Genomic DNA, 55367 nt, shown 5'->3' on the forward strand with positions numbered 1-55367 from the left:
TCGGACCGCTTCCGGCTGTCACTGTCTCGCTCAGGCGTCATGGCGATGAATTGAAGTCAGGGTCATGGCTATATTTTTATTATTGAATATCGCAATATATAAAACTATATAGCGCGTGAGCCTGTGCTTTCTTATAAAGGAATGACTGATGACAATGGTCCTGAGCGGCAAAGAGGCAGTAGGCGAGCGTTACACGCTGGAAACGATGCGCCACGCCCAGCAGATGACCTGGAAGGCCATCGAACAGATCGCTCGGGCTGTTTCTCCAGGTATGCGCGAGTCAGAGGCCCAGTTGCGAGGCAAACAGATCCTGTCCGAACTGGGCATGGATCGAATCTGGCATCCACTGCTGATCCGCTTTGGCACCAACACACTCAAGACGTTCAAACAGCGCTCCGATGGCGATCCTGAACTGAGTGACGAAGATATTTTCTTCGTCGACATGGGCGCAGTCTGGCAAGGGCACGAAGGTGATGCCGGGGCGACTTTCACCACGGGTTCCGATTCGGAAATGATCGCCTGTGCCGCGGCCGCCCGGGAGCTTTTCAATCGGGTCGAAGGCTTTTGGCACAGCGATCGGGTTTCCGGCATGGAGCTTTACAGCTATGCGGCCAGCCAGGCGCAAGCCATGGGGTGGAAGCTCAATCTGGACATCAAAGGCCACAGAGTCTGCGATTTTCCTCATGCGATTCACCGTGGCGGCGACCTCGGGGATTTAGACAAATGCCCAACAACCGGCCTATGGATTCTGGAAATCCAGATCGCCCACCCGGAGCGCCCTTTCGGAGCGTTCTACGAAGATTTGCTTATCTGACCGAGGAAACCTCATGCCTAACCAAACAGAGCAACCGGTTCTGCTGTTCTCCTACGGTACCTTGCAGGATCAGGCAGTCCAGTTGTCTACCTTTGGGCGCGAGTTGAAAGGGCGTCTGGACAGCCTGCCAGGCTACAAGCAGAACCTGGTCGAGATCACCGATCCGGCGGTGCTGGCCACGAGCGGGAAAACCCATCATCCCATCGTGCAGGAGAGTGGCGACCTGTCGGACGAGATCGCCGGCACTGTTTTCGAGATCACGGCCCAAGAGCTGGTCTCGGCCGACGAATACGAGGTGGCGGACTATAAACGCGTCAGTGTGATCCTCAAGTCCGGCATCAGCGCCTGGGTTTATGTGCAAGCCTGATCGCTAAGGGCTGCCGCAAGGGGAAAATGATTTGTCTCGTATCGCTGCAGGCTTCGGGCGGGATGACGACCGGAAGACTTCCATCCTCCGTATCATCACCCTGAAATCAAGACGCCGACTGGCTGCTCGCTCGCATGACCCCCCGCCTCACCATTAGCCACGAGCCAACGAAACAGTTCGGCCACCGACACCGTATGGCTGCGCTCTATCCAGCGTACCAACGCCGGGCCGTAGTGTTCGGTGTAGCGGGTGAGTACCAGTTGGCGACAGTCCGGTGACAGGCGCAGGGTGATTTCCCGACAGTGCAGATTGGTCGGATCATCCCGGATCACCCGTTGCTGCAGAGTCAGGCTATTGCTTTCAGAACCCATCGGCCGGTGCTCCTGTGCATTGAGTAGTGGTGTTGTCTGGCGAGCCTTGTTTACCTTCGGCCACGTAAGCGGCACGATGCTCGGCGACCACATTACGCAACGCGCTGTAATAGTCCGGCAGTTTTTGCAGGCTATCGGTCAGCGGCAAGGCTTCTGCCCGGCCATCGACGATGCCGCCGACAGTGCTGATAGTGGACAGCGTGTCCACGGTATCGCTATTGCTGCCGAACGGATCGACCACAAAACCGAGCACGCGCCCGGCGGCGTCGCGACTGTTGGAGGTCCCGAGCAATGGCAACTCGATAATCGGACCGTTGCCGATACCCCACACGCCGAAGGTCTGGCCGAAGTCCGCGTCGTGGCGCGGGATACCGGCCATGCCGGAGACGTCGATCAAACCCACCACCCCTACCGTGGTATTGAGCGCGAAACGTCCCAAGGTATTGACCGAGCGCATAGGGTTGCCTTGCAGCAGGTCATTGATAAAAACCTTGGGCTCGCCGAAGTTCGCCACAAAGTTATGCACACCGGTCTGGAAAAAATCCGGCGTGTAGCGGTAGCCGCGCGCGACCGGCGCCAGGGCGTAATCATCAACCACCCGGTTAAACGCGAAGACACCACGATTGAACGGTTCCGCTGGGTCGTACACCGAATAGGCGATGTCGGCACAGGCCACGTCGGTGGTGGACGGCGGCTGGCTGCTGCAACCCGTCAGCCCTGCGGCCAACACGGCAATTGAGGTGTTGCGGGCCAGCCAGGGAGCACACTTGAAAGGCAACATGGACGCAAGTCTCAGGAGGAGTTCGCCGTGATGCTGAGCCCCAAGCCTTGCGCAAAGATGTCTGGTTTATTACGGTGCTGATGTTTTATTGCAGAGTTGAAATATATGACTAGCGGCCGTGAATGGTTTTAGATGGCGGTTCCATTCGCCCCTTAAGTGACCTTCGGTGAACAGCCTTTTAATTGTGGACGACGACCTTGAAGTCCTCGATCTACTGAAAAAATTCTTCGTGCAGCACGGCTACAGCGTCGAGGTCGCCACAGACGGCGTGTCGCTATGGGCGGCCATAGAGCGCCAGACGCCGGACCTGATCATTCTGGACGTGATGTTGCCCGGCGACAGCGGGCTGATCCTGTGTCAGCAACTGCGGATTCGATACGCAATACCAGTGATCATGCTGACCGCCATGGGTGAACTCAGTGATCGGGTGGTCGGCCTGGAGCTGGGCGCCGATGATTATCTGACCAAACCCTTCGACGCCCGTGAACTGCTGGCCCGAGTGCGTGCTGTGCTGCGTCGCTTGGACGAGCGTCGTCCGGTTCCGCAAGAGCGGCCACGGCCACTGATTGATTTTGCCGACTGGCATCTGGACGTCACCCGTCGTGAACTTCGCTCGCCGGACAACGTGATGATCCCGCTGTCGGCCGGTGAGTTTGACCTGCTGCTGGTCTTCGTCGAACACCCCCAGCGCATTCTCACCCGCGAGCAATTGCTGGACCTGGCGCGCGGGCATTGCCATGACGCGTTCGATCGCAGCATCGACGTTCAGGTCAGCCGCCTGCGACGCAAACTCGAGTCCGACACCAAGCGACCGGCGATGATTCGTACCGTGCGCAACGGCGGTTACCTGTTCACTCCCAGCGTGACGCGGCGATGAGCTGGTTGAAGCGGATTCGCGCCCGAGACTGGCCGCAAGATACGGTTGCGCGCTGGATCGCGTTGACGATCATCCTGGCCATGCTCATTTCACTGGCGCTCAACGGGTTGTTTATCCAGCTGGCCGGGGTGTGGGCCCGCCCGCCGTTGACCGAAATCGGCCTGCTGGAAAAAGCCGCCGCCATCACCCGTGTCATCGAGGCCGCCCCAGCGCCATTGCGCAACCCATTGGCACAAGCCGCCAACGAGAACGGCTTCACTGTCACTTGGCACCCTGACCGACACGATCTCAACCTGCCGACAGTGGACGATCCGAAGTCCGGCATTGGCTCAACCATCCTGCAGCCGATGCTCAGAGCCCCTGACCGGCGCATCGAAGCCTATGAACCGGCCGACTGGACGGAGCACACGGAAGACGCGCATTACGCGCTGCTAATCGAGCTATCGGATTCATCATGGCTGATGTTCTCCGCGCCCTCGCGCAGTTGGGGGCTCGACGAAGCGCCACGCTACCTGATCGTCATCCTGCTGGTGCTGATCTCCACCGCACTGGTCGCACTGATCGCCACCCGACGCCTCGCCACACCTTTGCAGCGTTTCGCCGAAGGCGCCCGGCGCTTCGGCGTGGACTTCCGCGCACCACCGATCGAACCGCTCGGCCCCCACGAAATCCGCCAGGCCATTCTCGCGTTCAATGCCATGCAAGCCCAGTTACAGCACTTCATCCGCGACCGTACGCAAATGCTCGCCGCCATCTCCCATGACCTGCGCGCGCCCTTGACGCGGATGCGCTTGCGAGGCGAATTCATCGAAGACAACGAGCAACAGCAACGGCTATTTCGTGACGTGGATGAAATGCAGGCGATGATCAACTCGGCGTTGGAGTTCTTTCGTGATGATGCGCGGCTTGAACCGGCGACCCAGTTTGATCTGGCGGAACTGCTGCAAACGTTGCTTGATGATTATCGGGATCAGGGAGTCGACATTACGTTCAGTGGGCCGCTGCGGTGGGTGTATTTCGGGCGCCCGTTGGGGCTTAAACGGGTGATTACCAACTTGCTCGACAACGCTATCAAGTACGGCAGTGAGCCGGGGATTGAGCTGAACCCGAGCGCCGGTCAGGTGCGGATAAAAGTACTGGATCGTGGGCCGGGCATACCAGATACCTGCCTTGAACAAGTGTTTGTGCCGTTCTTCCGGATGGAAGGCTCGCGCAACAAAAGCACGGGGGGTGTTGGTTTGGGGTTGTCGGCGGCGCGGGCGATTGTGCTCGAGCACGGAGGCAACCTGACACTGCGTAATCGGTCGATGGGCGGGTTGGAGGCGTTGGTGGTGTTGCCGGTGCATTAGTCCCGAAAGACTCGCCTCGAAATGATCAGAAACCTGTGGCGAGGGAGCTTGCTCCCGTTGGGTCGCGAAGCGGCCCCAAAGAAGGGACTGCTGCGCAGTCCGGCGGGAGCAAGCTCCCTCGCCACATTTTTCAGTCAACAGGGCAAGGGGCAATCCTCCCCAAGGATCGTGTGAACCTAAGCCTCCCAGCCCGCCCCACTGACCGCAGCCTGCGCCAGTGGGTGCAAATCTGCTCCCTGATGCTCCGTTTGCCAGGCCAACAACTCCTTGCGCATGCCGGGCGTCCAGTACATCTGCAGGTGATTACGCACGCCGAGCACGGCCTGTTGCTGGTCCGGTTGGGTGGCGAAGTACTGGGCGATCTGGTTGACCATTTTGATCAGGTTTTCAGTGCTCATCGGCGTACCTCGGCTTTAGTGCCACGCGCCTGACGGCGTTCGTCGAGCAAGCGTTGTTGGTTGTCACTGAATTCCTGATAGCGTTTTTGCCACTCGGAAGGGTGGTAGACGCGGCTGACTTCCACGGCCGTGACCTTGTACTCCGGACAGTTGGTGGCCCAGTCGGAGTTATCGGTGGTGATCACGTTGGCCCCTGATTCAGGGAAGTGGAACGTGGTGTACACCACGCCCGGGGCGACCCGTTCGGTGACCCGCGCACGCAGCACGGTCTGGCCGGCGCGGCTGCCGATGCCGACCCAGTCGCCTTCGTTGATGCCACGGCTCTCGGCGTCGGTCGGGTGGATTTCCAGGCGGTCTTCGTCGTGCCAGGCGACGTTGTCGGTACGCCGGGTCTGGGCGCCGACGTTGTACTGGCTGAGGATGCGCCCGGTGGTCAGCAGGAGCGGATAGCGATTGTTGACCTTTTCCTCGGTGGGCACGTAGCCGGTGAGCATGAAGCGCCCCTTGCCGCGCACGAATTCCTCGATGTGCATGGTCGGCGTGCCGTCCGGTGCCGCGGCGTTGCACGGCCATTGCAGGCTGCCGTGGCGGTCCAGTTCGGTGTAGCTGACGTTGGTGAAGGTCGGCGTCAGGCTGGCGATTTCATCCATGATTTCTGATGGATGCTGGTAGTTCATCGGGTAGCCCAGAGCGTTGGCCAAGGCCACCGTGCCTTCCCAGTCGGCCTTGCCGCCCAGCGGCTCCATGACCTTGCGCACCCGGGAGATGCGTCGCTCGGCGTTGGTGAAGGTGCCGTCTTTTTCCAGGAACGAACTGCCCGGCAGGAACACGTGGGCGAACTTGGCGGTTTCGTTGAGGAAGATGTCCTGCACCACCACGCATTCCATGGCCGACAGCGCCGCGGTGACGTGCTGGGTATTCGGGTCGCTCTGGGCGATGTCTTCGCCCTGGCAATACAAGCCCTTGAAGCTGCCGCCCAAGGCCGCCTCGAACATGTTGGGAATGCGCAGGCCCGGGTCGGGTTGCAGAGTGACGTTCCACGCCTGTTCGAACTGCGTCCGCACCACTTCGTTGGAGATGTGCCGGTAGCCGGGCAGCTCGTGGGGGAAGGAGCCCATGTCGCAGGAACCCTGAACGTTGTTCTGCCCACGCAGCGGGTTCACGCCCACGCCTTCGCGGCCGATGTTGCCGGTGGCCATGGCCAGGTTGGCGATACCCATGACGGCGGTGCTGCCCTGGCTGTGCTCGGTGACGCCCAGACCGTAATAGATCGCGGCATTGCCGCCAGTGGCATACAGGCGAGCGGCGGCGCGGATGTCGGCAGGTTCTACACCGCAGATGGCGCCGAGGACTTCCGGCGAGTTTTCCGCGCGGCTGACGAACTCGCTCCAGTGGGCGAAATCCGTTCCTTCGCAACGGGCGTCGATGAAGGGCTGATTGAGCAGGCCTTCGGTGACGATGACGTGGGCCAAGGCGTTGAGCATGGCAACGTTGGTGCCCGGACGCAGGGCCAGGTGCAGTTCGGCGCGGGCATGCACTGAGTCCACCAGATCAATGCGTCGAGGGTCGATGACAATCAGCCGCGCGCCTTCACGCAAGCGGCGTTTGAGTTGGGAGGCGAACACCGGGTGGGCGTCGCTGGGGTTGGCACCCATCACCAGAATCACGTCGGCCTGCATCACCGAGTCGAAACTCTGGGTGCCGGCGGACTCGCCCAAGGTTTGTTTCAGGCCATAGCCGGTTGGCGAGTGGCAGACCCGCGCACAGGTGTCGACGTTGTTGTTGCCGAACGCGGCGCGCACCAGTTTTTGCACCAGATAGGTTTCTTCATTGGTGCACCGGCTGGAGGTGATGCCACCAATGGAATCGCGGCCATATTTTTGCTGCAACCGACGGAATTCGCTGGCGGCGTAGGTCACCGCTTCATCCCAGCTGACTTCTTGCCAAGGGTCGTTTATATGCTGGCGGATCATCGGTTTGGTGATGCGATCCGGGTGGGTGGCGTAGCCCCAGGCAAAGCGACCTTTGACGCAGGAGTGGCCGTGGTTGGCCTGGCCGTTCTTGTCTGGAACCATGCGCACCAGTTGGTCGCCTTTCATCTCGGCGCGGAACGAACAGCCCACACCGCAATAGGCGCAAGTGGTGATCACGCTACGTTCGGGCTGGCCCAATTCGACCACGCTTTTTTCCATCAGCGTCGCGGTCGGGCAGGCTTGCACACAAGCACCGCAGGACACGCATTCCGAATCGAGGAAGTTCTCGCCCCCGGCGGCCTCAACCCGGGATTCGAAACCGCGTCCGGTAATGGTCAGGGCAAAGGTGCCCTGGGTTTCTTCGCAGGCGCGCACGCAACGGTTGCAGACGATACACTTGCTTGGGTCGTAGTCGAAGTAGGGGTTGGAAGTGTCCTTCACGTCGGCCAGATGGTTCTCGCCTTCATAGCCGTAACGCACCTCCCGCAGACCGACCTGTCCGGCCACGGTTTGCAGCTCGCAGTTGCCATTGGCCGAGCAGGTCAGGCAGTCCAGCGGGTGATCGGAGATGTACAACTCCATGACGTTACGGCGTAGGGTGGCGAGCTTCGGCGTCTGGGTGTGCACGCTCATGCCTTCGCTGACCGGCGTGGTGCAGGACGCGGGGTAGCCGCGCATGCCGTCGATCTCCACCAGGCACATGCGGCAGGAGCCGAAGGCTTCCAGGCTGTCGGTGGCGCACAGTTTCGGAATGGTGGTGCCCAGCAGCGCGGCGGCGCGCATCACCGAGGTGCCTTCGGGCACGCTGATGCTGCGGCCGTCTATGTTCACGGTGACTTGCACCTGGCTGTCGCGGGCCGGCGTTCCAAGATCGATATCGGTTTTCGGGTCGAAGAGAGTGATCATTGGTCGGCCTCCGAGGCTTGCAGACCGAAGTCGGCGGGGAAGTACTTGAGGGCGCTGGCGACCGGAAAGGAAACCATGCCGCCCAACGCGCACAGCGAACCGTATTGCAGGGTGTCGCACAGGTCCTTGAGGATGATCACCTGTTCATCGCGACCACTTTGATCAGGTGCGGCCAGCAGCCGGTCGATCACCTCCGCACCACGGGTCGAGCCGATGCGGCACGGTGTGCATTTACCACAGGATTCCTCGGCGCAGAACTGCATGGCGAAACGCGCCATATGAGCCATGTCCAGGCTGTCGTCAGCCACCACCACGCCGCCGTGACCGAGCATGGCGCCGATGGCGGCAAAGGCTTCGTAGTCCAGCGGCGTGTCGAATTGCGAAGGTGGCACCCAGGCGCCGAGCGGACCACCGACTTGGGCAGCCTTGAGCGGCCGGCCACTGGCGGTACCACCGCCGTAGTCTTCCACCAGTTCCCGCAACGTCAGGCCAAAGGCCCGTTCCACCAAACCACCCTGACGAATATTGCCTGCCAGTTGGAAGGGCATCGTGCCGAGGGAGCGGCCCATGCCGTAATCGCGATAGAACTGCGCACCCTTGGCCAGAATCAGCGGCACCGAAGCGAGGGTCAGCACGTTGTGCACCAGGGTCGGTAGGCCAAACAGCCCCTTCAAGGCGGGGATCGGTGGCTTGGCGCGGACAATTCCGCGCTTGCCTTCAAGCGAGTCCAGCAGCGCAGTTTCCTCACCGCAAATGTAAGCGCCGGCACCGACCCGCACTTCCATATCGAAGGCCTGGCCGCTGCCGCCGACATTGGCCCCGAGGTAACCGGCGGCCCGCGCCAGGTTCAGCGCCTGGCGCAGTGTGGCCACGGCGTCTGGATATTCCGAGCGCACATAGATGTAGCCGTAAGTGGCGCCGACGGTGATGCCGGCAATGGCCATGCCTTCGATCAGCAGAAAGGGGTCGCCTTCCATCAACATGCGGTCGGCAAATGTGCCGGAGTCGCCTTCGTCGGCGTTGCACACAATGTACTTTTGCGCAGCTTCGGTAGCGCGCACCGTGCGCCATTTGATCCCGGCCGGGAAGGCCGCGCCGCCACGGCCGCGCAGGCCTGAATCGAACACTTCCGTCGCGGTCTGTTCGCCGCCCATTGCGGTGGCCCGGGTCAAACCCTCGAAGCCACCGTGGGCCCGGTAATCATCCAGGGACAACGGCCGTGTAATGCCGGCGCGGGCGAACAGCAGGCGTTGTTGAGTCTTCAGATAAGGCAACTCTTCCACCAGCCCTAAGGCCAGCGGATGGTCGGATGACTCGCCTTGCAGCGCATCGAGCAGCGACGGCACATCGGCCGCGGTCAGCGGACCGAAGCCGATACGGCCTTGCGGGCTGTCCACTTCCAGCAGCGGTTCCAGCCAGTACAGGCCGCGCGAACTGGTGCGTTGCAGGTCCAGCGGCAGATTGCGTTCCCGGGCCTGAGTGGCAAGGGCCACGGCGACTTCATCGGCGCCCACGGCACGGGCAAGAGAATCACAGGGCAGATAGAGGCGCGGCATCATGCATCCTCCCGGCAAGCGTCGAGCAAGGCATCCAGACGCTCAGCACTAAGCCGCGCATGCACCCGGCCATCCAATTCCAATGCGGGCGAGCAGGCGCAAGCGCCGAGGCAATACACCGGACGCAGACTGATGCGGCCGTCGGCGCTACTGCCGTGATCATCCAGTTGCAGACGTTCGCGCAACTGCGCCGCGAGCTGCTCGGCACCGCGACTCTTGCAGGATTCAGCCCGGCACAGTCGCAGGATATGCCGGGCCGGCGGCGCAGTACGGAAGTCATGGTAAAAGCTGATCACCCCCCGAACCTCGGCCTGACTCAGGTTCAGCGCGTGGGCAATCTCGGGGATGGCGGCATCGGGGATGTAACCGATGCCCTCCTGAATCTCATGAAGAATCGGCAACAGTGCACCAGCAGAGCCCTTGTGGCGCTCCAGCACGCTGTTGACCATAGGCAATTGCAACATCTCATCAGGCATTCAGCATTCCTCACGGTCACGGACAAACCAGAGGGTTGTCGGTCGTCCGAAAGTGTCGGCTGCGGCACTCACACCACGTCACGGTATCGTGGCATTTTCAGGCCGTTGGCCAGGGCACCCTGAGCGGGCATCTTGTTGGGCCCGGTGCGGTCTTTGCCGCACCTTTTATAGGGCATTAAGGCAGCTTGCCACGCTGCCTTTGATTCATCAGCACCAAAGCGACGTGTTCGATTCTGTCTGCGACTACCTGTTAAGTCTAGAAGAGTGCAGGTCGAGGCGTTCGCTCACTGAGTACTTTGCAGGTAACCCTTGAGCGCGATGGGAGGGGCACCAAAATACTCACTTGGCGGGAAGGATCATCACCCACAACACCACCGTGGTCAGTGCCGCCAACACACTGCACGCTCCGGCGATCAAATGACGGACGACGGGGTATTCAGACTGCTTGAACCGGGCGATCACCAGAAGCCAGGTTCCGACAAAGGCACCTGAAATCGCCATCATTGTATAGAACATGAATACAACGCCCCGGGCCGAGTTTCCTCCGGGGACAAACCATCTGTTGAACAGAATCAGCACCGCAATCCCGACAATAAAACTACCCACGGCACCTGCCAGATTAGCGAGCCACAGATTCACAGTGCCACGGTTCCTAACCACCCAAATCCACATCCCCGCTGTCGCAGCGAAGAACACCAACATGCCGATTAGCTGCATTCAATCCTTTCCTTGTTAACAATGCCCCTGAAACTGCCGGTTTCTTTGATGAGATGAGGCGATGGAGGCACGATATCAAACTGGTGGCTCTGTGCTGAAGGGCATTGTTGTTTGATGTGGGTTGGATTCCGAGTTGGAGATTTGTTTTTCATCGTAGGGGAAGGTGAAGTTTGAATTCACCGGCAGGACATCGATGATAGAGCTTTCGAAGCTGATTTCTCCGCATTTGCTGAGAGCTGAGTGATCGAAAGCCCCGACAATCTCGGGGCTACAAATACCTGTCAGTCAAGCGCAATCCCTGTGGGAGCGGGCTTGCCCGCGAAAGCGTCAGGTCAGCCAACATCAATGCTGAATGCACTGTCGTCATCGCAAGCATTTCGCTCCCACAGACCTTATTCCTTACCGACTGGCATCAGAACCATCCCGCTTAAGCACTTTCACTGCATCATCAACCACCGCCTTACTCATCGCTGTCAAATAATGTGCAGTCCAAGCGTGGCGGTCGGTGTCTTGAGCGTAAGCAGCATCTTCGGTCAGCTTCTTGGCGAGAAACAGAAAATCAGAAGCCATGGCTAACGCATCACCGAGGGGAACGCCGCTAGAGACGTGGAACAGCGGTTGATCGGAGCAGTAAATGGCAGGTGTTAGTCCGATGGTTTTGAGTTCTGGTTGATCGGTCATTTGCCACCTCCGATGATGGAGAGGCGTTGGGAGAGGGTGGACGGTGGGGTATTACGCGATTGGGAATTGCGTAGAGGGAAAAGCCAAATTTTATACGGATTGATGCTGCGCATTATCAGACTCCTTGATATGTGAAGCTGCCACATTCGTTTCCACACGAATGGGTGACAGCTGTGCGCAGGGTGGAAAACCGGGAATCAAGGAAACCGGCACGCCCGAAGACGTCCCACGCACAGCCGCCATAACTCACGCCGCAGACACAAAAAAAGCGCCGGCAGACGTGATGGGGGCGCTGTTGCGCCTTGAATTACACGGGTTTCCACACCCGGTCGCTGAATTGGCAGCGACGGTGGGAGGGTATCGTGGAGATCTCGTTCCTGCAACCTTCCAAATCGCTGGGTAATAATCTGGTCGATCACGGCGTGAACTCGGGTTATGAAGTCGCGGCGGCGAGCGGCACTTCAGTCATGAAACGCGTTGAAACAAAGTGACGCCATCCGTCTGCGGGTTACATATTTGCGCTTCGGGTCGTTGCGTATTTACCTCATACTCGCGTGCTTCTTCCGTCGGTAGCTCTGCTTCTCGACTAATCTGTAGACGCAGCCACCAGACCATTAATAGCCAAGGAGAAAGGCGATGCCAGATAACTGGAACCAGCATCAGTCGGATGCATCTGCCAAGGATGCTCTCGAACTTTTCCCGGCCCCATCTGAATTGCCTGCGACCCTATGAGCCAAGCCGCTTTTGTCAATCCAAGCCTGCTCACATGGTCTCGTGAGCGTGCGGGTCTCTCCACTGAGCAGGTTGCTAAAAAGCTGCCAGTGAAACCTGATCGGGTAGAGGAGTGGGAGGCTGGCGAGAGCAAGCCAACATTCCTTCAGGCTCAAAAATGGGCGAGTCTCGCTCACATCCCTTTTGGCTTCTTGTTTCTTCAGCAGCCGCCCTTCGAACAACTGCCTTTACCTGATCTGCGGACCGTCGGTGGGATTGCGCCTCAACGTCCCAGTCTGGAGTTGTTGGACACCGTCAGGGATACCATACGTAAGCAGGATTGGTACCTGGAGTATCTGCAACACCAGGAGCATCAGCCGTTGGCATTTGTCGGTCGCTTCAACAGCCGATCTCGAGTCGCAGAGGTGGTGGACGATATCCGCCGGACGCTCGGCGTGAACCCTGACGCTGCTCGATTGGATTACGACAAATATAGCCGTGTCTTGATCGAAGCTGCGGAAGCGGCTGGCATTTTGGTTATGCGCAGTGGCATTGCTCTAGGAAATACTCATCGCAAACTTGAAGTTAGCGAGTTTCGGGGCTTTGCCATCAGTAATGCCTACGCCCCCGTTGTATTCATCAACAGTTCCGACGCACCCACCGCCCGGCTGTTCACCTTACTTCACGAGCTGGCCCATATCTGGATTGGTAGCAGTGGAGTGTCTGACGGAGACACCGCTAATGGTCGAGACGAGGAACGATTCTGCAATGCAGTTGCAGGTGAATTTCTGGCTCCCGAAGCCCAGTTCCGCGCCCTGTGGAGCGCAGATGTTCACTGGGAGGACAATTTAGCTCCGCTTGCCACTCGGTTTCACATTAGTAAATTAGCTATCGGTCGCCGCGCCCTTGATCTGGGTTATATAAGCCAAGCACAGTACAGCGCTTACTATCGAATGATCCTCAAGGCTTTTCAGGATGACAAAGGTGGAGCGGGTGACTATTACCGTAACGCCACCGCGAAAAACAGCCCTCGCCTAAGCAAGGCAGTGCTGACTGAAGCAATGAGTGGCCGGATGCTGCTACGCGAGGCGGGAAATTTGCTCGGCGTGCAACCTGCTAAATTAAGGACTCTCGCCAACAAGATTACGGAATGAATCATTTACTCGACGCTAACACGCTGATCGAAGCAAAAAACCGTTACTACGGGATGGCTATCTGTCCTGGCTTTTGGCAATGGTTACTACTTAAGAACAAAGCATTGGTTTTAGCCAGCATTGCACCTGTCATGGATGAGCTAACAAAAGGGCATGACGATCTGGCGGGTTGGGCGAAGGACAATTCTGATTTCTTTCACTCCACCACCGATCAGGTTACGCAACTGGCATTCACGCAGGTTGCGGGATTTGTAGCTGATCAAGCGCATAAGATGAAAGTTGGCGCTATGGAAGAGTTTTTAGCGGGTGCTGACCCTTGGTTGATTGCGAAAGCAATGACTACAGGGGCTACAGTCGTTACTCATGAAGTGCTAAATCTCGATGCTAAGCGAAAGTTCATAATTCCCAATATTTGTAAGGATCTGAATGTTCCTTTTTTGAATACGTTCGAGTTGTTGCATAGGCTTGAAGCAAAGTTTGTGTTGCCTGCTTGAAAAAAAGTAGCTTGCTCAAATCGTGTGGGCTTGAAATGTTTAGCAGGGTGAATGGAAATAAAACTGCCCCTTTTCGGTCAGATGGCCTGTCCCCTTTTTATGCAATTGTTTCTCCCGCACGACAACGCTACCCTTTGCGTCGTTTGGGATTTAAGTTTTTAACAGGAAAAATAATATGGATATTCAGCACTTCTATCCTTCAGTGCGCCGCTTTATAAAAATTGACGCGATCATACTGATTTTTATTACCCCGTTTTTTGCTCATGCGGACATTACTGAGGAAGAGGCGACGGCTAACTGTCTTAAAATTAGTGAATACTCCGCCGAGGGCGGAAAGTATTACAAGCTTAAGCAATACGCCAAGGCTCGGGAGCAATACGAGCGACAGGTCGGCTGGTCGGAGAGTTGTCAGCTGGGCGAAGAGGCAGTTGCGATGGCCTACAATAACGTCGCTCTCACCTATGTACACGAAGGCAATTACCTTAAGGCCCGGGCATGGCTGAATATTCTTCCAAGCGACAAAAAGTCGATTTTCAACCTTGAAAAATTCAGTGGCGATATAAAAAACTCAGTAGAGAAACTGTCTGCTAAGTCAGAAGGGCAATATTGGCAATATGCCGGGGCTTCGTTATGGAGCACCATGACTATCAAGCCGCAGGGTCAGAAATACAAAATTGATTTTCAGGGTTATTACGCTGGCCTGATGGCGATGTATAACGGTCCCAATATGGGTGAGTTTTCAACGGTGTTAGAGGTTGATAACGGCAAGGCTCATTACGCCATGAGCGGAGATGATGAAGGCGACTGTGTATACGACTTCGACCTTAAAAAAGATCTGCTCACTGTAAAGCGCACGACAGGTGAGTGGTGCGGTTTTGGTCATAATGTGGTGGCTGAAGGCGTTTATCACAGGGTCGAGTTTTAGCCGTTTTCGGACAGTTCACGAAATTTGGCAAACAGTCGAAATCCAACGTAGTTGGTGTGGCGTTTGTTCATCACACAAACAGGGGGCGGATTTATTTTTTGATTTATTTTTTCCTGCTGTCAGTTCTAGTGTAGAGAAAAAATTTGTCCTCCCTTTTCTCCACGTCAGGCCGGTTCCCCAATACACCACCACTGTACTGCGACCTCATCGTCAGGTTGTGTTACGTCATGCCCGTGCTCGATGAAATGCGCTGGAGTGTGCAGGGCAAGAACATCACTGATCCGCTCTGGTTTAAGCGCGTTGGTTTCACCGAGAAAACCCAGATAATAGTCCCGGTCATAGAAGAGGGTGACCTCGCTCTGATGAACCCATGGCCACACCAGCAGACAAGCGACCCGGTAGTAACCCTGTGAGTGGTCGTCAGCGTTGGACAGGTGGCTAGCGGCTTCGAGCAGTTGCTGAATGCAGAAGGCCTGAACTTCGATCCTGGCTTGAGGGCCTTGGACCAGGGCTGCGTGCACCGGGATCTTCCAATGTGTGTAGCACTCCATGTGCGCGGATCGCGGGTGAAACTCATCGCGAAAACTGGAGGCCCAGCTTTCCAGAGCGCGAAGGCGGCGGGGAATACCTTTGAGTGGCTTGTTGCTGAGGGCGATTTGCCGCATTGATACGTCCTTGTGATGCAGAAAAAATCTTTCGTTGTTGTCTACCGGCGCAATGGCAAAGTGGACAGATTTATTTCCATATCAGCCAAAACCCTACCCAGTACCAGTCGGTGTAAAAGGGGCGCCAAACCAGCCCTAACTCGATGGATCACTGAATATCTTTCAAGTAATCCTTAAGCGCAATGAGCGGGGCATTTAGTTGCTCCGTTGTCTGTGCACTGTTGAAATCAGCTGACAACCGTTGCAGCTCTCGCCCTAGCGGCGTATCAGCCCCGCCTATAGCGTCCAGCGCCAAATCTATACAGTGCGCCACTCTAAACTGAATACCCTCTACATCACCCCGCCGCACCAACAACCCAAACACCTCCCGCTCATAATCACTCATGATCGGATCATCCCGCAAAATCGGACTTTCACCTTCCGTCTCATAAGCCAGCTTGAAGGCGAAAAGGGCAACGGTTTCCAGTGGCAATTCCATTGTGTGAATCCTTGATTCGTTGGCTGAGCGGTTTCGGGTTGCGGCGTTGAAAGACAAGATCAAAAGATCGCAGCCTTCGGCAGGCGGGGCGAGATCACTTTCCTACAGGCGAAAAAAAAGGCCTTGCAAAGCAAGACCTTTCTTAATTTTGGTGCCCGAGGGAGACCGTCGGGTTCCATATAATACGTGGCTTGCAGACTATTTTTGCAGTTAGGGATACACGCAGGGATACATGATCATTGCTTCTGTCATTTAACTACTGAAAAACATCGTGTTGCTGAGCTCCCATAGGCTGAGGCTTATACTCGATTTCCTGCTGTATGGCGAAAAAAATGGAGATGATTAGGTGCCAACTTTACCAGACTTACGTGTAGCTCCTCCTCGGTCATGGGATGAGTTCGAGGACATCGTTTGCTCAGCTGCTAAGAATCGTTGGAGCAATCCAGATTTCACCCGTCATGGCCGTCAGGGGCAGCGTCAAGATGGTGTGGACATCTACGGTAGTGATCATGAGGGACGTTTTGTTGGCATCCAATGTAAAAACACCTGGGCCGGCATTACGATAAAAATGATTAAAGACGAGGTTGATAAGGCTGAGAATTTTCAACCTCGGTTGGCGTGCCTTTACGTTGCGACTACGGCTGAGACAGATAAGGCAGTCCAGCGTTCGGTACGAGAGATATCGACTCAACGGAAGAAGGAGGGGGCTTTCGAGGTTGTAATTTTGTACTGGAATGACATTTGGGCTGACCTCACACGAGACGAGTCTCGACTTTTCCAGCATTACCCAACCTTGCGCCCCAGAGATTCAAGCGGTAAGAGAGAGCTCAGTCACGATCAGAAGCTGTTCCAGGAGTTTCAATCTGCACTCTCTTTCGATCCTACGATACGGTTCCTACGTGATCAGGACTTTGGTCAGGCGTTCTTCCGCCGCTCCATTGAGCCGCTCTCCGAGTTTTCGTACACCTGGGATCAACCCGAAAAGGAATTTATAGACCCTGATTTACAAGCTCAACTGGCCGCTTTAAAAGAGGCAGCTCACACCTTAAACGACCATTTCGCAGAAAAAACGGTGATGGTGGGAGATGGGCGACGTATTTCAGTTTATTCGGACCACCTGCGCAGTGCTGGTCCAAAGCCGGATTGGGTGAGGGAGGAAGGTCGGGTTCTGAATAAAGAGGCTCTGCTCTTCGTTCAAATCTATGAGGAATTCATTCGTCTGTGCAAGCGCGAGCTAGAGGCGTAGCTATCACCATACGTGCGATGGAAGTGAAAACCTTGATCATCCGACCTCACGCTAGCCGAAAAGACCGCTGGGGACCCTGAGGGTTTTCTCTTAGTACGGGGTCGGAAACCCGCGGGACTGTGTTAGTGGGAGGATTTCAAAGTTACTGAAATTTCAGGCATTGAAATCGAAAGAATTCTGCTGAAAAAAGGCCATCGTTACCGCAGCGGTAACGATGGCCTTTTGTGTTGATGATTATGGACACCTTGGGCCGTCAACCAAGTCAACCTGTCAACCAATGTACAAAAATCAGCCACTGCCAAGATCACGCGGGTTTTATGCCCCGTGTCTTTTAGATTTGCTCAGAGTCCCCGGCGTCTTTCCGGGACACTGTGCATTTGCACTGGTGAACAGTGTGTTCACCCGGTTCACCTGTTCACTAAGCTGGGCACCTGTCCGCTAACAAAGTCCGGCGGGTTTCCGACCCCGTGTGTGTCTGATTGACTCAGGGGCCCCCGCTTCAGCTGGTGTCTCCTCGCTGGTGGAACTCAATTCTTATGGGGAGCGGGGGCAGATGCTCGCCAAATGTAGTGTAACTCGTGTAGCGGGTGTAACGTTATGGCCTAAGTCATTGAATTTAATGGTTAAAATCGGTGTTACCTGGGCTTAGAGATTTTCGAATCTGGGTGTAACAGAGACGAACGGTGTAACGCTTCGCGTCAAATCGCGGGGACAATTCTCAGCCTTCTAAGTTTGCTGTGCGTCGAAAAGGACCGGTTGTAGGCGACGTTACGGTCTTGAGTCATGGGGGGAACAGATCTATCGATTGCGATGTTCTGCTGTGGGAGCGAAGGGAGATGCAGGCGTTGCAGCGCTTTACCCGTGACCAACTTGGGTAGTGCACCTAGATTCCGCGTTTAAGCAATCGTTTCAGCGGGTCTTTCCATCTCGGCTTGATTACCTTTCTAACGCGAAAGGCCAAATCCATTCGGCGTGATACTTTCCGTATTGTTGTGATTTTTTGAGTTTTAATGTAGATTTCCAGGTTATTTTGCGTTAGGCGGTGCTTGGGTTCTTTATATTGAACAACCAGCCGGTCTCTCGTGTCATGGTTATAGAGGCGCTACATGAGCAGTTTTTGGGCAAATACTCTGCAAGATACAGTCAAAAACTCGGAGCGTATTAGCCGCTTTCCCTCTAGAAATCGTGACGCGGAAAGTTGGTTGATGCAGTATTTAGAATCTGCTCCTACTTCCACAAATCAAGGTGCTGCTGAGCTACCTTTCCAAAGATGGTTTCATTTCAAAGAAGCTTTCTCTCCAAAATTTGTAGCAGATACACTGAGTTCTCTTCCGTATCCCGTTAATACATGTCTCGATCCTTTTTCTGGTAGTGGTACTACCGCGATAACATGCAGAATGCTAGGGATCGAATCTTTAGGTGTAGAAGTTAATCCATTTTTAGCCGATTTGATAAAGTCAAAACTGGTGCGCGTACCCATTGCGGAGTTCTGCAAGAATTACGAATTATTGATTTCGAATCTTGAGGTGCTTCCGGAAGATGAGGTTTTGGCTGCCGGGATGCCAGTTACATTCGTCGAGCCTGGGAAAAATTCGAGATATATCTTTAGTCGAGAAATTTATGGAATTGCTCGTGCTATCCTACGTGCGTCAAGAAGTATGGACGTTGATCAAAGCAGACTGCTCCGTGTCCTGCTCGGAAGCGTGCTAGTTCAAAACAGTAATGTCGTTATAAACGGAAAAGGCAGAAGGTATCGTAGGAACTGGCAACTTCGCAGTAAAACAGGAACGGACTTGATCAAAAGCTTGGATGCCGCGATTGACACTGCTGCAGCCGATATTGCTCGTTTTTCTGGGTTGCCCGAATCAAATTTCATTCTTCACCAAGGAGATGCCCGCAGCGCGCTTTCGCTAGTCATGCAGGCAGACGTAGCTATATTTTCACCTCCATATCCAAATTCATTTGATTATACCGATGTTTATAATGTGGAATTGTGGATGCTCGGATATCTTGAGTCGTCTGTCGAAAATAGAGCGCTGCGTAGTCAGACGCTTCGCTCTCATGTGCAGACTAAGTGGGTGTCTACCATTTCTAAAGTTCGCTCAGATAGCCTCGATTTAGCAGTGGCGGCTCTAGAGGCGAAGCGCGGAGAACTATGGAATGTTAATATTCCGGAGATGATTCGTTTCTACTTCGATGATCTATGGTCCATATTTTTTGAGCTGAAAAGAATTCTTAAGGTCGGGCATCACGCTATCGTTGCTATCGGTGATAGTCAATATGCTGGCGTGCATATTGATGTTGCAACAATTTTGTCGGAATGTGTAGAGGGATTAAGCTTTAAGCTGGTGCAAAATGAGGCTATGAGGTCAATGCGCAATAGCTCTCAGCATGGCGGTAGTCTTTCGCTTTCTGAGCATTGTTTGGTATTTGAGCGGGTTCAAGGATAGATCGCGATGAATAAAGGTAATGAATTTAAAAAAGTAACACTTCCCAAGATCACAAGGGTTGTTTTGGGTGGATTTGATCTGTATACCCATAAGCCAGATGCAGATGTTTTCATAGTGAAACCTGTATTTTGCCTAATGGGTGCTAATGGATTAGGTAAATCAACCTTTCTTAATACGCTGAATTTTGCAATGACTGGAGGAATTCCAGATCCAGCTCGAAAGTTTCAGTCAGCGAAAGATTATCTAAAAGACGTGGCACGAATTGATCGAACTGAGGATTATTTTGGCGGGAGAATAAAGGAGGGCTCGAGAGATAGCGCAAGTGTCGCTGTTACTCTAGAGTGGCCAGCCGCGGTAATCGAAGTTGAGCGCAGTATATTTGAAGGTCGATCCGTTAGAAGACTGGTAGTTACGGATAAAATATCAGGCTCTATTCAAGATCTAACGGATCATTTTTCCGATAATGACGCTCTCTGTGAAGAGTATGAGTTGGAAGTGATCAGGCAATGTAAGCTTGATGATTTTTCACAATTTGTCTTCTTGATGCACTTTCTCGCAACCTTCGATGAAGGACGCCATTTGTTGATGTGGGACGATCAGGCTCTGACAAATGCACTTTATTTGGCATTTGGAACGGATCCCCAGGCAGCGAAGGCAGCAGATAAACTAAAGCGCGATATGGAGCGAGAAAGTTCGAGAGGGCGCAACGTTCGATTCTCAGCTCGTCACGTTTCAGATCGTATTAAGCAATTGATGGATGTTCTAAGTGGGCGCGATGAGTCCGATTTTGCGAGTGAGGCAGAATTGCGCACCAGCCATGAACGGCTTTTTGAGCTTCACCAACAGGCGGAAGGTAGGGTTCGCACTAAGCAGAATGAGTTGCGAGATATTGATTTAGCTTGGGCCGATTTGAGCGCTGCATTAACCGAGGCACAGGTAGAATATAGGCGGGTATTTTCAGCTCGGCTTAAAACGTCTTCAACTGTTGAACATCACCCTATTATTAGAAGTACGATATCTGAAGACCGTTGCGCAATATGTGGTGGAAGTCACGTATCGTCGCAGCTGCAACGGAAACTAGAATCTGAGCATTGTCCTCTGTGTGATAGTGGAATAGAACAAAGCTCGGCTGGGGAAGATATCAACCAGCTTCAGGTGTTAGATTCTGAAATTATAAAAATCCGCGATCAGCTTGGCGAAGTCCTCAGAAGTAGAAAGCGATTGAATGATGAGTTAAGTGCCGCTGAAGAAAGCGAGGCGCAGGCTCATGAGACACTCAGGATTTTTGAGGAAAAGGAGGTTCTGAGTCTCGCGAAAGTTGAATCAGGAGGTAGTTTCTCCGCGATCCAACAGCAGATTGAAAAGTTAGAGCGCGAGCGCTTAGAGTTTCTTGCGCAAAGTAAAGAGCATTACCGAAAACGCGATCTATGCAGGGACGAACTCAGGGGCTATGAGAAACAATTGAAGTCCCAGTATGAGGCTGGAGCATTACATTTTGTTCCCCGGTTCCGCGAGTTAGCAGAAGAGTTCATTGGCTTGCCGATCGATGTTGAACTTGAGCATAGAACGGGAGTGAACGACTCTGGATTTGGATTGCGCTTGCGTATGAATGACCAGCTTAGATCAACTCCGGATAAGCTGTCTGAAAGTCAGCGCTTCTTTATTGATATTGCGCTACGGATGGCACTTGCCGAATTTATGTCTGATAGCCCTGCTACATTGCTCATCGATACTCCTGAAGGCTCACTCGATATTGCATACGAGGCGCGTGCTGGGGCAATGTTTGCAAAATTCGTTGATAGCGGAAATGTAATTTTAATGACTGCGAACCTGCGCAGTTCGCAACTGGTGATTCGCTTGGCGGAAATTCAACAACTCAAAGGTATGCAGGTTGTGAGGATGACTGACTGGACGGATCTAAGTGACGTGCAACGTAGCGAGGAAAAATTGTTCCTTGCGGCCTACGATAAGATTGATGAGGCTTTGGGACAATGAATGGAAGCGATTTTTCTCCTGAAGCTTACTGCGATGCAGTTAGTATATTGATTGATGCACCGGCTTCTCTATTGCCGATGTCGATTATCGAGTTGCATCTTTTTTCGTATCTTGGTTCTATTTTGTCGCTTTTCCAGGGGCGACCGCTCGGAGATCTAGGTTACAGCTACGTCGTGACAACTGAAGGGTTCCCATTTAGTGTTCAACTGGAAGACGCAAGAGCTTTGTTGGTTTCATCTGGTCTTATTCTCATTGATGATCAGGGATACATGCAGCCACGATTCCCAGAGATAGAGGCTGAGTATCAGGAACTCTTGACGCTTCGGTCTCTTTCCGAGCGCCGAGCATTATTTAACGCTGCAACGCAGTGCGCTCTTGCGTTGCCTATAGGTTCGATCAGGCACGCGGTGTCACAGTCGCCAGGTATGGCGTCAGCGATTGATTTAGGCCATAGGAGTGATCTGTTTAATCCGGATGATGTCTCACTTTTATACGACGAATATAAAATTGTAAGAAGTGTCTTGACTCAGGACTCAAAGGATATATTAGCACCCGCAGTTATTTGGTTGTCCGCTAGGATCATGCGAGGCGAGGGCGACCTAAATGAAGTTTAATATTGAGAATGTGCAAGCACTTGTGAGTTCTGCGTATTTAGTACATGTTCGTGAGGCGTTTGGTGAGGTAGGCGAGCAATGCATACTTGAGGTTCTGAATGTCGTTAAATTGATTTATCAAACCTGTCCGCCAGAGCGTCTTAAGGCCACCTTAACTGTGGTGAGAGGTATTGCCTCTACTCCTCTTTCTCCGGTCATCGAGGTTCTCGGATCACTTTCTTCTGCTCAGTCGGCTCAGGAAGTGGGTGCCCTGCTGCTGGACGTTAAAGACCAGCATCATATTTTTATCGAAGCCGTGTCTGATGGTAGTTTTAGACTGTTGATGCTGGCGGTTGATGTTGATTTAAAGTCCCTAGCGAATGTATCAGTTGTTTACAGATTTGAGCGAAATACCGAGCAAATTCTAGCAAAGGAATACCAGGGTTATATGCCGAAGGTGTCGTCGTGTCTCGTTAGTAATCTAGCGATACCAACGCAATCTAGCTTGGAAGATGCTTTCAAAATCTACGCCAAAGAAATGGCTCTAGAGTCTCAGTGTCGTATTTTAAAAGATGTCTGGGAAGGCGGTGTGGATGGTCCGAGACTAGTACTGAAGAATAAACCTGAGTCGCTCATGCGAGACTCGCTTGCGCACGCATTGAGACTTTTAACCAGAGATACAACCGTTCGTCCGGAGCAAAACACAGATGAAACGAAACCAGTCGATATTCGCGTCGAATGGTTTGGGTCTGGAGCTTCTGCTTTAATTGAAATTAAATGGCTTGGCAAAGCCGTTGCAGTTTCCAGATCAGATGTTCCCTCCGCTACCTATACGGAATATAGTCTCTCGCGCGCTCAGGACGGAGCCAAGCAGCTCGCCGATTACATGGATAGGGAAGTGAGGCATTCCAATAAGAGTGCGCCACGAGGTTATCTTGTAGTGTTCGATGCCCGGCGCAAAGGGTTGAAAGGTGCACAGGACAGACTTTCGAAATCCGATGCCCAACATTTCGAAACAGTAGACTTGGATTTTTCCCCAGACTACTCCGCCCACCGTGAAGATTTTGCGCCGGCAATTCGGATGTTTATGCGCCCACGCGAAAGCCACTTTTTGGCATGAAGTTAAGGAGCAGTATCTAGGATTTATCTGAGGATATTGAAGGGCAGTTGTGAGCTTGAAGTGACAAATTTAGTTTTTCGACTTGAGCTATCGGCAAAAAGGGCCCGACTGGGCCCTTTTTCAGGTGACGCTTTATTACTTCTTCAGCCATCCCTCTACGACATCCGCGCCGTGTTCTGCCTTCCACTCTTTTAAAGCTTTGTGATTCCCACCTTTTGTTTCGATGACCTCACCGGTATTCGGGTTTTTGTAAACCTTGAGTTCGCGTGGTTTGCGAGTGCTTCCGGTTGGTGTAGCCGATTGGCGCCGGGCAGTGGTTTGCGGGTCGAGCAGGTTAATGATGTGCTTCAGGCTGAAACCGTAGTGTTCGAGCAGCTTACGCAGCTTCGTTTCGAACTCGATTTCTTTCTTCAGTCCGTCATCACCTTTCAGTGCTTCCAGTGCCTGGAGCTGCTCGGCGAGGTGTTTTTCCAGCTGACGGTATTCTGCGAGTTTGGACATGTTGTTTCCCTTGTATAGTTGGGTCATACGTGCTTATTTGGATGTTAGTGCTGGTTACAAGTTCAGCACTATTTCCGGCGATTCAGCTGGCTTTCAATATGCGCCATTTCCGATTTAATCGCGTTGATAGTTAGCGTTTGTATCGGATTGGATTTACCCGGCCCTGCGTTGATGGTCTTCAGCAGCGCATTGAGATGGGCTTTCCGAGTTTTGAGCGTGTCAGACCAGCTCGCGCTGTTCTGTATTGGTTTGTTCATTACGTTCATCCTTGCGTTGTTCTGGATTGCTCATATCTTCGGGCTGCTGCTGCACCGGCAGGCTGTCGAGCCGGATTAAGTCCCGCGCGCTGTATTGGTAAGAGCGGTCTATGAGCTCGTGCCATGTCCATCGCCCATGATTTTCGCCTTGTTCGGGTACGGTCAAATTCATCATCCCGACCTGATCAAGATCGAGCAGTTTGTAATTAGCCCACAGCTTTCCACCCACCTCGAACAACGCTTTCGCGGCCTCGTTCCATCGCTCTTCGAGTACCGTCTGCGAGAGCCAAAGCGCGGTGCGTTCTATCGCCCTATGCTTTTCCTGCGCTTCAGCGATGTATTTATCTACGGTGAGCAGCTCCTGCTCCAGAGCGGCCATGATCAGGTGTTGCCGACGGTCATGTTCGGCGGCGGCTGTCAGGTTCTTCGCCGCCTTTTGTGCGTCGGTGTTGGCGGTCTTCTCGCCTTCGGTATCGCCCCATGCAACGGCCTGTGCGTACGCAGCGGCAGCGTCCGTTTCCGCCTGACGCGCTTTGACCATGTCCTCCGTCGCCTGTTGTTGGATCTGCTCCAGGCGAGTGCTGAGGCTCTGGCGCTTTTCGTTTAGCTCCTGCTCATCAGCCTTCCAGTTATCCATCGCCTCGATGTAACCCGCCATCAGGGAATCGCAGTTGAGAAGATCCTCACGGCGACTGATCTTCCGATCCAAAAGGTCGGCATTGTTGTTGCGCGAATCGAAGTTCCGTTTCAGCTCGTTGTACTTGTCCCGCAGTTCGCGTTTCCGATCCGGTTCAATGGGGTCGTCACTTTCCAGCACGGTCTCAAGTGGCAGCATTTCGGCGTGCAACCGTTCTGCCTCGCTGCGCAGTTGGTCGCGACGGTCTTTCAGGTCTTTAATCTCGTTCATCTGTTTAGTCTCTGTTCAATTCGATTGGGGGTTGGTTGAGTGGCTGGCGAGGCCGGGAATAAGCCGGCGCTACCTCGATCATCAGAGATGCCCTCAGGCAGCCCGAGCCTCGCTCTCATCCATTCCCGGAATCGTCTTCACGACGTAGCAGCGTTGCGTGCCTAGACCGGGCAACCGGATCAAACTCGATGCCTTGCCATCACCTCCGGGCTCCAGAACACCGCGCTGTAGCAGTTCCTTGTTCACGGCAGTGATGTTCATGCCCCGGAAGATCTCCGAGCGCCATAGTTCTGGTAGTACGTAATAGGTGTTGGTGGTGTGCAGGGAGTCGCCCAAGCCGTGCTCCAGCGTCTTGCGAAAGCCGAGGCGGTCGATGGTGCGCGGGCCGTGTTCGTCGATCTTCGCCGCCGCCGATTCCCAGCGGGTGAACCGACTTTCGCCAAAGCGCTCAATGACCTGGCGCAGCCGCGCCAAGATCGCATCACCCTCGAAGTTCCCGGCTCCGCCTCGCTCGTTCATCCATGCGTTCAAACACACGCGAGCGGCGGTAGTGGCAGTCCCATCCGGCCAACCGGTGATACCCATCGCGGTGGCCAGCTCACCCGCTGCGGCCGCGAGGCCGAAGCGAGCGGCTGCACGGTGTGCCTGTCCGCTGGCCGAGGCCGGGAGCGACTGGGCGATAAACCCTTCCAGCGTGCGGCGCAGGATTGCGGACCAACCGTGACGTTTGCCGGGTTCGCACAGCGCCGTGAGGAATGCAGTGAGTGGAGTGCCGTAATATTTCGCTACTCGTGCCTTGAGCGCGTCGGCCAGTGCCGCCGCATCCTCAAAGCCGTTGAGTGTGTCGAACATGCCGAGGCCTTTGCTCGCATCGGCCGGGACCGCAAGCATGCGCACCTCCATGCCCGCTTTCAGTTCTTTGTTGGCTTCGGCCATGTGCTGGGCCAGCGTCTTCTCGCCAGTGGAGAGAAACAGCAAACGCCACTCTTGCACCTGTCGGCCTGCTTGCCCTCGATCATTGGCGCGGGCCTTGCCGGTGCCGTTGCCAAGCATGTACACCGTTTCGCCGATGATGCGCGGGTCGCACATGCCGATTTCATCCAGTACCAGAAGGCCATCGGAATGCGCGGCGGCGATGGATTCCAGCGCGTTGTCGGTGGAGCGCCACGAACGCACCAGACGCGGCCCGCCGTAGATCGAGGCGGCAACTTGCAGGTGCGTGGTCTTGCCGCCAGAGCTGTCGCCGTACAAGTGAAAGCCACCCGATTCATGGCCAAGCATGTTTAGCAGTGGTCCTGCAAAAGCCACTCCGACGACAAACGCCAAGCGATGGTTGCCGACGCACAGCGCGCCGATCTGCTCCTGCCACTGCTCAAGCGTGCCCGCTTCGCTGATCGGCGGAAGCTGAGAACCGGCCTCGTAGAAATGCAGATGTTCGCTGTGTGCGCCGACCTGTTGCTCGGGTAATAGAAAGGCGCTGTCGTGCCAGCCCAAGCGAGTGACCAGTCGTGCCCGTTGCGCGCTGTCGAAGCCGCCTAGGTAACTTTGCAGGTCGTTGCGTGCATTGCGTCCGGACCGACTACCGGCCAGACGTAGCCCCATGTCTACCAGTGGGCCAAGTACGTCCTTGCCGAAGTCGCCGGTCATAGTGCGCGCCGGGATGTTCCAGCGTTTTTTGGCGCCGTCGGGATCGTCGAACTCGACCAGCAGGCCCCAGTTCTGGCCTTTGTCGTCGCGAGTGCGGGCAAGGATTTCCAGAGGCGAACACACTGGCCGCGCTTCGCCGTCGTCGCCCGCATAAAAGACGCCTTCGGACGTGAGGCGAAAACCACCGGGCATCAGGTCATTCTTTGGTTTCGAGGAGCGCTTGGCTGGTGCTTTTGCCTTCGGTTCCGGATTAGCCTTGGCCTGCTCAGGCTCCGACTTTTCCACAACCAAACCGAACAGCTCACCGCTGCTTTCCAGCTTAATGAAGTGGGGCGCTGTCCAGCCTTTGGCAAGGGCATCGGCGGCATCGTCACCGTCGTCCCATTGACCACCTTTGGCGAAGTCAGCGGCGCCGTTCTTCAGCGTGGGCTTGCGCTTGAACACCTCCAGCGCGATGACTCGCACCGACGCGGCGCCGATCTCGCGAAGCTTGTCGGCTACGGTTTCCATGCAGGCTGTGCCGCTGACGTCATTGTCTGGCCACAACAACACGTCGCGACCTTTGAGCGGTGTCAGGTCGGCTTTGTGCCAGGAGTTGGAACCGTTCGGCCAGCAGGTGGCCACGTGGCCGGGCATCAGGTCTGCGGCGGCATCGGCAGCTTTCTCGCCTTCGCACAGAACCACCGGTGCGTCAGCGCGTTGAACGAGTTCATCAAGGCGCAGCAGTGGACGCGGATCGGGCAGACCCTGCCAGCGCCATTGCGTGGTTTGGCCATCGGTTCGCTGACACCATGTCAGCGGTGCAAAGACCTTCTTCGGTTTGCCGTCCTCGTCAGGTGCGAGGTCGAAGCGGTAGAGCGCCATAAGCGGCTGGCCCCGAGCATCGCGGTAGATCCACACCTTGGACGGCACGCCGTGTTGCCTATGCTTGGCCGGGCACTTGTTCATGGCCTCGGCCGGGATCGGCTGAATGGCACTCCACTCAGGCGCTTTTGCCTTGGCAGGCGCTGGCTTCGCGTTGACGGCGCCGGGCGATACGTTGAGCAGGTCTGCCAGTTTATTGCAGGCTTCGACGTCCGTGCCGCCGTCCAGATAGCGAACCAGATCGATCAGGTCGCCGCCCTTGTCGCCGGTGGCAAAGTCGGACCAAGTGCCTTTGCTCAAACTGATCTTGAGTGATCCGGCGCGCTTATCGCTGCGGGTTGGGTTCGGAGCGGTGTATTCCTTGCCACCGTCGACGCGCTTGCCGTTGGGCAGCCAGTGGGTGAGCACCCGGTCTATGTTGTGCAGCGCAGCACCTTTGACCTGGGCGAACGTGGGGCGGCGTCCATTGGAAGTTGAGGCTTTCATACGCTACCGCCTTGGGCCAGTTGCAACCCGCTGGTGACGTCATCAATGATGGCTTTAGCCATCTCGCTCAAATAATGCGAAGCCCAGACCATCGCCTCGTTGTCATTGCCCATGCCGCTCAAGAGCGTGAGCTTGTTGACACAATCCATCAGCAGAGACGCTTGTTCGAACGCTTCTTCACACGAAATGCCGGCGTTGATACGGAATAGCGGTTGGTTTCGAGCGTTGCATTTGGCAAAGGTGGCGCCGCCCACCGTGTTGATCAAAAGAGAAGTGTTCATCGGGCGCCTCCACTCATCGGTGGCCGAGTGGAGTTGTCGGCGTGTGCGGCCAAGGTGCGGATCAGACCCAATGTCCCGCGAACGTCCCAGAGCGCTGCGGCGATGACATGGTTGGCCAGACGGGGGCCATCGCACTCGAACTGATCTTCAAGCAGCAAAAGCACGGAGTTGGCCCGATCCAAGGCACAGGTGATAGCGTCAATTGGCACACCGGCTTCGGCACTTTTTGGAACGCAAAGCAGATCTTCGGGCAGGGAGAAGCTTAGGGCGTGGTTCATTGAGCACCGCCTGCGGTTTCGAGTGCGCGGGCTTTGGCCATGTGGCTGTTGTAGCGGGAGAGACGTGTAGCGAGGCTGGAGTTGGCGTGTAAAGCTGCGAGAGCCATTGCACGGTGTGCAGCGGCGCGAATTTTGGACGGATTGAGATTGGTCATTTGGCAAAGCTCCTATTGTTGAGGAGCTGCCACACTTCGTCGCCAAACGAATTAGGGTGGCAGCTGTGCGCAGGTTGGCGAACCGGGACAATAGGAACCCGGCAGACCCGAGGGTCTCCCACGCACAGCCACCATAAAACGGAGATGCGGGCACAAAAAAAGCGCCTGCAATCGTAATGGGGGCGCCTGTGCGCCTATTGTTACTCGGGTCGCCAAACCCGTTCGCTGATTTTGCAGCGACGGCAAAAGAGTAACGTCCGTTTTTAGAAAGTGCAACTGCGTTGACGGCTTGCGGATTTTTCTGGAGCGGCATAAATTGTTCGTGCATGTAGATTTACCTCAACGCCTCCGGATCGCCTCCGGAGGCGTTTTCATTTCAGGCATGGGCTTCCCAGCGCAGGGAAAGGAGGGGCAGGAAGCCACCGCTGAGCATGGAGCGGGCGTCTTCGTAGGCTTGCGTTTGCTGGCCTTCGTCGGCGATCACTGCTCCGATTTTTTCGCAGTGTAGGGAGAGGGCGCACCAGGTGCCGTCGGCCCAGCTGAGCACGCTGACCACGCGACCTTGCTTGTCCTGCTGGCTGCGGTAGCGCTCGAGGTGCTGCATGAGGCGGGGCGAAAAGCCAATTCGGCGCAGCACCGAAAACGGATGCATCAAAGCGTTATCAGCGATCCTCCGGCTCATGCTGCCTCCTGCGCGAAGGCAAACAGCGGCGGTGGTGTTTCGCCTTTGAGCCAAGCCAAGATCTTGCTGTCTTCGGCGCAACGTCGGCGGTATTCGATGGCCATCACATCGCGACGCTGTGCAAGGCATTCATCCACGTACTCGGTCAGATCCGAGGTCAAACGCATGCTTTTGTGAAGACTCTCTGTAGCGGTCTTTTCCACGGCGAGATCCTCATCCGTGATGTGTTGCCATACCGCCGGATCGTTCGCGTACCCAGCCGATTGATCCACCAGCCAGTAGGTGACCCAGTCGGTCATGCCTCGCGTTTTCAGTGAAGCGAGGCGGCTTTGGCTCATCGCGAAATGGCCGGTGCCGTGGACGCTTGAAAACTCTCTGCGCACCGCATTTTTGCGGATCAGTTCTGGCAGCTCCCAAGGGTTGGCTTTGAGTGGAAGCACGAGACCGTCAGGGGTGAAAAAGAACGCTTCCTGCTCTTCGCCGTTCCAGCTCACGCCCGCGATGGTGCGATGACGCCAGTTGATCGCGCCGGGCTGATAGAGGCGGAATCCGATGCTGTACGAGTCGAGAAACGGTCCGTTGAATGGGCAGTAGTTGCGCTTCATGCTGCCACCAGATCACGGGCGGCGATACGCGCTCGTGTCCACGCCTGTACCTCTCCCAATACCCATGCAACTGGAGCACTTCGGGCGTTGCTGTTACTCAGCTTCACTGGCAGCGGGAATCCGCTCTCAGGTTGGCGCATGAGCTTGTAGATGGTCGGGCGTGCGAGCCCTACGATTGAGATGACCTCCGGCATACGAATGAGCGTCGTAGCGGGGTCGTGCGAGGCGATGGTTTTTAGTTGAGTAGTCATAGCGATCTAAACCTGTGTGAATAGAGACAACAGGTCATACGCTACGGAGGGGAGAGGGAACGGACTGTGTCTGTTCCCTTTTTTATTTCAAGGGTCTGAGGCCTAGGGCGGTCAAATGCTCTCGAATGGTTTTTTTTGTGCCATGTACTGTTTGATCGAAAAGAAGGTTGGTTAGCTCCGCATCGCTGAGGCTTCGCTTCTCAATCTTGCGTCCATCAATAATCGTTTCTGCGGCAGCCTTGATTTTTGACCGTCGATCCATGGCTTCCGTTTGTATTTTTGAGCTGGGGTCTAGGTTGCCTTTACCTGCTTCTTGGCCACGCCTCGTTGCTTTCGCTGAGAAAGCTTCGTCGAGTATTCGGTGCATTAGACTTGATGTGTTGAAACCATTTTTGGATACATCCATGTGCTCCACTTGTTGATAAAAATTTGCCATTAACAGCGTCTGATTAGCCTCTCCCATAAAAACAGCGAATTGCTCTCGTGCTTGAATTTCAAGTCCGCTACGTCGGTATCGTTCTTTCTCGATGAGGGCGAGGTAATGGCGCGGCGATTCATTTCTCAGTTGCTCTATCAGGTCGGCATCGATGTCGTAAGTCGCAAGCTCAAGCTCGAATAGCCAATTCGCGAGGACCTCCACTGCTTGGGTACCGAGCACTAGGGCAAAGGCCGCGACCAGTTGCGAGTCCGTCGCTTGATGATTGAAGCCTGGGAGGTGTCGAATGACATTTGGCAATGAGCCGGCTTCCGTAGCACTAGCATGGTCATCGATTACGTCACGGAGTCGAAACAAGGTTCCTGTGACGCGCTCGGCACACAGCGCGTAGGCGCCATCTTCAAGCCAGAATGAAGTGGCGGCGTTGATAAGATCGAATGCTTGTCGAAAATAGTCGGTGAACTGCGGGTATAGCGCTAACTCTAGAACTGCAGTTTCGATATCGTCCATGTCCCTAATCAGGCATTCGACGTCGACTCCTGCAATTTCCAGCTCCGCTAATTCAGCGTCCAGTTCAATATCCATTCTGGCTCCCCCGTCGCCCCGAAAGCGGTGTGTTGTCGCAGCGGCGCACGTCATATGGAGAAGCCGCCAGCGGGACTGAAGGGGATTGAACCCTGTTACACGACTCAGTGATGTTACACATAGAAGGGGTCAGTATTGTGCTGCGTGTAACTAGAAAATAATTCAATAAAAACAGTTGGTTAACGTTATTTGTTACACCTGTAACACGCGTTACACTGGTTTTGCAGTGGGTGCTAGGAAGGGAAGTCATATTGCCTTTCCAAACTGGCCTTGCACCACATTGCCCACTGCAAGTCCATCAAGATGATCGGCATACCACTGCATCATCGTTACGCGCTGCTCTAAGTATTGAGCTTTGTTATAGACCCCTGAAATACCTTCTTCCTTGTGTGCTAGCTGCGCTTCAACATGCTCCTTCGGCCAGCCATGTTCTCGAAGTAACGTGCTCGCTGTGTGTCGAGTACCATGCCCAACGAGGCGACCTTTGTAGCCGATGGTCGCGAAGACTTTGTTTATAGTGTTTTCACTGATGGTCGGGTTCTTGGCTCCTACTCCGGGGAAAAGCCAGCGACTCCGTCCTGTTAGGCAGTGCAGTTCCTTAAGGGCAGTAACAGCTTGGTGGGGCAAAGGGCACACAAAATCCCGACGCATCTTCATCTTGGCGGCAGGCGTAGTCCACATGGCTTTCTCAAGGTCGAACTCCTTCCATTCAGCTAAGCGAACCATGCCCGGTCTAGATGCGGTCCAGATACAGAGCCATGCAGCAGTTCGGGCCGTCAGCCTGCTGGGAGTGTTTTTGAGTGCTTGGAGGAATTCTGCCAACTCAGGCTCAAGCAAATGAGGATGCTGCTGAGTCTTCGGGGCTTGAGCGGCAATATCTCGTAGGCGACTGCCCGGATCGTTTTCCGTGAGGCCCAAACCGATGGCTCGCCCGAATATCTGATTGATCCAAGTGCGACATTTTTCCGCCACGTTGTGTGCATCCCGGGCTTCGATGGATGCTTGGAGTTCCGCGCAGTCGGTACGGGTGATTTCGTCTAGAGGCTTATCTCCCAGTGCCGGGAGTATGTCTTTGTCGAGGTAGGTGCGGATTTTGTTGAGAGTGGAGGGTGCGAGACCCTTTTCCTCTTTTGCCTTCAGCCAGGCTTCAGCGGCAGCTCGAAAGGTTCGGGTCTTGGCCGCATCGATAGCAGCTTTCGCAGATCGCTTTTGTTCGAGGGGATCGGCGCCACTACTCACTACTTTGCGTAGATCAGCAGCTTTGTCCCGTGCCAACGCACCACTTACTTCCGGGTAACCCCCGAGCCCCATCCAAGCCCAATTGCCCGCCGGACGTTTGTAGCGGAGCTGCCAGGATTTACCACCATCAGGTTTGACCCTGAAGTAGAGGCCGTTTCCGTCCAGCTCCCGGTATTCCTTTGATTCCGGCTCCAATCCCGCAAGTGTCGTGTCAGCGAGAGGGCGGCGCTTGATGTCTGCGCGCTTCATCCTTGTATCCCAAAGTTCGGTATTTTTCTCAGGATACAAGCAGGGATACAGGGATACAACGGATAAGGGGAGACAGGGGTAGACAGACAGGCACAAAAAAACCGGCCAAGTGGCCGGTTTCTCTGGGTCTGAGAGGCTGGTAGAGACTCTCAGATACTGCTATGTGGTGCCCCGAGGGAGACTCGAACTCCCACTCCTTTCGAAAACGGATTTTGAATCCGCCGCGTCTACCAATTCCGCCATCAGGGCTCAATGGCGGCGAAGTATAGAGATGAGATAACCGTTGGTCAATCAGGTACATGGAGAATTTTTGATATTTCCGCTAGACTTCCCGGCCCTGCTAGACGAACCCCATCATGCGCGTTGCTGACTTTACTTTTGAGCTCCCTGATTCGCTGATTGCTCGCCATCCTTTGGCTGAGCGTCGCGGTAGTCGCCTGTTGACCCTGGACGGGGTCAGCGGCGCCCTGGCACACCGTCAATTCACTGATTTGCTTGAGCATTTGCGCCCGGGCGATTTGATGGTGTTCAACAATACCCGGGTGATTCCGGCGCGCCTGTTTGGCCAGAAGGCTTCCGGCGGCAAGCTGGAAATCCTGGTGGAGCGGGTGCTCGACAGTCATCGCGTGCTGGCGCATGTGCGTTCCAGCAAGTCGCCGAAGCCGGGTTCGAAGATCCTGATCGACGGCGGTGGTGAAGCCGAGATGCTGGCGCGTCACGATGCGTTGTTCGAGCTGGGGTTTGCCGAAGAGGTGTTGCCGCTGCTCGACCGTGTCGGGCACATGCCGTTGCCTCCTTATATAGACCGCCCGGATGAAGGCTCGGACCGCGAGCGTTACCAGACGGTGTACGCCGAGCGTTTGGGCGCGGTAGCGGCGCCGACGGCGGGGCTGCATTTCGATCAGCCGCTGATGGAGGCGATTGCCGCCAAGGGCATCGAGACTGCGTTCGTGACCTTGCACGTCGGCGCGGGCACCTTTCAGCCGGTGCGCGTGGAGAAGATCGAAGATCACCACATGCACAGCGAGTGGCTGGAAGTCGGCCAGGACGTGGTCGATGCCGTTGCGGCCTGCCGCGCTCGCGGTGGTCGCGTGGTGGCTGTGGGGACCACCAGCGTGCGTTCTCTGGAAAGTGCCGCGCGCGATGGCGTGCTCAAGCCGTTCAGTGGCGATACCGACATCTTTATCTACCCGGGTCGGCCGTTTCATGTGGTCGATGCCCTGGTTACCAACTTTCATTTGCCCGAGTCCACGCTGTTGATGCTGGTTTCGGCGTTCGCCGGTTATCCCGAGACCATGGCCGCCTATAAAGCCGCCGTCGACAACGAATACCGCTTTTTCAGCTACGGTGATGCGATGTTTATCACCCGTAATCCCGCACCACGTGGCCCAGAGGAAACAGAATGAGTCGCACCAGTCGCATGTCTTTTGAGCTCCTTGCCACAGACGGCAAGGCTCGTCGCGGTCGTTTGACCTTCCCGCGCGGTACCGTCGAGACCCCGGCCTTCATGCCGGTGGGCACCTACGGCACGGTCAAGGGCATGTTGCCGCGGGATATCACCGCCACTGGCGCGGAAATCATTCTGGGCAACACCTTCCACTTGTGGCTGCGTCCTGGCACCGAAGTGATCAAGAAGCACGGCGACCTGCACGATTTCATGCAATGGAAAGGCCCGATTCTTACAGATTCCGGCGGTTTCCAGGTGTTCAGCCTGGGCGCGATGCGCAAGATCAAGGAGGAGGGCGTGACCTTCGCTTCTCCGGTCGACGGCGCCAAAGTGTTCATGGGCCCGGAAGAGTCGATGCAGGTCCAGCGCGATCTGGGCTCGGACATCGTGATGATTTTCGACGAATGCACCCCGTACCCGGCCGATGAAGACGTCGCTCGCGTCTCGATGGAGCTGTCGTTGCGTTGGGCCCAGCGTTCGAAAAACGCCCATGGCGATAACACGGCGGCGCTGTTTGGCATCGTTCAGGGCGGTATGCACCAGGATTTGCGCATGCGCTCCCTGGAAGGCCTCGACAAGATCGGCTTCGATGGCCTGGCCATTGGCGGTCTGTCGGTGGGCGAGCCCAAGCACGAGATGATCAAGGTGCTGGATTACCTGCCGGGCCAGATGCCGGCTGACAAACCTCGTTACCTTATGGGCGTTGGCAAACCGGAAGATCTGGTTGAGGGTGTGCGCCGCGGTGTGGACATGTTCGATTGCGTGATGCCAACCCGTAATGCCCGCAATGGGCATCTGTTCATTGATACAGGCGTGCTGAAGATCCGTAACGCGTTCCATCGCCATGATGATTCGCCGCTGGATCCGACCTGCGATTGCTATACCTGCCAGAACTTCTCCCGTGCTTATCTGCACCATCTGGACAAGTGCGGCGAAATGCTGGGTAGCATGTTGAATACCATCCACAATTTGCGCCATTACCAGGTGCTTATGGCTGGTTTGCGCGAGGCTATTCAACAGGGTACATTGGCCGCCTTTGTCGATGCCTTCTACGCCAAGCGCGGGTTACCTGTTCCGCCTTTGGACTGAGTTTTCTGACCCCAAGATTCAACATTTGCAACTGGAGTGCTAAATGAGCTTTTTTATCTCTAATGCCATGGCTGACGCCGCTGCACCTGCTGCTGGCCCAATGGGCGGCGGCTTCGAGTGGATTTTCCTGGTCGGTTTCCTGGTCATCTTCTACCTGATGATCTGGCGTCCACAGGCCAAACGCGCCAAAGAGCAGAAAACCCTGCTGGGCAGCCTGCAAAAAGGTGACGAAGTTGTGACTACCGGTGGTATCGCCGGCAAGATCACCAAAGTGTCCGACGACTTCGTTGTCCTGGAAGTCTCCGACACCGTCGAAATGAAATTCCAGAAAGGCGCCATCGCCGCCACGCTGCCAAAAGGCACGCTCAAAGCGATCTAAGTTCCAACTTCTACTCAATCGACGGGGCGCGCAAGGCGCCCCGCGTCATAAGCGGGCGGCGTGATGCTGAACAAATACCCTCTGTGGAAATACATTCTGATCCTGGCGGTGCTGGCGATCGGTCTGATTTATTCCGCTCCCAATCTATACCCTGATGACCCGGCCATTCAGGTCAGCGGTGCAAGCACTGCGCTGCAGGTTACTCAGGCTGATCTGGATCGTGTGAGCACCGCGCTCAAGGATTCCGGGATCAACGTCAAGGCGGCCACCCTGGCTGCGGGCGGCAAGGGCGGTCTGATCCGTCTGACCAAGGCTGAAGATCAGCTGCCAGCCAAAGACGTCGTACGCAAGGCATTGGGTGATGACTACGTCGTTGCACTGAACCTGGCACAAACCACCCCGCAATGGCTGCGCAGCCTTGGCGCGCACCCGATGAAGCTGGGTCTGGACTTGTCCGGTGGTGTGCACTTCCTGCTGGAAGTGGACATGGACAAAGCCCTCGATGCACGCCTGAAAGTCTACGAAGGCGACGTCAAGAGCCTGTTGCGTAAAGAGCGTCTGCGCTATCGCAGCCTGCCGCAACTGGGCGGTGCCATTCAGCTGGGCTTCACTGATGAAGCCGCCCGTGAAGAGGCGCGTGCGCTGATTCGCAAGAACTTCAACGATTTCGATATTGTTCCGGCCGACCTCAATGGCCAACCGGTACTGCGTCTGGCGATGACCCCGGCCAAGCTGGCGGAAATCCGCGAATACTCCATCAAGCAGAACTTGACCACGGTACGTAACCGCGTCAACGAGCTGGGTGTTGCCGAACCTATCGTTCAGCGCCAAGGCGCCAACCGCATCGTGGTTGAGCTGCCGGGCGTACAAGACACTGCAGAAGCCAAGCGTATCCTCGGCAAGACGGCCAACCTTGAGTTCCGTCTGGCGGCTGAGCCTGGCGCTTCGAAAGCCACTTCCGAGTCGTTCGAGTTCCGGGAAGGCAATCGTCCTGCGGCGCTGATCGAGCGTGGCTTGATCATCACCGGTGACCAGGTGACTGACGCCAAGGCTGGCTTCGGCGAGCAAGGCACGCCAGAAGTGAACATCCGTCTGGATGGCCACGGTGGCGAGCTGATGAGTCGTGCGACGCGTAACAACGTCGGTCGCAGTATGGCGGTGATCTTCATCGAACAACGTCCTGTCACCACTTACACCAAGCAAGTGGTCAACGGCGTCGAGAAAGACGTACCGGTTCAGACGTTTAAAGAAGAGAAGAAGATCATCAGCCTGGCGACCATCCAGTCGCCGCTGGGTGCCCAGTTCCGCATCACTGGCCTGAACGGCCAGGGCGAATCGTCCGAACTGGCGCTGCTGCTGCGTGCCGGTGGTCTGGCGGCACCGATGTACTTCGCTGAAGAACGTACCATCGGCCCAAGCCTGGGTGCCGACAACATCACCAAAGGTATTGATGCATCGCTGTGGGGCATGCTGTTTGTCTCGCTGTTCATCATGGCCATCTACCGCTTCTTCGGCCTCATCGCCACCGTTGCGCTGACGGTGAACATGGTGATGCTGCTGGCCTTGATGTCGCTGCTGGGTGCAACGCTGACCCTGCCAGGTATCGCCGGTATCGTGTTGACCATGGGTATGGCGGTCGACGCCAACGTACTGATCTTCTCGCGGATACGTGAAGAGATCGCGGCCGGCATGACCGTGCAGCGGGCAATCAACGAAGGCTTCGGCCGGGCATTTACCGCGATTCTCGACGCCAACCTGACAACCTTGTTGGTCGGCGGGATTCTCTTTGCCATGGGCACCGGCCCGGTCAAGGGTTTCGCAGTGACCATGTCCCTCGGGATCTTTACCTCGATGTTCACGGCCATCATGGTGACCCGCGCGATGGTCAACCTGATCTTCGGCGGTCGTGACTTCAAGAAGTTGTGGATTTAAGGGGCTGCCATGTTACGTACAATCAACTTCATGGGCGTTCGCAACGTTGCGTTCGGCGTCACATTGTTCCTTACGGTCCTGGCTCTGTTCAGCGTCGCCACCAAGGGCATGAACTGGGGGCTGGACTTCACCGGCGGTACGCTCATCGAGCTGACCTACGAGCGTCCGGCCGACGTCACCAAGGTGCGTGAGCAGCTGGTGACGTCGGGTTATCACGAGGCGATCGTACAGAGCTTCGGTGCGACTACCGATTTGCTGGTGCGTATGCCAGGTGAAGACCCGCAGCTGGGTCACCAGGTGGCCGAGGCCTTGCAGAAGCTCGGTGGCGACAACCCTGCGGTGGTCAAGCGCGTCGAATTCGTCGGCCCTCAGGTCGGTGAAGAGCTGCGCGACCAGGGCGGCCTCGGCATGCTGATGGCGCTGGGCGGCATTCTGATCTACCTGGCTTTCCGCTTTCAGTGGAAGTTTGCAGTCGGTGCGATCGTTTCGCTGATCCACGACGTGATCGTGACCATCGGTATCCTGTCGTTCTTCCAGATCACCTTCGACCTGACGGTACTGGCGGCGGTGCTGGCGATCATCGGTTACTCGCTCAACGACACCATCGTGGTATTCGACCGGGTTCGTGAGAACTTCCGGGTACTGCGCAAGGCCAGCCTGATCGAGAACATCAACATATCGACCACGCAAACCCTGCTGCGGACCATGGCGACGTCGATCTCCACGTTGTTGGCGATCGCGGCCTTGTTGTTCTTCGGTGGCGACAACCTGTTCGGCTTCTCCATCGCCCTGTTCATCGGTGTTCTGGCGGGTACTTACTCGTCGATCTATATCGCGAACGTGGTGCTGATCTGGCTGAACCTGAGCAGCGAGGACCTGATTCCTGCTGCAGTGGCCGAGACGGAAGTCGACGACCGTCCATAACGGTTATCGCTTTTCCAGCTGTAGGCCGAGAAGGCGCGAGTGTTGAACTCGCGCCTTTTTTTATGCTCCAAGGCTGGGAGAAGCGGGTTTGTCCCGTCTGTGATGGTCAGGAGGTTCATGTGAACAAGTCGTTGCTGGTTGGTGCGGTATTGGGTGCTGTCGGTGTCACCGCCGGGGGTGCTGTTGCCACCTACAAGCTGGTTAAAAGCGGCCCTGAGTATGCGCAAGTGCTGGCCGTTGAACCGGTCAAGACACAAATCAAGACTCCACGTGAAGTGTGCAAGGACGTTACGGTTACCCGGCAAGCGCCGGTAAAAGATCAACACCAGATCGCCGGTACGGTGGTCGGCGCGCTGGCGGGTGGCCTGTTGGGCAACCAGATCGGCGGCGGTACAGGTAAGAAAATCGCCACAGTGGCCGGTGCGGTCGGCGGTGGTTATGCGGGCAACAAGGTGCAGGAAGGCATGCAGGAGCGTGATACCTACACCACCACTCAAACCCGCTGTAACACCGTGAATGACATCAGCGACAAGGTTGTGGGCTACGACGTTCGTTATTCGCTGGATGGCAAGGAAGGCAAAGTGCGGATGGATCGCGATCCGGGCAATCAGATTCCGGTCGACAAGGAGGGTAAATTGATCCTGTCGCAGAACGAGCCGACTCAGTAAATAGCTGAAATTCAGATTCAAAAAGAAGCACCCTGCGGGGTGCTTCTTTTTGTGTTCGGAATACTGGTTTGAAATCACCACAAGACCCTGTGGGGGCGGGCTTGCCCGCGATGGCGAAGTGTCAGTCCCCATTAATGGTGCGGGTGATGACGCCATCGCGGTGCAAGCCCGCTCCCACAGGGATATGTGGTGACTGAAGGGTGGATTTCAGGCATAAAAAAGCACCCCGCGGGGTGCTTTTTTTGTGGCTGCTCGCTTAGCGTTTCAGCGAGGCCGGCAGGTGCGGCTGGATGGCCGTTAGTACTGCTTTGAAGCATTTGGTGTTACCGGCAACAACGTGGCCTTTCTCAAGGAAGTCGTGGCCGCCGGTGAAGTCGCTCACCAAACCGCCGGCTTCCTGGATCAGCAGGGCGCCTGCCGCCATGTCCCACTCGGACAGACCCGACTCCCAGAATGCGTCGAAACGGCCGGCGGCCACGTAGGCCAGGTCCAGGCTCGCCGAGCCGGCACGACGGATGCCGGCGGTCTGGCCAACCAGGGCGCGGAACATGCCCAGGTAGTTGTCGAGGTTGTCCATCTGGTCGTCACGGAACGGGAAGCCGGTACCCAGCAGGGCGCCGTCCAGGCTGGTGCGACCGCTGACGCGCAGACGACGACCGTTCAGTTGAGCGCCGCGACCACGGCTGGCGGTGAATTCTTCCTGGCGAACCGGGTCCAGAACAACAGCGTGCTCCAGGCGACCGCGGTATTTGCAGGCAATGCTGACAGCGAAGTGAGGAATGCCGCGCAGGAAGTTGGTGGTGCCGTCCAGCGGATCGATGATCCACAGGTACTCTTCGCCTTCGATGCCGTTACCGGCGTGCATGCCGGTTTCTTCACCCATGATCGAGTGATTAGGGTAAGCCTTGCGCAGCGCATCGATGATTTTCTGTTCGGCGGCGCGATCCACCTCGGATACGTAATCCTTGGCGTCTTTTTCGTCGACCTTGATGGTATCCAGGCGCTCGATGGAGCGGAAAATCAATTCACTGGCGCTGCGGGCGGCGCGCAGCGCGATATTCAGCATGGGCTGCATGGATGTGTCACCTAAGGTTGTTAAAGAAAGCCGGGCATTCTATCAGAACTTTTCTACAGGTGAAGGTCGGTGTTCGCTTTCATAGCTTAACGGTAGGTTGAGCTGTAAGATTCTGCTCCCCATTAAAGTGTTCGAGAGCGCCTCCCTTGCTGCAAAACATTCGTGTCGTCCTGGTCAATACCAGTCACCCCGGAAACATCGGCGGGGCTGCGCGTGCCATGAAGAACATGGGCCTGTCGCGGCTGGTGCTGGTCGAACCGCGGTTGTTCCCGCACCACGAGGCCGATGCGCGTGCGTCCGGCGCTGGTGACATCCTTGAAAATGCTCAAGTCGTCGCCACTTTGGAAGATGCCTTGGTCGGTTGCAATCTGGTGCTCGGTACCAGTGCTCGTGATCGTCGCATTCCCTGGCCATTGCTCGATCCCCGCGAATGCGGTGTGAAGGTTGTCGAGGAGGCGGGGCAGGGTGCCGAGATCGCATTGGTGTTCGGTCGTGAAGATTCCGGCCTGACCAATGAAGAGCTGCAACGATGTCATTATCACGTGCACATCCCATCAGACCCTGAGTTCAGTTCGCTGAACCTTGGGGCGGCGGTGCAGGTGTTGAGCTATGAAGTGCGTATGTCCTGGCTGGCGGCTGCAGGTCAGCCGAGCAAGGTCGAGAAGGAAGAAGTCGCGTCCACCAAGAGTGGTGAGCTGGCGACCATGGATGAGCTGGAGCGATTCTATGAACACCTGGAGCAAACGCTGGTGGCCATCGAATTCCTCGACCCGGAAAAGCCACGGCACTTGATGGCGCGTCTGCGCCGGTTGTACGGACGCAGCTCGGTCAGCCGGGCGGAAATGAATATATTGCGTGGCATCCTCACGGAAACCCAGAAAGCGGCCCGTGGCGAGCTTCTAAAGCGGAAGGATTAATGATGTTCGAGCGTTTGCGTGAAGATATCCAAAGTGTTTTCCATCGTGACCCGGCGGCGCGTAATGCTTTTGAGGTTCTGACATGCTACCCGGGCATGCACGCCATCTGGATCCATCGCCTGTCGTCAGCGTTGTGGGGTATGGGCTGGAAATGGCTGGCGCGGCTGGTGTCGAACTTCGGCCGCTGGTTGACCGGTATCGAGATTCATCCGGGTGCCAAGGTCGGTCGTCGCTTCTTTATCGACCATGGCATGGGTATCGTTATCGGTGAAACCGCCGAAATCGGCAACGACGTCACCCTGTATCAGGGCGTGACCCTTGGCGGCACCAGTTGGAACAAAGGCAAGCGTCACCCGACTCTGGAAGATGGCGTAGTGGTCGGGGCGGGCGCCAAGGTGCTCGGCCCGTTTACGGTGGGTGCCGGGGCTAAGGTGGGTTCCAATGCCGTGGTCACCAAGGCGGTTCCGCCCGGGGCGACAGTGGTGGGGATTCCGGGGCGGATCATCGTCAAGTCCGATGAAGAACAGGACGCCAAGCGCAAGGCCATGGCCGAGAAGATCGGATTCGATGCCTACGGTGTCGGCGAAGACATGCCGGACCCGGTGGCTCGAGCCATTAACCAGTTGCTCGATCATCTGCAGGCTGTAGATGGTCGACTTGAAGGGATGTGCGGGGCGCTGAAGGATCTGGGTAGCAATTACTGTGCGAAAGATCTGCCTGAACTGCGCGAAGAAGACTTTGCCTGTGTGAAGGACAAGGATCAGAGTCAGGCCAGCTAACACCGAGTCAAATTCTTCGTGGGCAAGCCTCGCTCCTACATGAGTTACGCCACCCCCTGTAGGAGCGAGGCTTGCCCGCGAAGAGCGATAACGCGCAATTGCTGGCTGTACGCCGCCAGCCTTTGCTATGATGCGCGCGCTCTTTTGCGGGTAAACCTGACTAAAGTACTAGGTCTTATAGTTGACTTAAATACTCGGGAATTGCATACTCGCCCCATTCCGAATTCCGTGGTAATTGTCCATGCGACTGACTACAAAAGGCCGATACGCCGTGACCGCCATGCTTGACCTGGCGTTGCACGCGCAGCACGGGCCGGTGTCCCTGGCCGATATCTCCGAGCGCCAAGGCATCTCCCTGTCCTACCTCGAGCAGCTTTTTGCCAAATTGCGCCGCAGCAATCTGGTGTCCAGTGTTCGCGGTCCAGGCGGTGGTTACCAGCTGTCCCGCGACATGCAGGGCATCCAGGTCGCCCAGGTGATCGATGCGGTCAACGAATCGGTCGATGCAACCAAATGCCAGGGCCAGGGTGATTGCCATCAAGGCGACACCTGTCTGACCCACCACTTGTGGTGCGATCTGAGCCTGCAGATTCACGAATTTCTGAGCGGTATCAGCTTGGCTGACCTTGTAACTCGCCGTGAGGTGCAAGAAGTAGCCCAGCGTCAGGACCAGCGTCGTTGCAACAGCAAGGCGCCACGCCTGGACAAGATTGAAGCGTCCGCCGTCGAATGACAGCCAAAGAGCTAGCGGCACGCCAGCCAGCCTGATTTAGGAGATAGTCCATGAAATTGCCGATTTACCTTGATTACTCTGCGACGACCCCGGTTGATCCACGTGTCGCGCAAAAGATGAGTGAATGCCTGCTGGTCGACGGAAACTTCGGTAACCCGGCGTCCCGTTCCCACGTGTTCGGCTGGAAAGCTGAAGAGTCCGTCGAGAACGCTCGTCGTCAGGTCGCTGACCTGGTTAACGCCGACCCGCGTGAAATCGTCTGGACCTCCGGTGCCACCGAGTCCGACAACCTGGCAATCAAGGGTGCGGCGCATTTCTACTCCACCAAAGGCAAGCACCTGATCACCACCAAGATTGAGCACAAGGCTGTCCTCGACACCATGCGCCAACTGGAGCGTGAAGGTTTCGAAGTCACCTACCTCGACCCTCGCGATGATGGTCTGGTGACTCCAGAGATGGTCGAAGCGGCCCTGCGCGACGACACCATCCTGGTCTCGGTCATGCACGTGAACAACGAAATCGGCACCATCAACGATATCGCCGCCATCGGCGAACTGTGCCGCTCCAAGGGCATTCTGTTCCACGTCGACGCGGCTCAGTCCACCGGCAAGGTCGAGATCGACCTGTCGAAGCTGAAAGTCGACATGATGTCGTTCTCTGCCCACAAAACCTACGGCCCTAAAGGCATTGGCGCGCTGTACGTCAGCCGCAAGCCGCGTGTTCGCATCGAAGCGACCATGCATGGCGGCGGTCACGAGCGCGGCATGCGTTCCGGCACCCTGGCGACCCACCAGATCGTCGGCATGGGCGAAGCTTTCCGCGTGGCCAAGGAAGACATGGCTGCCGAGAACGTACGCATCAAAGCCCTGAGCGACCGCTTCTTCAAGCAGGTCGAAGGCCTGGAAGAGCTGTACGTCAATGGCAGCATGACCGCCCGCGTACCGCACAACCTGAACCTGAGCTTCAACTACGTTGAAGGCGAGTCGCTGATCATGGCGCTCAAGGATCTGGCGGTTTCCTCCGGTTCGGCCTGCACCTCGGCATCGCTTGAGCCTTCGTATGTACTGCGCGCCCTGGGCCGCAACGACGAACTGGCACACAGCTCGATTCGCTTCACCTTCGGCCGTTTCACCACCGAAGAAGAAATCGACTACGCCGCGCAGAAAGTCTGCGAGGCCGTTACCAAGCTGCGCACTCTCTCGCCGCTGTGGGACATGTACAAAGATGGCGTCGACATTTCGAAAATCGAGTGGGCGGCGCACTGATATTCAAGTCGCCGCAACCAGGCCCTGCCAATCCACGATTTGCAGGGCTTCAAGAGCGACTCCTGATGAGTGAGGATTAAGAATCATGGCTTACAGCGAAAAGGTCATCGACCACTACGAGAACCCGCGCAACGTCGGCAAGATGGACGCGGAAGATCCTGATGTCGGCACCGGCATGGTCGGCGCTCCGGCGTGCGGCGACGTGATGCGCTTGCAAATCAAGGTCAACGAACAAGGCATCATCGAAGACGCCAAGTTCAAGACCTACGGTTGCGGTTCGGCGATCGCCTCCAGCTCCCTGGCGACCGAGTGGATGAAAGGCAAGACTCTGGATGAAGCAGAGACCATCAAGAACACTCAGCTGGCCGAAGAACTGGCTCTGCCGCCAGTGAAAATTCACTGCTCCGTACTTGCTGAAGACGCTATCAAAGCGGCCGTTCGCGACTACAAGCAGAAGAAAGGCTTGATCTGACTTTCAAGATTTGGCGACGAGTAAGGAGTCACCGATGGCTATCAGCATGACAGAAGCGGCTGCTCAACACGTGCGACGCTCCCTCAACGGGCGCGGCAAAGGTGAAGGGATTCGTCTGGGTGTTCGCACCACAGGCTGTTCCGGCCTTGCCTACGTGCTGGAGTTTGTCGACGAGGTGGTTGCAGAGGATCAGGTGTTCGAAAGTCACGGCGAGAAAGTGATCATCGACCCGAAAAGCCTGGCCTACCTGGACGGCACCGAACTCGATTTCGTCAAGGAAGGGTTGAACGAAGGCTTCAAGTTCAACAATCCCAACGTGCGCGGTGAATGTGGCTGCGGCGAAAGCTTCAACATCTGAGGCTGCGCGTGGGTACTCCTTGTCATTTCGCTTTATTTGAGCTGAAACCGAGCTTCCGTCTGGATCTCGATCAGTTGGCCACGCGCTACCGTGAGTTGGCGCGCGGTGTTCATCCGGACCGCTTTGCTGACGCTTCCGAGCGTGAGCAGCGGCTGGCGCTCGAGCAATCCGCGAGCCTCAACGAGGCCTACCAGACGCTCAAAAGTCCCCCCAAACGCGCGCGATATTTGCTCGCCATGGGCGGTCGTGAGCTACCGCTGGAGGTCACGGTGCATGATCCGGAGTTTCTTCTGCAGCAGATGGAGTTGCGTGAAGAGCTCGAAGACCTGCAAGACAGCGCCGACCTGGCGGGTGTCGCAGTGTTCAAGCGTCGCTTGAAGAGCGCGCAGGATGAACTGAACGAAAGCTTCGCAGCCTGTTGGGATGATGCAGCGCAACGTGAACAGGCCGAACGCCTGATGCGGCGCATGCAGTTCCTCGACAAGCTCACCTACGAAGTGCGCCAGTTAGAAGAGCGCCTCGACGATTAACCCAGTGCCGCTCCGGTCGCACGCCTGATATACAGATAAGTCCTGATAACGATGGCCCTACTGCAGATCGCCGAACCCGGCCAAAGTCCTCAACCGCACCAGCGTCGTCTGGCTGTGGGGATCGACTTGGGCACTACCAATTCGCTGGTCGCTGCATTGCGCAGTGGTCTTTCCGAGCCTCTGGCCGACGCGCAAGGGCAGGTCATCCTGCCGTCTGCCGTGCGCTATCACGCCGATCGCGTCGAAGTCGGCGAGTCGGCTAAACTGGCCGCCGCGTCCGATCCTTTGAACACGGTGCTGTCGGTCAAGCGCCTGATGGGTCGTGGTCTGTCCGACGTCAAGCAATTGGGCGATCAGCTGCCGTACCGGTTTGTCGACGGCGAGTCGCACATGCCGTTCATCGACACCGTGCAAGGCCCGAAAAGCCCGGTCGAAGTCTCCGCCGATATCCTTAAAGTGCTGCGTCAGCGTGCTGAAGCGACCTTGGGTGGCGAATTGGTTGGCGCGGTGATCACCGTTCCAGCTTATTTCGATGATGCTCAGCGTCAAGCCACCAAGGATGCGGCCAAGCTGGCCGGTCTGAACGTGCTGCGTTTGCTCAATGAGCCAACCGCCGCCGCTGTCGCCTACGGTCTGGATCAGCACGCCGAAGGCTTGGTCGCGATTTATGACCTGGGCGGCGGTACGTTCGATATTTCGATTCTGCGCCTGACTGGCGGTGTGTTCGAGGTGCTGGCCACCGGCGGCGACAGCGCCCTGGGTGGCGATGACTTCGATCACGCTATTGCTGGCTGGATCATCGAGAGCGCCGGTCTGTCGGCCGACCTCGATCCGGGTACGCAACGTAATCTGCTGCAAACCGCGTGCGCAGCCAAAGAAGCCCTGACCAATTGCTCGTCCGTCGAAGTCGCTTATGGCGACTGGAAGGCCGAGATGACCCGTGAAGCCTTCAATGCGTTGATCGAGCCGATGGTCGCTCGCAGCCTGAAAGCCTGCCGTCGCGCGGTGCGTGATTCCGGCATCGAGCTGGAAGACGTTCACGCTGTGGTCATGGTTGGCGGCTCGACGCGCGTGCCTCGCGTCCGTGAAGCCGTTGCGCACGCCTTTGGTCGCGAACCGCTGACCGAAATCGATCCGGATCAAGTCGTCGCCATCGGTGCCGCGATCCAGGCCGATACCCTGGCCGGCAACAAACGTGATGGCGGCGAACTGCTGTTGCTCGACGTGATTCCGTTGTCCCTGGGGCTGGAAACCATGGGCGGCCTGATGGAGAAGGTGATTCCGCGCAACACCACCATCCCCGTCGCTCGGGCCCAGGACTTCACCACTTATAAAGATGGCCAGTCGGCCATGGCGATCCACGTATTGCAGGGCGAGCGTGAGTTGATCAGCGACTGCCGCTCCCTGGCGCGCTTCGAATTGCGCGGTATTCCGGCGATGGTGGCTGGCGCGGCGAAGATTCGCGTGACCTTCCAGGTCGACGCCGACGGTCTGCTCAGTGTCTCGGCCCGCGAATTGGGTTCGGGCGTCGAAGCCAGCATCCAGGTCAAACCGTCCTACGGCCTGACCGACGGCGAAATCGCCAAAATGCTCAAGGATTCGTTCCAGCACGCCAACGACGACAAGGTCGCCCGGGTGTTGCGTGAACAGCAAGTCGATGCCCAGCGCCTGATCGAGGCGGTGCAGGGCGCTCTGGAGGTTGACGGCGAACGCCTGCTCGACGCCGAAGAGCGCATGGTCATCGAATTGCAGATGCAGGAACTGACCGAATTGATGAAAGGCACCGATGGTTACGCTATCGAGCAGCAGACCAAGCGTCTGTCGCAAGTGACCGATGCCTTTGCTGCCCGCCGCCTGGACTCGACGGTGAAAGCCGCTCTGGCGGGGCGCAACCTGAATGAAATCGAGGATAACTGATGCCGCAGGTCATTTTTCTGCCACACGAGAAGTTCTGCCCGGAAGGCATGGTTGTAGAGGCTGAGCCCGGTATTTCCATTCTCGAACTGGCCCATGAACACCATATCGAGATGGAAAGCGCCTGTGGCGGCGTCTGCGCCTGCACTACCTGCCACTGCATCGTTCGCGAAGGTTTCGATTCGCTGGAAGAGGCTGATGAGCTGGAAGAAGACTTTCTTGATCGGGCATGGGGTCTGGAAGCGCAATCTCGTCTAGCCTGTCAGGCGATCGTCGGGACAGAAGACCTGACTATCGAAATTCCGAAATACTCGCTCAACCATGCAGCCGAAGCGCCGCACTGATTCAAGGAACCGACATGAGTCTGAAATGGGTTGATGTGCTTGAAATCGCGATCCAGCTGGCTGAATCCAGGCCGGAAGTGGATCCGCGTTATGTGAACTTTGTCGATCTGCACCAATGGGTGCTGGCATTGCCGGAGTTCAGTGATGATCCGACCCGCGGTGGCGAGAAGGTGCTTGAAGCCATTCAGGCCGCCTGGATCGAAGAAGCAGACTGATTCTGCACCGTACGCCGTTAGGCAATACCAAAGAACCCGCGTATAATTCGCGGGTTTAATTTTTCGCAAATTACCGTTTCTGGAGTTACACCATGGCTGTTCAACGTACTTTCTCCATCATCAAGCCTGACGCTGTTGCAAAAAACGTTATCGGCGAGATCACCACTCGTTTCGAAAAAGCTGGCCTGCGCGTTGTAGCTTCGAAACTGAAGCAACTGTCCAAAGCTGAAGCTGAAGGCTTCTACGCTGAGCACAGCGCTCGTGGTTTCTTCAACGACCTGGTTGCTTTCATGATCTCCGGTCCGGTTGTCGTTCAGGTTCTGGAAGGCGAAAACGCTATCGCTCTGAACCGTGAGCTGATGGGCGCTACCAACCCTAAAGAAGCTGCTGCCGGCACCATCCGCGCTGACTTCGCTGATTCCATCGACGCCAACGCTGTACACGGTTCGGACTCCGAAGCCGCTGCTGCTCGCGAAATCTCGTACTTCTTCGCAGCTACTGAAGTAACCACTCGCTAAGCATTGGCTTAAGAGTGAAGGTGAATCCATGACTACATCGACTGTAAAAACCAACCTGCTGGGTCTGACTCAACAGGAAATGGAAAAATTCTTCGACTCAATCGGGGAGAAGCGTTTCCGTGCCGGTCAGGTAATGAAATGGATTCACCACCTTGGCGTTGATGATTTCGACGCCATGACGAACGTCAGCAAGGCCTTGCGCGACAAGCTCAAGGCCATTGCTGAAGTCCGCGGCCCCGAAGTGGTCAGCGAGGACATCTCCACCGATGGCACCCGTAAGTGGGTGGTGCGCGTGGCGTCCGGTAGCTGCGTCGAGACCGTGTACATTCCCCAGGGCAAACGCGGCACTCTGTGCGTTTCGTCCCAGGCAGGCTGTGCCCTGGATTGCAGTTTCTGCTCCACCGGCAAGCAAGGTTTCAACAGCAACCTCACCGCCGCCGAAGTGATCGGTCAGGTGTGGATTGCCAATAAATCGTTTGGCAGCATCCCGGCGACCGCCGACCGTGCCATCACCAACGTGGTGATGATGGGCATGGGTGAGCCGCTGCTGAACTTCGACAACGTCGTGGCCGCCATGCATCTGATGATGGATGACCTGGGCTACGGGATTTCCAAGCGCCGCGTGACCCTGTCCACTTCGGGCGTGGTGCCGATGATTGATGAGCTGTCCAAGCACATCGACGTCTCCCTGGCGTTGTCGCTGCACGCACCGAATGACGCATTGCGTAACCAATTGGTGCCGATCAACAAGAAATATCCGCTTAAGATGCTGCTCGAGTCGTGCCAGCGCTACATGTCGTCCCTGGGCGAAAAGCGCGTGCTGACCATCGAGTACACCTTGCTCAAGGACATCAACGACAAGGTTGAACACGCCGTTGAGATGATCGAGCTGCTCAAGAACATCCCGTGCAAGATCAACCTGATTCCGTTCAACCCGTTCCCGCATTCCGGTTACGAGCGCCCAAGCAACAACGCGATTCGCCGGTTTCAGGATCAGCTTCACCATGCAGGCTTCAATGTCACCGTACGCACCACCCGCGGTGAAGACATCGATGCCGCGTGTGGCCAATTGGTAGGGCAGGTGCTGGATCGCACCCGTCGCAGCGAACGTTATATCGCCGTGCGCGAGTTGAGCGCCGAAAACGATATCGCAACAAACGCTGCGAACAATAATTAAGAGAGGATCTCTATGTCCCTGCGCTTCGCGCTGCTTGTGCTGTTGGCCAGCCTCTGTGCTGGTTGTGTCCTGTCGGGCGATTTCAATCCGATGAAGACCAGCAAGGGCCGTGATGAGGCGCGTGCCGCCTACGTGCAGCTGGGCCTGGGGTATCTGCAGCAGGGCATGACCGAGCGCGCCAAAGTCCCGTTGAAGAAGGCCTTGGACCTGGATAGCTCGGATCCTGACGCCAATGCGGCTCTGGGGCTGGTGTTCCAGGCCGAGATGGAGCCGGAACTGGCCGATCAGCATTTTCGCAAGGCGCTGTCTTCTCGTCCCGCCGATGCGCGAATCCTGAATAACTACGGCAGTTTTCTTTTCGAAGAGAAACGTTACAAAGAGGCGTACGAACGCTTCGAACAGGCCGCCGCCGATACCCTGTATCCTGAGCGTTCACGGGTTTTCGAAAACCTGGGCATGACCGCATCAAAGCTTGGCCAGCGTGATCTGGCCCGCCAGCAACTGGAAAAAGCCCTGCGTTTGAATCGCCAACAGCCACGTGCATTGCTGGAAATGGCTGAGTTGTCTTACGAAGACAGGCATTATGTGCCCGCGCGTGACTATTACGACCGTTTTAGCCTGCTCACCGAGCAAAATGCACGTAGTCTATTGCTCGGCGTTCGGCTGGCAAAAGTGTTCGAAGATCGCGACAAGGCCGCCAGTTTTGGCCTGCAATTAAAACGACTCTATCCCGGTACGCCGGAATATCAGCAATACCTGTCGGAGCAATGATGAAAGCGGCGCATCCCGAAGTTGTAGCAGCGAATCGCGTTAACCCCGGTGAGACTTTGCGCCAGGCCCGCGAAAGCAATGGCTGGTCGCTGGCCGAAGTGGCCCTCAAGCTCAACCTCACCGTCAATTCCCTGAGCAATCTGGAAGCCGGCGCTTTCGACAAGCTGCCTGGGCACACCTTTGCTCGTGGCTATATTCGCGCGTATGCCAAATTGCTCGGCATGGACCAAACCGTTCTGGTCCAGCAGTTCGACCAATCCACCGGCACCGACTCCCAGGGCAGCAACGTCCACAGTCTGGGACGTATCGAAGAGCCAGTTCGGGTGTCTCACACTATTTTGCGAATTGTCAGCCTGCTGTTGCTGCTCGCGGTGATTGGCGGTGGTTTTATCTGGTGGCAGGATCAAACTTCATTGCGCACCAAGGACTTGATCGGCCTGGCCCCGGAACACGTTGAAGTCGAAGGCGCCGACGGCACCACCCAGATCCATCCACTGGACGAGCCTGAAGACCAGGCCGTTGCGCAAGGTCAGGCTGAAGGGGAAACACCTCTTGCGCTGCCTCAGGCCGAGACTTCGACCGAGGAGCCAGTCAGTGCCGAAACGAGCGCACCGGTTCCAGCGCCAGCGACTCCAGCAGTAACGCCTGCGGCTGCGACCCACAGCACTGCTCCGGTTGTCGCGACACCGGCGACACCTGCACCGGCGGTTCCAGCTGTTCCGGCACCGGTTGTCACTGCTCCGATTGCTCCCACCGCCCCGGCTCCAGCGGCTCCGGTGGCCGGCCAAGGCCAGGTTCAACTGCAATTCACTGCTGATTGCTGGACGCAAGTCACCGATGGCACGGGTAAGGTGCTGTTGAGTGGTCTCAAGCGTAAAGGCGAAAATGTTACTGTCAGCGGCAAACCGCCTTTTTCCGTGCGTCTGGGCTTCGCCCGTGGCGCGCAGGTCAGCTACAACGGGCAGGTGGTCGATGTCGCTCCGTTCACCAGTGGCGAGACTGCTCGCCTGAAGTTGGGTCAATAAGTCATGCACGGCGAATCTCCAATCAAACGTCGCGAATCCCGCAAGATCTGGGTCGGCAACGTGCCCGTGGGCGGCGATGCGCCTATCGCTGTGCAGAGCATGACCAACAGCGACACCAATGACGTGGCCGCCACCGTGGCCCAGATCAATCGTCTGGAAGCCGCTGGCGTCGATATCGTGCGGGTTTCCGTGCCGGACATGGACGCCGCCGAAGCCTTCGGCAAGATCAAGCAGCTGGTTAAAGTGCCATTGGTGGCCGACATCCACTTCGACTACAAGATCGCTTTGCGCGTAGCCGAACTGGGTGTGGATTGTCTGCGGATCAACCCAGGCAACATCGGTCGCGAAGACCGCGTGCGTGCGGTGGTCGATGCCGCCCGTGATCGCGGGATTCCAATCCGCATCGGCGTCAACGCCGGTTCCCTGGAAAAAGACCTGCAAAAGAAATATGGCGAGCCGACTCCAGCCGCGCTGGTCGAGTCCGCCTTGCGTCACGTCGAACACCTCGAGCGCCTGAATTTCCAGGACTTCAAGGTCAGCGTGAAAGCCTCCGACGTGTTCATGGCCGTCGCCGCCTACCGCTTGCTGGCCAAGGAAATCGTTCAGCCGTTGCACTTGGGCATCACCGAAGCCGGTGGTTTGCGTTCAGGCACAGTGAAATCCGCCGTGGGCCTCGGTATGCTGCTCGCCGAAGGGATTGGCGATACTATTCGCATCTCGCTGGCGGCCGACCCGGTCGAGGAAGTGAAAGTCGGCTACGACATTCTCAAATCCCTGCACCTGCGTTCCCGTGGCATCAACTTCATCGCCTGCCCGAGCTGCTCGCGGCAGAACTTCGATGTGGTCAAAACCATGAACGAGCTGGAAGGGCGTCTCGAAGACCTGCTGGTGCCGCTGGATGTCGCGGTGATCGGTTGCGTGGTCAACGGGCCGGGCGAAGCCAAGGAAGCCCATATCGGCTTGACTGGCGGCACGCCAAACCTGATTTACATCGACGGCAAACCGTCGCAGAAACTGACGAATGACAATCTGGTGGATGAGCTTGAACGCTTGATCCGCCAGAAAGCGGCCGAAAAGGTCGAAGCCGACGCAGCTGTAATCGCTCGCGGCTGATCGAACAAATTTAAGGATTTATAGTGAGCAAGTCTCTGCAAGCCATTCGTGGCATGAACGACATCCTGCCCGAACAGACTCCCCTGTGGCGTCATTTCGAGGGCACCGTCTCGCGTCTGCTGGATAACTACGGTTACAAGCAGATCCGCATGCCGATCGTCGAGTTCACCGAGCTGTTCAAACGCTCCATCGGTGAAGTGACCGACATCGTCGAAAAAGAGATGTACACCTTCGAGGATCGCAATGGCGATTCCCTGACCCTGCGCCCTGAAGGCACAGCGGCCTGCGTGCGTGCGGTGCTCGAGCACGGCATTACAGGCGGCGGTCAGGTGCAGAAACTCTGGTACATCGGCCCGATGTTCCGTCACGAACGTCCACAGAAAGGTCGTTATCGCCAGTTCCATCAGATCGGTTGCGAAGTCTTCAACCTCGACGGTCCGGACATCGACGCCGAGCTGATCGTGCTGACCTGGCGCCTGTGGGGCGAGCTGGGTATCCGTGATGCGGTCAAGCTCGAACTCAACAGCCTGGGTACCAGCGAGTCCCGTGGTCGTTATCGTGAAGCACTGGTCGACTACCTGTCCGCTCGCCTGGATCAACTGGACGAAGACAGCCAGCGCCGTCTGAAGACCAACCCGCTGCGGGTTCTGGATACCAAGAATCCCGACACTCAAGCGGCATTGGCCGACGCGCCGAAGATGGCCGATTACCTCGACGAGGAATCCCGCGTGCACTTCGAGGGCCTCAAGGCTCGTCTGGACGCCGCCGGCATTCCTTATGTGATCAACCCGAAGCTGGTTCGCGGGCTGGATTACTACAGCAAGACCGTTTTCGAATGGGTCACCGACAAGTTGGGCGCCCAAGGCACTGTGTGTGCCGGTGGTCGTTACGACGGTCTGGTAGAGCAGATGGGCGGCAAGCCGACCACGGGCGTTGGCTTCGCCATGGGCATTGAGCGCCTGGTGCTGCTGCTTGAAACCCTGGAGCAGATTCCCGAAGAAATCTCCCGTCAGGTCGATGTCTACCTCTGCGCCTTCGGTGAAGCCGCCGAGCTGGCCGGTCTGGCCCTGAGCGAGCGTGTTCGTGATCAATTGCCCAACCTGCGCCTGCAAGTCAATGCCGGCGCCGGCAGCTTCAAAAGCCAGTTCAAGAAAGCCGACAAGAGCGGTGCGCTGTACGCATTGATCCTCGGTGACGACGAAATGGCCCAGCAAGTGGTAGGTTTCAAACCCCTGCGTGGCCAGGGCGAACAACAAAGCATTGCCTGGGATGCGCTTGCTGCACACCTGGCCACCTGCGTCGTGCAGGGTTGAAGCTGTCAAACAGCCGATTTAGCGATTAAGGAGTATTGGGGTGTCGAGTACCGAAGACGAACATCTGGCGGAGTTGAAGGACTGGTGGACACGCAACGGCAAGCCCCTGGTCACTGGCGGCCTGTTGGCGCTGGTCATCGTATTCGGCTGGCAGGCCTTTCAGAAGTATCAGAGTAATCAGTCGCAAGGCGCCTCGATTCTCTATCAGCAATTGCTCGAAACCACGCTGACGCCTGACGGCAAGCCCGATGCTGCACGCGTTTCGGACCTGGCCGGCAAGCTCAACAGCGAGTTCGGCGGCACCGCTTACGCGCAATACGGCAGCCTGTTCGTGGCGAAAGTTGCAGTCGACAGCGGCAAGCTGGACGACGCAGCCAGCGAGCTGAAAGCCATTGTTGCCAAACCGGCCAACCCGGCACTCGGCGAAATTGCCCGTCAGCGTCTGGCGCAGGTGCTGGCCGCGCAGAACAAGGTCGATGAAGCCCTGAAACTGCTCGAAGGCGATGCCGACAAAGCCTTCCTTGCCACTCGCGAAGAACTCAAAGGCGACCTGCTGGTGCAGCTGGGTCGTACCGATGAAGCGAACACGGCGTATCAAAAAGCCAAGGCGGCACTGTCGGATGAAGCGGCGGTCGGTGGCCTACAAATCAAGCTGGACGACCTGGCCAAAGGGGATGCGTGACGTGATCCGTTGGAAACATGCAGCATTGCTGGCTCTGGCCATATTGGCCGCGGGTTGCAGCAGCAACAGCAAAAAAGAATTGCCACCGGCCGAGTTGACCGACTTCAAGGAAGAAGTGGTTCTGCAAAAGCAGTGGAGTCGTTCGATCGGTGACGGTCAGGGCGAAACCTACAACATGCTGGTTCCGGCGATCGATGGCGATACCATCTATGCCGCCGACGTCACCGGCGTGGTGATGGCGATGGATCGCAGCAATGGCGACGTCAAATGGAAGAAAGATCTCGAACTGCCTGTCTCCGGCGCTGTTGGCGTGGGTTACGGTCTGGTCATGATCGGCACGCTCAAGGGCGAAATCGTTGCCCTGGACGCCAGCAGCGGTGAAGAGAAATGGCGCGCTCGCGTGACCAGTGAAGTGCTCGCGCCGCCGGCCACCAACGGTGACGTTGTTGTGGTTCAGACCCAGGATGACCGTCTGATCGGCCTGGATGCCGCTACCGGCAACCAGCGCTGGTTGTATGACAGCACGCCAGCGGTTCTGACCCTGCGCGGCACCAGCGCACCGATCGTCACCAACCGCCTCGCGGTGGCAGGCCTGTCGACTGGTAAAGTGGTTGCTCTGGATGTTTCCAACGGCGTGCCGGTGTGGGAACAGCGTGTAGCGATTCCACAAGGTCGTTCGGAACTGGAGCGTGTGGTCGATATCGACGGTGGCTTGCTGCTGTCCGGCGGTACACTGTATGTCGCCAGCTACCAGGGTCGCGTCGCGGCACTGGATCTGGAAAGCGGTCGTCAGCTCTGGCAGCGTGATGCTTCCAGCTATGCTGGCGTTGCCCAGGGTTTTGGCAGCGTCTACGTGAGCCTGTCTGCAGGCACCGTTGAAGGCGTTGACGAACGTTCTACCACTGCGTTGTGGAGCAACGATTCGCTGGCCCGCCGTCAATTGTCGGCTCCGGAAGTGTTCTCCAGCTATGTTGCAGTCGGTGATATGGAAGGCTACCTGCACCTGCTGAGCCAGGTGGACGGTCGTTTCGTCGGCCGCGAGCGCATCGACAGCGACGGCCTGCGTGCCCGTCCGCTGGTGGTGGGTGACACGATTTATCTGTATGGCAACAGCGGCAAACTGGAAGCCCTGACCATCAAGTAAGAACTATGCTTGGGGTTTAACCCCCCAGGCGGCCCCGGTTTCAAGGGGTTTGCAGTGTTTCAT

General features: G+C 56.5%; 60 protein-coding genes, 1 tRNA gene and 1 pseudogene. 38 read left to right on the forward strand and 24 right to left on the reverse strand.

From position 1 onward, the window contains the following. The first annotated feature begins 148 nt into the window (after positions 1–148). Both PMI18_RS09440 and PMI18_RS09435 read left to right on the forward strand, forming a co-directional pair. The gene (locus PMI18_RS09440; protein WP_007903464.1) at positions 149–814 is read left to right on the forward strand and encodes a M24 family metallopeptidase; all 666 of its coding nucleotides are present in this window, start codon (positions 149–151) and stop codon (positions 812–814) included. Positions 815–827: 13 nt separating this feature from the next. Further along, positions 828–1181, forward strand: a complete 354-nt coding sequence (locus PMI18_RS09435) for a gamma-glutamylcyclotransferase family protein (RefSeq protein ID WP_007903468.1) — start codon at positions 828–830, stop codon at positions 1179–1181. A gap of 95 nt (positions 1182–1276) precedes the next feature. Here PMI18_RS09435 and PMI18_RS09430 read toward each other — a convergent pair whose 3' ends face one another. After that, on the reverse strand, positions 1277–1552 hold the full coding sequence (locus PMI18_RS09430) for a hypothetical protein (RefSeq protein WP_007903470.1): 276 nt from the start codon (positions 1550–1552) through the stop codon (positions 1277–1279). Then, positions 1542–2333, reverse strand: a complete 792-nt coding sequence (locus tag PMI18_RS09425; protein WP_007903480.1) for an MlaA family lipoprotein — start codon at positions 2331–2333, stop codon at positions 1542–1544. The genes PMI18_RS09430 and PMI18_RS09425 overlap by 11 nt, the downstream gene beginning before the upstream one ends. A gap of 166 nt (positions 2334–2499) precedes the next feature. Here PMI18_RS09425 and PMI18_RS09420 point away from each other — a divergent pair, with 166 nt between their 5' ends. Next, complete coding sequence (locus tag PMI18_RS09420) at positions 2500–3210, forward strand: response regulator (RefSeq protein WP_007903481.1); 711 nt, start codon at positions 2500–2502, stop codon at positions 3208–3210. Continuing rightward, positions 3207–4559, forward strand: coding sequence for a sensor histidine kinase (locus PMI18_RS09415; RefSeq protein ID WP_007903482.1), 1353 nt, complete (start codon positions 3207–3209; stop codon positions 4557–4559). The genes PMI18_RS09420 and PMI18_RS09415 overlap by 4 nt, the downstream gene beginning before the upstream one ends. A gap of 176 nt (positions 4560–4735) precedes the next feature. Here PMI18_RS09415 and PMI18_RS09410 read toward each other — a convergent pair whose 3' ends face one another. The 5 genes from PMI18_RS09410 to PMI18_RS09390 form a co-directional block, all read right to left on the reverse strand. Continuing rightward, entirely contained in the window at positions 4736–4957 is a 222-nt protein-coding gene (locus tag PMI18_RS09410; RefSeq protein WP_007903483.1) for a formate dehydrogenase subunit delta, read from the reverse strand. After that, positions 4954–7836, reverse strand: a complete 2883-nt coding sequence (fdhF, locus tag PMI18_RS09405; RefSeq protein ID WP_007903484.1) for a formate dehydrogenase subunit alpha — start codon at positions 7834–7836, stop codon at positions 4954–4956. Before fdhF ends, PMI18_RS09410 begins: the two co-directional genes overlap by 4 nt. After that, positions 7833–9395, reverse strand: coding sequence for a formate dehydrogenase beta subunit (locus PMI18_RS09400; protein ID WP_007903486.1), 1563 nt, complete (start codon positions 9393–9395; stop codon positions 7833–7835). The genes fdhF and PMI18_RS09400 overlap by 4 nt, the downstream gene beginning before the upstream one ends. Next, positions 9392–9868: a formate dehydrogenase subunit gamma gene (locus tag PMI18_RS09395; RefSeq protein WP_007903487.1), complete on the reverse strand. Its 477-nt coding sequence runs from the start codon at positions 9866–9868 to the stop codon at positions 9392–9394. The genes PMI18_RS09400 and PMI18_RS09395 overlap by 4 nt, the downstream gene beginning before the upstream one ends. Before the next feature lie 339 nt (positions 9869–10207). Further along, positions 10208–10585: a hypothetical protein gene (locus PMI18_RS09390; RefSeq protein ID WP_007903488.1), complete on the reverse strand. Its 378-nt coding sequence runs from the start codon at positions 10583–10585 to the stop codon at positions 10208–10210. 121 nt (positions 10586–10706) lie between these two features. Here PMI18_RS09390 and PMI18_RS30555 point away from each other — a divergent pair. Continuing rightward, positions 10707–10829, forward strand: a pseudogene (locus PMI18_RS30555) (PH domain-containing protein); the annotation flags it as partial. Positions 10830–10984: 155 nt separating this feature from the next. Here PMI18_RS30555 and PMI18_RS09385 read toward each other — a convergent pair. Further along, positions 10985–11266, reverse strand: a complete 282-nt coding sequence (locus PMI18_RS09385; RefSeq protein ID WP_007903498.1) for a DUF3077 domain-containing protein — start codon at positions 11264–11266, stop codon at positions 10985–10987. A 362-nt stretch (positions 11267–11628) separates the two neighbouring features. Here PMI18_RS09385 and PMI18_RS31745 point away from each other — a divergent pair, with 362 nt between their 5' ends. From PMI18_RS31745 to PMI18_RS09370, 4 genes are all read left to right on the forward strand, one after another. After that, positions 11629–11757 carry a hypothetical protein gene (locus tag PMI18_RS31745; RefSeq protein WP_274517920.1) on the forward strand — a complete coding sequence of 43 codons (129 nt, stop codon included), beginning with the start codon at positions 11629–11631 and terminating at the stop codon, positions 11755–11757. A 237-nt stretch (positions 11758–11994) separates the two neighbouring features. After that, a complete protein-coding gene (locus PMI18_RS09380; RefSeq protein WP_007903501.1) occupies positions 11995–13131 on the forward strand; it encodes an ImmA/IrrE family metallo-endopeptidase in 1137 nt (378 codons plus the stop codon). After that, entirely contained in the window at positions 13128–13625 is a 498-nt protein-coding gene (locus PMI18_RS09375; RefSeq protein ID WP_007903508.1) for a DUF4411 family protein, read from the forward strand. The genes PMI18_RS09380 and PMI18_RS09375 overlap by 4 nt, the downstream gene beginning before the upstream one ends. 175 nt (positions 13626–13800) lie before the next feature. Then, the gene (locus tag PMI18_RS09370; protein ID WP_007903510.1) at positions 13801–14550 is read left to right on the forward strand and encodes a tetratricopeptide repeat protein; all 750 of its coding nucleotides are present in this window, start codon (positions 13801–13803) and stop codon (positions 14548–14550) included. Positions 14551–14714: 164 nt separating this feature from the next. Here PMI18_RS09370 and PMI18_RS09365 read toward each other — a convergent pair whose 3' ends face one another. Both PMI18_RS09365 and PMI18_RS09360 read right to left on the reverse strand, forming a co-directional pair. Further along, a complete protein-coding gene (locus tag PMI18_RS09365; protein ID WP_007903511.1) occupies positions 14715–15215 on the reverse strand; it encodes a DUF3916 domain-containing protein in 501 nt (166 codons plus the stop codon). Positions 15216–15363: 148 nt separating this feature from the next. Continuing rightward, on the reverse strand, positions 15364–15693 hold the full coding sequence (locus PMI18_RS09360; protein WP_007903512.1) for a hypothetical protein: 330 nt from the start codon (positions 15691–15693) through the stop codon (positions 15364–15366). A gap of 346 nt (positions 15694–16039) precedes the next feature. Between PMI18_RS09360 and PMI18_RS09355 the strand changes: the two genes are divergently transcribed. The 5 genes from PMI18_RS09355 to PMI18_RS09335 all read left to right on the forward strand — a co-directional run bounded on the left by PMI18_RS09355 (position 16040) and on the right by PMI18_RS09335 (position 23097). Further along, positions 16040–16939: a hypothetical protein gene (locus PMI18_RS09355; protein WP_007903514.1), complete on the forward strand. Its 900-nt coding sequence runs from the start codon at positions 16040–16042 to the stop codon at positions 16937–16939. Positions 16940–18045: 1106 nt separating this feature from the next. Further along, entirely contained in the window at positions 18046–19389 is a 1344-nt protein-coding gene (locus PMI18_RS30565; RefSeq protein WP_007903515.1) for a DNA methyltransferase, read from the forward strand. Positions 19390–19395: 6 nt separating this feature from the next. After that, positions 19396–21384: an AAA family ATPase gene (locus tag PMI18_RS09345; RefSeq protein WP_007903521.1), complete on the forward strand. Its 1989-nt coding sequence runs from the start codon at positions 19396–19398 to the stop codon at positions 21382–21384. After that, positions 21381–21998: a hypothetical protein gene (locus PMI18_RS09340; protein ID WP_007903526.1), complete on the forward strand. Its 618-nt coding sequence runs from the start codon at positions 21381–21383 to the stop codon at positions 21996–21998. The genes PMI18_RS09345 and PMI18_RS09340 overlap by 4 nt, the downstream gene beginning before the upstream one ends. Then, the gene (locus PMI18_RS09335) at positions 21988–23097 is read left to right on the forward strand and encodes a hypothetical protein (protein ID WP_007903527.1); all 1110 of its coding nucleotides are present in this window, start codon (positions 21988–21990) and stop codon (positions 23095–23097) included. Before PMI18_RS09340 ends, PMI18_RS09335 begins: the two co-directional genes overlap by 11 nt. Before the next feature lie 135 nt (positions 23098–23232). On the opposite strand, the gene PMI18_RS09330 is transcribed toward PMI18_RS09335, so the two are convergent. From PMI18_RS09330 to PMI18_RS09280, 13 genes are all read right to left on the reverse strand, one after another. Then, on the reverse strand, positions 23233–23598 hold the full coding sequence (locus tag PMI18_RS09330) for a histone-like nucleoid-structuring protein, MvaT/MvaU family (RefSeq protein WP_007903528.1): 366 nt from the start codon (positions 23596–23598) through the stop codon (positions 23233–23235). A gap of 68 nt (positions 23599–23666) precedes the next feature. After that, entirely contained in the window at positions 23667–23855 is a 189-nt protein-coding gene (locus PMI18_RS30570; RefSeq protein ID WP_007903529.1) for a hypothetical protein, read from the reverse strand. Next, complete coding sequence (locus PMI18_RS09325) at positions 23818–24762, reverse strand: hypothetical protein (protein ID WP_007903530.1); 945 nt, start codon at positions 24760–24762, stop codon at positions 23818–23820. The genes PMI18_RS30570 and PMI18_RS09325 overlap by 38 nt, the downstream gene beginning before the upstream one ends. Positions 24763–24855: 93 nt before the next feature. Next, positions 24856–27759: a DUF927 domain-containing protein gene (locus PMI18_RS09320; RefSeq protein ID WP_007903531.1), complete on the reverse strand. Its 2904-nt coding sequence runs from the start codon at positions 27757–27759 to the stop codon at positions 24856–24858. Beyond that, positions 27756–28040 carry a DUF3077 domain-containing protein gene (locus tag PMI18_RS09315; RefSeq protein ID WP_007903532.1) on the reverse strand — a complete coding sequence of 95 codons (285 nt, stop codon included), beginning with the start codon at positions 28038–28040 and terminating at the stop codon, positions 27756–27758. Before PMI18_RS09315 ends, PMI18_RS09320 begins: the two co-directional genes overlap by 4 nt. Then, complete coding sequence (locus PMI18_RS09310) at positions 28037–28318, reverse strand: hypothetical protein (RefSeq protein ID WP_007903533.1); 282 nt, start codon at positions 28316–28318, stop codon at positions 28037–28039. Before PMI18_RS09310 ends, PMI18_RS09315 begins: the two co-directional genes overlap by 4 nt. Beyond that, complete coding sequence (locus PMI18_RS31270) at positions 28315–28473, reverse strand: hypothetical protein (protein ID WP_007903534.1); 159 nt, start codon at positions 28471–28473, stop codon at positions 28315–28317. Before PMI18_RS31270 ends, PMI18_RS09310 begins: the two co-directional genes overlap by 4 nt. Positions 28474–28849: 376 nt before the next feature. Beyond that, on the reverse strand, positions 28850–29155 hold the full coding sequence (locus PMI18_RS09305; protein ID WP_007903539.1) for a hypothetical protein: 306 nt from the start codon (positions 29153–29155) through the stop codon (positions 28850–28852). Further along, positions 29152–29760, reverse strand: a complete 609-nt coding sequence (locus tag PMI18_RS09300; RefSeq protein WP_007903542.1) for a hypothetical protein — start codon at positions 29758–29760, stop codon at positions 29152–29154. Before PMI18_RS09300 ends, PMI18_RS09305 begins: the two co-directional genes overlap by 4 nt. Further along, positions 29757–30011 carry a helix-turn-helix transcriptional regulator gene (locus PMI18_RS09295; protein ID WP_007903543.1) on the reverse strand — a complete coding sequence of 85 codons (255 nt, stop codon included), beginning with the start codon at positions 30009–30011 and terminating at the stop codon, positions 29757–29759. The genes PMI18_RS09300 and PMI18_RS09295 overlap by 4 nt, the downstream gene beginning before the upstream one ends. Positions 30012–30093: 82 nt before the next feature. Continuing rightward, positions 30094–31032, reverse strand: a complete 939-nt coding sequence (locus tag PMI18_RS09290) for a hypothetical protein (protein ID WP_007903544.1) — start codon at positions 31030–31032, stop codon at positions 30094–30096. Positions 31033–31278: 246 nt separating this feature from the next. After that, complete coding sequence (locus tag PMI18_RS09285; RefSeq protein WP_007903545.1) at positions 31279–32520, reverse strand: tyrosine-type recombinase/integrase; 1242 nt, start codon at positions 32518–32520, stop codon at positions 31279–31281. Positions 32521–32684: 164 nt separating this feature from the next. Beyond that, positions 32685–32769 (reverse strand) — tRNA-Leu (locus PMI18_RS09280). Positions 32770–32876: 107 nt separating this feature from the next. Between PMI18_RS09280 and queA the strand changes: the two genes are divergently transcribed. The 6 genes from queA to PMI18_RS09250 all read left to right on the forward strand — a co-directional run bounded on the left by queA (position 32877) and on the right by PMI18_RS09250 (position 38959). Then, positions 32877–33926, forward strand: a complete 1050-nt coding sequence (gene queA / locus PMI18_RS09275; RefSeq protein ID WP_007903547.1) for a tRNA preQ1(34) S-adenosylmethionine ribosyltransferase-isomerase QueA — start codon at positions 32877–32879, stop codon at positions 33924–33926. Between the two features lie 14 nt (positions 33927–33940). After that, entirely contained in the window at positions 33941–35056 is a 1116-nt protein-coding gene (gene tgt / locus PMI18_RS09270) for a tRNA guanosine(34) transglycosylase Tgt (protein WP_162130630.1), read from the forward strand. Between the two features lie 43 nt (positions 35057–35099). Then, positions 35100–35435, forward strand: a complete 336-nt coding sequence (gene yajC, locus PMI18_RS09265) for a preprotein translocase subunit YajC (RefSeq protein ID WP_007903559.1) — start codon at positions 35100–35102, stop codon at positions 35433–35435. Positions 35436–35498: 63 nt separating this feature from the next. Next, positions 35499–37367, forward strand: a complete 1869-nt coding sequence (secD, locus tag PMI18_RS09260) for a protein translocase subunit SecD (RefSeq protein ID WP_007903562.1) — start codon at positions 35499–35501, stop codon at positions 37365–37367. Between the two features lie 9 nt (positions 37368–37376). Then, positions 37377–38291 carry a protein translocase subunit SecF gene (gene secF / locus PMI18_RS09255; RefSeq protein WP_007903566.1) on the forward strand — a complete coding sequence of 305 codons (915 nt, stop codon included), beginning with the start codon at positions 37377–37379 and terminating at the stop codon, positions 38289–38291. A 119-nt stretch (positions 38292–38410) separates the two neighbouring features. Then, positions 38411–38959, forward strand: coding sequence for a glycine zipper 2TM domain-containing protein (locus PMI18_RS09250; RefSeq protein ID WP_007903568.1), 549 nt, complete (start codon positions 38411–38413; stop codon positions 38957–38959). Positions 38960–39215: 256 nt separating this feature from the next. On the opposite strand, the gene suhB is transcribed toward PMI18_RS09250, so the two are convergent. Further along, entirely contained in the window at positions 39216–40034 is an 819-nt protein-coding gene (gene suhB, locus PMI18_RS09245) for a type III secretion system regulator SuhB (RefSeq protein WP_007903571.1), read from the reverse strand. 146 nt (positions 40035–40180) lie between these two features. Here suhB and trmJ point away from each other — a divergent pair, with 146 nt between their 5' ends. From trmJ to bamB, 18 genes are all read left to right on the forward strand, one after another. After that, positions 40181–40951, forward strand: a complete 771-nt coding sequence (gene trmJ / locus PMI18_RS09240; protein WP_007903572.1) for a tRNA (cytosine(32)/uridine(32)-2'-O)-methyltransferase TrmJ — start codon at positions 40181–40183, stop codon at positions 40949–40951. Positions 40952–40953: 2 nt separating this feature from the next. After that, positions 40954–41730 carry a serine O-acetyltransferase gene (gene cysE, locus PMI18_RS09235; protein ID WP_007903579.1) on the forward strand — a complete coding sequence of 259 codons (777 nt, stop codon included), beginning with the start codon at positions 40954–40956 and terminating at the stop codon, positions 41728–41730. A 241-nt stretch (positions 41731–41971) separates the two neighbouring features. Beyond that, positions 41972–42463: a Fe-S cluster assembly transcriptional regulator IscR gene (iscR, locus tag PMI18_RS09230; RefSeq protein ID WP_007903581.1), complete on the forward strand. Its 492-nt coding sequence runs from the start codon at positions 41972–41974 to the stop codon at positions 42461–42463. 50 nt (positions 42464–42513) lie between these two features. Next, entirely contained in the window at positions 42514–43728 is a 1215-nt protein-coding gene (locus PMI18_RS09225; RefSeq protein WP_007903584.1) for an IscS subfamily cysteine desulfurase, read from the forward strand. A gap of 85 nt (positions 43729–43813) precedes the next feature. After that, the gene (iscU, locus tag PMI18_RS09220; RefSeq protein ID WP_003443374.1) at positions 43814–44200 is read left to right on the forward strand and encodes a Fe-S cluster assembly scaffold IscU; all 387 of its coding nucleotides are present in this window, start codon (positions 43814–43816) and stop codon (positions 44198–44200) included. Between the two features lie 34 nt (positions 44201–44234). After that, positions 44235–44558 carry an iron-sulfur cluster assembly protein IscA gene (iscA, locus tag PMI18_RS09215; RefSeq protein ID WP_007903589.1) on the forward strand — a complete coding sequence of 108 codons (324 nt, stop codon included), beginning with the start codon at positions 44235–44237 and terminating at the stop codon, positions 44556–44558. Positions 44559–44566: 8 nt separating this feature from the next. Beyond that, the gene (gene hscB, locus PMI18_RS09210) at positions 44567–45088 is read left to right on the forward strand and encodes a co-chaperone HscB (RefSeq protein WP_007903590.1); all 522 of its coding nucleotides are present in this window, start codon (positions 44567–44569) and stop codon (positions 45086–45088) included. A 51-nt stretch (positions 45089–45139) separates the two neighbouring features. Then, a complete protein-coding gene (hscA, locus tag PMI18_RS09205; protein ID WP_007903595.1) occupies positions 45140–47005 on the forward strand; it encodes a Fe-S protein assembly chaperone HscA in 1866 nt (621 codons plus the stop codon). Continuing rightward, positions 47005–47346 carry an ISC system 2Fe-2S type ferredoxin gene (fdx, locus tag PMI18_RS09200; RefSeq protein WP_007903596.1) on the forward strand — a complete coding sequence of 114 codons (342 nt, stop codon included), beginning with the start codon at positions 47005–47007 and terminating at the stop codon, positions 47344–47346. The genes hscA and fdx overlap by 1 nt, the downstream gene beginning before the upstream one ends. A 14-nt stretch (positions 47347–47360) precedes the next feature. Then, positions 47361–47561 (forward strand): Fe-S cluster assembly protein IscX, encoded by a 201-nt coding sequence (iscX, locus tag PMI18_RS09195; protein WP_007903597.1) that lies wholly within the window; start codon positions 47361–47363, stop codon positions 47559–47561. A gap of 92 nt (positions 47562–47653) precedes the next feature. Next, positions 47654–48079: a nucleoside-diphosphate kinase gene (gene ndk / locus PMI18_RS09190; RefSeq protein WP_007903599.1), complete on the forward strand. Its 426-nt coding sequence runs from the start codon at positions 47654–47656 to the stop codon at positions 48077–48079. A 28-nt stretch (positions 48080–48107) separates the two neighbouring features. Then, positions 48108–49256: a 23S rRNA (adenine(2503)-C(2))-methyltransferase RlmN gene (gene rlmN / locus PMI18_RS09185; RefSeq protein ID WP_007903600.1), complete on the forward strand. Its 1149-nt coding sequence runs from the start codon at positions 48108–48110 to the stop codon at positions 49254–49256. Positions 49257–49268: 12 nt separating this feature from the next. Beyond that, positions 49269–50027 carry a type IV pilus biogenesis/stability protein PilW gene (pilW, locus tag PMI18_RS09180; RefSeq protein ID WP_007903601.1) on the forward strand — a complete coding sequence of 253 codons (759 nt, stop codon included), beginning with the start codon at positions 49269–49271 and terminating at the stop codon, positions 50025–50027. Then, complete coding sequence (locus PMI18_RS09175) at positions 50027–51052, forward strand: RodZ domain-containing protein (protein WP_007903602.1); 1026 nt, start codon at positions 50027–50029, stop codon at positions 51050–51052. Before pilW ends, PMI18_RS09175 begins: the two co-directional genes overlap by 1 nt. A 3-nt stretch (positions 51053–51055) precedes the next feature. After that, positions 51056–52165 (forward strand): flavodoxin-dependent (E)-4-hydroxy-3-methylbut-2-enyl-diphosphate synthase, encoded by a 1110-nt coding sequence (gene ispG, locus PMI18_RS09170; protein WP_007903603.1) that lies wholly within the window; start codon positions 51056–51058, stop codon positions 52163–52165. A gap of 23 nt (positions 52166–52188) precedes the next feature. Beyond that, complete coding sequence (gene hisS, locus PMI18_RS09165; protein WP_007903604.1) at positions 52189–53478, forward strand: histidine--tRNA ligase; 1290 nt, start codon at positions 52189–52191, stop codon at positions 53476–53478. Positions 53479–53518: 40 nt separating this feature from the next. Continuing rightward, a complete protein-coding gene (locus PMI18_RS09160; protein ID WP_007903605.1) occupies positions 53519–54160 on the forward strand; it encodes a tetratricopeptide repeat protein in 642 nt (213 codons plus the stop codon). Then, a complete protein-coding gene (gene bamB, locus PMI18_RS09155) occupies positions 54153–55304 on the forward strand; it encodes an outer membrane protein assembly factor BamB (RefSeq protein WP_032830306.1) in 1152 nt (383 codons plus the stop codon). Before PMI18_RS09160 ends, bamB begins: the two co-directional genes overlap by 8 nt. Positions 55305–55367: the final 63 nt, after the last annotated feature.

It is taken from the genome of Pseudomonas sp. GM102 (genome assembly GCF_000282555.1).
Classification (GTDB): domain Bacteria; phylum Pseudomonadota; class Gammaproteobacteria; order Pseudomonadales; family Pseudomonadaceae; genus Aquipseudomonas.

What these genes read in the sequence shown, in the direction of transcription:
- PMI18_RS09440 (WP_007903464.1), top strand. Translation starts at nt 149, where the DNA reads ATGACAATGGTCCTGAGCGGCAAAGAGGCAGTAGGCGAGCGTTACACG.
- PMI18_RS09435 (WP_007903468.1), top strand. Translation starts at nt 828, where the DNA reads ATGCCTAACCAAACAGAGCAACCGGTTCTGCTGTTCTCCTACGGTACC.
- PMI18_RS09430 (WP_007903470.1), bottom strand. Translation starts at nt 1,552, where the DNA reads ATGGGTTCTGAAAGCAATAGCCTGACTCTGCAGCAACGGGTGATCCGG.
- PMI18_RS09425 (WP_007903480.1), bottom strand. Translation starts at nt 2,333, where the DNA reads ATGTTGCCTTTCAAGTGTGCTCCCTGGCTGGCCCGCAACACCTCAATT.
- PMI18_RS09415 (WP_007903482.1), top strand. Translation starts at nt 3,207, where the DNA reads ATGAGCTGGTTGAAGCGGATTCGCGCCCGAGACTGGCCGCAAGATACG.
- PMI18_RS09410 (WP_007903483.1), bottom strand. Translation starts at nt 4,957, where the DNA reads ATGAGCACTGAAAACCTGATCAAAATGGTCAACCAGATCGCCCAGTAC.
- fdhF (WP_007903484.1), bottom strand. Translation starts at nt 7,836, where the DNA reads ATGATCACTCTCTTCGACCCGAAAACCGATATCGATCTTGGAACGCCG.
- PMI18_RS09400 (WP_007903486.1), bottom strand. Translation starts at nt 9,395, where the DNA reads ATGATGCCGCGCCTCTATCTGCCCTGTGATTCTCTTGCCCGTGCCGTG.
- PMI18_RS09395 (WP_007903487.1), bottom strand. Translation starts at nt 9,868, where the DNA reads ATGCCTGATGAGATGTTGCAATTGCCTATGGTCAACAGCGTGCTGGAG.
- PMI18_RS09390 (WP_007903488.1), bottom strand. Translation starts at nt 10,585, where the DNA reads ATGCAGCTAATCGGCATGTTGGTGTTCTTCGCTGCGACAGCGGGGATG.
- PMI18_RS09385 (WP_007903498.1), bottom strand. Translation starts at nt 11,266, where the DNA reads ATGACCGATCAACCAGAACTCAAAACCATCGGACTAACACCTGCCATT.
- PMI18_RS09380 (WP_007903501.1), top strand. Translation starts at nt 11,995, where the DNA reads ATGAGCCAAGCCGCTTTTGTCAATCCAAGCCTGCTCACATGGTCTCGT.
- PMI18_RS09375 (WP_007903508.1), top strand. Translation starts at nt 13,128, where the DNA reads ATGAATCATTTACTCGACGCTAACACGCTGATCGAAGCAAAAAACCGT.
- PMI18_RS09370 (WP_007903510.1), top strand. Translation starts at nt 13,801, where the DNA reads ATGGATATTCAGCACTTCTATCCTTCAGTGCGCCGCTTTATAAAAATT.
- PMI18_RS09365 (WP_007903511.1), bottom strand. Translation starts at nt 15,215, where the DNA reads ATGCGGCAAATCGCCCTCAGCAACAAGCCACTCAAAGGTATTCCCCGC.
- PMI18_RS09360 (WP_007903512.1), bottom strand. Translation starts at nt 15,693, where the DNA reads ATGGAATTGCCACTGGAAACCGTTGCCCTTTTCGCCTTCAAGCTGGCT.
- PMI18_RS30565 (WP_007903515.1), top strand. Translation starts at nt 18,046, where the DNA reads ATGAGCAGTTTTTGGGCAAATACTCTGCAAGATACAGTCAAAAACTCG.
- PMI18_RS09345 (WP_007903521.1), top strand. Translation starts at nt 19,396, where the DNA reads ATGAATAAAGGTAATGAATTTAAAAAAGTAACACTTCCCAAGATCACA.
- PMI18_RS09340 (WP_007903526.1), top strand. Translation starts at nt 21,381, where the DNA reads ATGAATGGAAGCGATTTTTCTCCTGAAGCTTACTGCGATGCAGTTAGT.
- PMI18_RS09335 (WP_007903527.1), top strand. Translation starts at nt 21,988, where the DNA reads ATGAAGTTTAATATTGAGAATGTGCAAGCACTTGTGAGTTCTGCGTAT.
- PMI18_RS09330 (WP_007903528.1), bottom strand. Translation starts at nt 23,598, where the DNA reads ATGTCCAAACTCGCAGAATACCGTCAGCTGGAAAAACACCTCGCCGAG.
- PMI18_RS30570 (WP_007903529.1), bottom strand. Translation starts at nt 23,855, where the DNA reads ATGAACAAACCAATACAGAACAGCGCGAGCTGGTCTGACACGCTCAAA.
- PMI18_RS09325 (WP_007903530.1), bottom strand. Translation starts at nt 24,762, where the DNA reads ATGAACGAGATTAAAGACCTGAAAGACCGTCGCGACCAACTGCGCAGC.
- PMI18_RS09320 (WP_007903531.1), bottom strand. Translation starts at nt 27,759, where the DNA reads ATGAAAGCCTCAACTTCCAATGGACGCCGCCCCACGTTCGCCCAGGTC.
- PMI18_RS09315 (WP_007903532.1), bottom strand. Translation starts at nt 28,040, where the DNA reads ATGAACACTTCTCTTTTGATCAACACGGTGGGCGGCGCCACCTTTGCC.
- PMI18_RS09310 (WP_007903533.1), bottom strand. Translation starts at nt 28,318, where the DNA reads ATGAACCACGCCCTAAGCTTCTCCCTGCCCGAAGATCTGCTTTGCGTT.
- PMI18_RS31270 (WP_007903534.1), bottom strand. Translation starts at nt 28,473, where the DNA reads ATGACCAATCTCAATCCGTCCAAAATTCGCGCCGCTGCACACCGTGCA.
- PMI18_RS09305 (WP_007903539.1), bottom strand. Translation starts at nt 29,155, where the DNA reads ATGAGCCGGAGGATCGCTGATAACGCTTTGATGCATCCGTTTTCGGTG.
- PMI18_RS09300 (WP_007903542.1), bottom strand. Translation starts at nt 29,760, where the DNA reads ATGAAGCGCAACTACTGCCCATTCAACGGACCGTTTCTCGACTCGTAC.
- PMI18_RS09295 (WP_007903543.1), bottom strand. Translation starts at nt 30,011, where the DNA reads ATGACTACTCAACTAAAAACCATCGCCTCGCACGACCCCGCTACGACG.
- PMI18_RS09290 (WP_007903544.1), bottom strand. Translation starts at nt 31,032, where the DNA reads ATGGATATTGAACTGGACGCTGAATTAGCGGAGCTGGAAATTGCAGGA.
- PMI18_RS09285 (WP_007903545.1), bottom strand. Translation starts at nt 32,520, where the DNA reads ATGAAGCGCGCAGACATCAAGCGCCGCCCTCTCGCTGACACGACACTT.
- queA (WP_007903547.1), top strand. Translation starts at nt 32,877, where the DNA reads ATGCGCGTTGCTGACTTTACTTTTGAGCTCCCTGATTCGCTGATTGCT.
- tgt (WP_162130630.1), top strand. Translation starts at nt 33,941, where the DNA reads ATGTCTTTTGAGCTCCTTGCCACAGACGGCAAGGCTCGTCGCGGTCGT.
- yajC (WP_007903559.1), top strand. Translation starts at nt 35,100, where the DNA reads ATGAGCTTTTTTATCTCTAATGCCATGGCTGACGCCGCTGCACCTGCT.
- secD (WP_007903562.1), top strand. Translation starts at nt 35,499, where the DNA reads ATGCTGAACAAATACCCTCTGTGGAAATACATTCTGATCCTGGCGGTG.
- secF (WP_007903566.1), top strand. Translation starts at nt 37,377, where the DNA reads ATGTTACGTACAATCAACTTCATGGGCGTTCGCAACGTTGCGTTCGGC.
- suhB (WP_007903571.1), bottom strand. Translation starts at nt 40,034, where the DNA reads ATGCAGCCCATGCTGAATATCGCGCTGCGCGCCGCCCGCAGCGCCAGT.
- cysE (WP_007903579.1), top strand. Translation starts at nt 40,954, where the DNA reads ATGTTCGAGCGTTTGCGTGAAGATATCCAAAGTGTTTTCCATCGTGAC.
- iscR (WP_007903581.1), top strand. Translation starts at nt 41,972, where the DNA reads ATGCGACTGACTACAAAAGGCCGATACGCCGTGACCGCCATGCTTGAC.
- PMI18_RS09225 (WP_007903584.1), top strand. Translation starts at nt 42,514, where the DNA reads ATGAAATTGCCGATTTACCTTGATTACTCTGCGACGACCCCGGTTGAT.
- iscU (WP_003443374.1), top strand. Translation starts at nt 43,814, where the DNA reads ATGGCTTACAGCGAAAAGGTCATCGACCACTACGAGAACCCGCGCAAC.
- iscA (WP_007903589.1), top strand. Translation starts at nt 44,235, where the DNA reads ATGGCTATCAGCATGACAGAAGCGGCTGCTCAACACGTGCGACGCTCC.
- hscA (WP_007903595.1), top strand. Translation starts at nt 45,140, where the DNA reads ATGGCCCTACTGCAGATCGCCGAACCCGGCCAAAGTCCTCAACCGCAC.
- fdx (WP_007903596.1), top strand. Translation starts at nt 47,005, where the DNA reads ATGCCGCAGGTCATTTTTCTGCCACACGAGAAGTTCTGCCCGGAAGGC.
- iscX (WP_007903597.1), top strand. Translation starts at nt 47,361, where the DNA reads ATGAGTCTGAAATGGGTTGATGTGCTTGAAATCGCGATCCAGCTGGCT.
- ndk (WP_007903599.1), top strand. Translation starts at nt 47,654, where the DNA reads ATGGCTGTTCAACGTACTTTCTCCATCATCAAGCCTGACGCTGTTGCA.
- rlmN (WP_007903600.1), top strand. Translation starts at nt 48,108, where the DNA reads ATGACTACATCGACTGTAAAAACCAACCTGCTGGGTCTGACTCAACAG.
- pilW (WP_007903601.1), top strand. Translation starts at nt 49,269, where the DNA reads ATGTCCCTGCGCTTCGCGCTGCTTGTGCTGTTGGCCAGCCTCTGTGCT.
- PMI18_RS09175 (WP_007903602.1), top strand. Translation starts at nt 50,027, where the DNA reads ATGAAAGCGGCGCATCCCGAAGTTGTAGCAGCGAATCGCGTTAACCCC.
- ispG (WP_007903603.1), top strand. Translation starts at nt 51,056, where the DNA reads ATGCACGGCGAATCTCCAATCAAACGTCGCGAATCCCGCAAGATCTGG.
- bamB (WP_032830306.1), top strand. Translation starts at nt 54,153, where the DNA reads ATGCGTGACGTGATCCGTTGGAAACATGCAGCATTGCTGGCTCTGGCC.